General features: G+C 64.2%; 63 protein-coding genes and 1 riboswitch (2 of these 64 cut by a window edge). Of the genes, 33 read left to right on the top strand and 30 right to left on the bottom strand.

Annotated features, from left to right (window positions below; translation table 11 throughout):
- Positions 1 to 203, bottom strand: partial view of a phosphoribosylformylglycinamidine synthase subunit PurL gene (purL, locus tag ACIPUD_RS18240; protein WP_446481274.1) — the 5' portion only. The gene continues 2,008 nt to the left of window position 1, outside the view; only the first 203 of its 2,211 coding nucleotides appear in the window; the start codon lies at positions 201 to 203; its stop codon lies beyond the left edge, outside the window.
- 183 nt (positions 204 to 386) lie between these two features.
- Here purL and ACIPUD_RS18235 point away from each other — a divergent pair, with 183 nt between their 5' ends.
- A complete protein-coding gene (locus tag ACIPUD_RS18235) occupies positions 387 to 866 on the top strand; it encodes a PaaI family thioesterase (protein WP_446481273.1) in 480 nt (159 codons plus the stop codon).
- 75 nt (positions 867 to 941) lie between these two features.
- Positions 942 to 1,898: a DMT family transporter gene (locus ACIPUD_RS18230; RefSeq protein WP_247361877.1), complete on the top strand. Its 957-nt coding sequence runs from the start codon at positions 942 to 944 to the stop codon at positions 1,896 to 1,898.
- A 31-nt stretch (positions 1,899 to 1,929) separates the two neighbouring features.
- On the opposite strand, the gene ACIPUD_RS18225 is transcribed toward ACIPUD_RS18230, so the two are convergent.
- Positions 1,930 to 2,526, bottom strand: a complete 597-nt coding sequence (locus ACIPUD_RS18225) for a TetR/AcrR family transcriptional regulator (RefSeq protein WP_446481272.1) — start codon at positions 2,524 to 2,526, stop codon at positions 1,930 to 1,932.
- Between the two features lie 154 nt (positions 2,527 to 2,680).
- Between ACIPUD_RS18225 and ACIPUD_RS18220 the strand changes: the two genes are divergently transcribed.
- Positions 2,681 to 3,079 carry a RidA family protein gene (locus ACIPUD_RS18220; protein WP_018455526.1) on the top strand — a complete coding sequence of 133 codons (399 nt, stop codon included), beginning with the start codon at positions 2,681 to 2,683 and terminating at the stop codon, positions 3,077 to 3,079.
- 45 nt (positions 3,080 to 3,124) lie between these two features.
- Here ACIPUD_RS18220 and ACIPUD_RS18215 read toward each other — a convergent pair whose 3' ends face one another.
- A complete protein-coding gene (locus tag ACIPUD_RS18215) occupies positions 3,125 to 4,096 on the bottom strand; it encodes a tripartite tricarboxylate transporter substrate binding protein BugD (protein ID WP_085384293.1) in 972 nt (323 codons plus the stop codon).
- A complete protein-coding gene (gene purQ, locus ACIPUD_RS18210) occupies positions 4,093 to 4,794 on the bottom strand; it encodes a phosphoribosylformylglycinamidine synthase subunit PurQ (RefSeq protein WP_247456844.1) in 702 nt (233 codons plus the stop codon). Before purQ ends, ACIPUD_RS18215 begins: the two co-directional genes overlap by 4 nt.
- 163 nt (positions 4,795 to 4,957) lie before the next feature.
- On the opposite strand from purQ, the gene ACIPUD_RS18205 reads away from it, so the two are divergent.
- Positions 4,958 to 5,974 (top strand): magnesium and cobalt transport protein CorA, encoded by a 1,017-nt coding sequence (locus tag ACIPUD_RS18205; protein ID WP_018455523.1) that lies wholly within the window; start codon positions 4,958 to 4,960, stop codon positions 5,972 to 5,974.
- A gap of 10 nt (positions 5,975 to 5,984) precedes the next feature.
- Here the strand turns inward: ACIPUD_RS18205 and purS are convergent, their stop codons facing one another.
- Positions 5,985 to 6,227, bottom strand: a complete 243-nt coding sequence (purS, locus tag ACIPUD_RS18200; RefSeq protein ID WP_026232966.1) for a phosphoribosylformylglycinamidine synthase subunit PurS — start codon at positions 6,225 to 6,227, stop codon at positions 5,985 to 5,987.
- Between the two features lie 12 nt (positions 6,228 to 6,239).
- On the bottom strand, positions 6,240 to 7,007 hold the full coding sequence (gene purC / locus ACIPUD_RS18195; protein ID WP_008974302.1) for a phosphoribosylaminoimidazolesuccinocarboxamide synthase: 768 nt from the start codon (positions 7,005 to 7,007) through the stop codon (positions 6,240 to 6,242).
- Positions 7,008 to 7,317: 310 nt separating this feature from the next.
- Between purC and ACIPUD_RS18190 the strand changes: the two genes are divergently transcribed.
- Positions 7,318 to 7,641 (top strand): DUF1476 domain-containing protein, encoded by a 324-nt coding sequence (locus ACIPUD_RS18190; RefSeq protein ID WP_446481271.1) that lies wholly within the window; start codon positions 7,318 to 7,320, stop codon positions 7,639 to 7,641.
- 55 nt (positions 7,642 to 7,696) lie between these two features.
- Here the strand turns inward: ACIPUD_RS18190 and cynS are convergent, their stop codons facing one another.
- Both cynS and ACIPUD_RS18180 read right to left on the bottom strand, forming a co-directional pair.
- On the bottom strand, positions 7,697 to 8,185 hold the full coding sequence (gene cynS, locus ACIPUD_RS18185; protein ID WP_018455520.1) for a cyanase: 489 nt from the start codon (positions 8,183 to 8,185) through the stop codon (positions 7,697 to 7,699).
- A gap of 138 nt (positions 8,186 to 8,323) precedes the next feature.
- A complete protein-coding gene (locus ACIPUD_RS18180; protein ID WP_446481270.1) occupies positions 8,324 to 9,868 on the bottom strand; it encodes an alpha/beta fold hydrolase in 1,545 nt (514 codons plus the stop codon).
- A 147-nt stretch (positions 9,869 to 10,015) separates the two neighbouring features.
- Between ACIPUD_RS18180 and mddA the strand changes: the two genes are divergently transcribed.
- The 5 genes from mddA (at position 10,016) to ACIPUD_RS18155 (ending at position 15,117) form a co-directional block, all read left to right on the top strand.
- A complete protein-coding gene (gene mddA / locus ACIPUD_RS18175) occupies positions 10,016 to 10,816 on the top strand; it encodes a methanethiol S-methyltransferase (protein ID WP_446481269.1) in 801 nt (266 codons plus the stop codon).
- Between the two features lie 23 nt (positions 10,817 to 10,839).
- Entirely contained in the window at positions 10,840 to 11,490 is a 651-nt protein-coding gene (locus ACIPUD_RS18170) for a helix-turn-helix transcriptional regulator (RefSeq protein ID WP_446481268.1), read from the top strand.
- On the top strand, positions 11,487 to 12,464 hold the full coding sequence (locus ACIPUD_RS18165) for an NADPH:quinone oxidoreductase family protein (RefSeq protein ID WP_446481267.1): 978 nt from the start codon (positions 11,487 to 11,489) through the stop codon (positions 12,462 to 12,464). The genes ACIPUD_RS18170 and ACIPUD_RS18165 overlap by 4 nt, the downstream gene beginning before the upstream one ends.
- A 28-nt stretch (positions 12,465 to 12,492) precedes the next feature.
- Complete coding sequence (locus tag ACIPUD_RS18160; RefSeq protein ID WP_446481266.1) at positions 12,493 to 13,242, top strand: PaaI family thioesterase; 750 nt, start codon at positions 12,493 to 12,495, stop codon at positions 13,240 to 13,242.
- Positions 13,243 to 13,413: 171 nt separating this feature from the next.
- On the top strand, positions 13,414 to 15,117 hold the full coding sequence (locus ACIPUD_RS18155; RefSeq protein WP_247297257.1) for an amidohydrolase: 1,704 nt from the start codon (positions 13,414 to 13,416) through the stop codon (positions 15,115 to 15,117).
- A 60-nt stretch (positions 15,118 to 15,177) separates the two neighbouring features.
- Here the strand turns inward: ACIPUD_RS18155 and ACIPUD_RS18150 are convergent, their stop codons facing one another.
- Positions 15,178 to 16,377 (bottom strand): TrmJ/YjtD family RNA methyltransferase, encoded by a 1,200-nt coding sequence (locus ACIPUD_RS18150; protein WP_247491183.1) that lies wholly within the window; start codon positions 16,375 to 16,377, stop codon positions 15,178 to 15,180.
- A 359-nt stretch (positions 16,378 to 16,736) separates the two neighbouring features.
- On the opposite strand from ACIPUD_RS18150, the gene ACIPUD_RS18145 reads away from it, so the two are divergent.
- Together ACIPUD_RS18145 and ACIPUD_RS18140 are read left to right on the top strand one after the other, a co-directional pair.
- On the top strand, positions 16,737 to 17,951 hold the full coding sequence (locus ACIPUD_RS18145; protein WP_018456365.1) for an NADP-dependent isocitrate dehydrogenase: 1,215 nt from the start codon (positions 16,737 to 16,739) through the stop codon (positions 17,949 to 17,951).
- A 99-nt stretch (positions 17,952 to 18,050) separates the two neighbouring features.
- Positions 18,051 to 18,545, top strand: coding sequence for a DUF3455 domain-containing protein (locus ACIPUD_RS18140; RefSeq protein ID WP_247337317.1), 495 nt, complete (start codon positions 18,051 to 18,053; stop codon positions 18,543 to 18,545).
- A 4-nt stretch (positions 18,546 to 18,549) separates the two neighbouring features.
- Here the strand turns inward: ACIPUD_RS18140 and ACIPUD_RS18135 are convergent, their stop codons facing one another.
- Together ACIPUD_RS18135 and alaS are read right to left on the bottom strand one after the other, a co-directional pair.
- Complete coding sequence (locus ACIPUD_RS18135) at positions 18,550 to 19,776, bottom strand: cyclic nucleotide-gated ion channel (RefSeq protein WP_446481265.1); 1,227 nt, start codon at positions 19,774 to 19,776, stop codon at positions 18,550 to 18,552.
- 4 nt (positions 19,777 to 19,780) lie between these two features.
- Positions 19,781 to 22,474, bottom strand: coding sequence for an alanine--tRNA ligase (gene alaS, locus ACIPUD_RS18130; protein ID WP_446481264.1), 2,694 nt, complete (start codon positions 22,472 to 22,474; stop codon positions 19,781 to 19,783).
- A gap of 222 nt (positions 22,475 to 22,696) precedes the next feature.
- Positions 22,697 to 22,786, top strand: a riboswitch (glycine riboswitch).
- A 159-nt stretch (positions 22,787 to 22,945) separates the two neighbouring features.
- On the opposite strand from alaS, the gene gcvT reads away from it, so the two are divergent.
- The 3 genes from gcvT (at position 22,946) to gcvP (ending at position 27,492) form a co-directional block, all read left to right on the top strand.
- A complete protein-coding gene (gcvT, locus tag ACIPUD_RS18125; RefSeq protein ID WP_446481263.1) occupies positions 22,946 to 24,094 on the top strand; it encodes a glycine cleavage system aminomethyltransferase GcvT in 1,149 nt (382 codons plus the stop codon).
- Positions 24,095 to 24,105: 11 nt separating this feature from the next.
- Positions 24,106 to 24,474 carry a glycine cleavage system protein GcvH gene (gene gcvH / locus ACIPUD_RS18120; protein WP_446481262.1) on the top strand — a complete coding sequence of 123 codons (369 nt, stop codon included), beginning with the start codon at positions 24,106 to 24,108 and terminating at the stop codon, positions 24,472 to 24,474.
- Between the two features lie 153 nt (positions 24,475 to 24,627).
- Entirely contained in the window at positions 24,628 to 27,492 is a 2,865-nt protein-coding gene (gcvP, locus tag ACIPUD_RS18115; protein ID WP_446481364.1) for an aminomethyl-transferring glycine dehydrogenase, read from the top strand.
- Positions 27,493 to 27,625: 133 nt separating this feature from the next.
- Here the strand turns inward: gcvP and ACIPUD_RS18110 are convergent, their stop codons facing one another.
- The 5 genes from ACIPUD_RS18110 to recA all read right to left on the bottom strand — a co-directional run bounded on the left by ACIPUD_RS18110 (position 27,626) and on the right by recA (position 30,795).
- Positions 27,626 to 27,859 carry a hypothetical protein gene (locus ACIPUD_RS18110; RefSeq protein ID WP_446481261.1) on the bottom strand — a complete coding sequence of 78 codons (234 nt, stop codon included), beginning with the start codon at positions 27,857 to 27,859 and terminating at the stop codon, positions 27,626 to 27,628.
- Positions 27,843 to 28,607: a hypothetical protein gene (locus ACIPUD_RS18105; RefSeq protein ID WP_446481260.1), complete on the bottom strand. Its 765-nt coding sequence runs from the start codon at positions 28,605 to 28,607 to the stop codon at positions 27,843 to 27,845. Before ACIPUD_RS18105 ends, ACIPUD_RS18110 begins: the two co-directional genes overlap by 17 nt.
- A gap of 9 nt (positions 28,608 to 28,616) precedes the next feature.
- Entirely contained in the window at positions 28,617 to 29,135 is a 519-nt protein-coding gene (locus ACIPUD_RS18100; protein WP_446481259.1) for a hypothetical protein, read from the bottom strand.
- A 96-nt stretch (positions 29,136 to 29,231) separates the two neighbouring features.
- On the bottom strand, positions 29,232 to 29,603 hold the full coding sequence (locus tag ACIPUD_RS18095; protein ID WP_446481258.1) for a hypothetical protein: 372 nt from the start codon (positions 29,601 to 29,603) through the stop codon (positions 29,232 to 29,234).
- Between the two features lie 103 nt (positions 29,604 to 29,706).
- Positions 29,707 to 30,795 (bottom strand): recombinase RecA, encoded by a 1,089-nt coding sequence (gene recA / locus ACIPUD_RS18090; RefSeq protein ID WP_026233157.1) that lies wholly within the window; start codon positions 30,793 to 30,795, stop codon positions 29,707 to 29,709.
- 259 nt (positions 30,796 to 31,054) lie between these two features.
- Here recA and ACIPUD_RS18085 point away from each other — a divergent pair, with 259 nt between their 5' ends.
- Positions 31,055 to 31,222 carry a hypothetical protein gene (locus ACIPUD_RS18085; protein WP_018456375.1) on the top strand — a complete coding sequence of 56 codons (168 nt, stop codon included), beginning with the start codon at positions 31,055 to 31,057 and terminating at the stop codon, positions 31,220 to 31,222.
- 625 nt (positions 31,223 to 31,847) lie between these two features.
- On the opposite strand, the gene ACIPUD_RS18080 is transcribed toward ACIPUD_RS18085, so the two are convergent.
- A complete protein-coding gene (locus ACIPUD_RS18080) occupies positions 31,848 to 32,105 on the bottom strand; it encodes a DUF2798 domain-containing protein (RefSeq protein WP_247491169.1) in 258 nt (85 codons plus the stop codon).
- 199 nt (positions 32,106 to 32,304) lie between these two features.
- Here ACIPUD_RS18080 and ACIPUD_RS18075 point away from each other — a divergent pair, with 199 nt between their 5' ends.
- Positions 32,305 to 32,493 carry a hypothetical protein gene (locus tag ACIPUD_RS18075; protein ID WP_247491420.1) on the top strand — a complete coding sequence of 63 codons (189 nt, stop codon included), beginning with the start codon at positions 32,305 to 32,307 and terminating at the stop codon, positions 32,491 to 32,493.
- Between the two features lie 204 nt (positions 32,494 to 32,697).
- Entirely contained in the window at positions 32,698 to 32,931 is a 234-nt protein-coding gene (locus ACIPUD_RS18070) for a DUF6894 family protein (RefSeq protein ID WP_018456379.1), read from the top strand.
- Between the two features lie 9 nt (positions 32,932 to 32,940).
- Here ACIPUD_RS18070 and ACIPUD_RS18065 read toward each other — a convergent pair whose 3' ends face one another.
- Positions 32,941 to 33,195, bottom strand: a complete 255-nt coding sequence (locus ACIPUD_RS18065; protein ID WP_446481257.1) for a hypothetical protein — start codon at positions 33,193 to 33,195, stop codon at positions 32,941 to 32,943.
- 105 nt (positions 33,196 to 33,300) lie between these two features.
- Positions 33,301 to 33,612: a hypothetical protein gene (locus tag ACIPUD_RS18060; protein WP_026233159.1), complete on the bottom strand. Its 312-nt coding sequence runs from the start codon at positions 33,610 to 33,612 to the stop codon at positions 33,301 to 33,303.
- Between the two features lie 360 nt (positions 33,613 to 33,972).
- On the opposite strand from ACIPUD_RS18060, the gene ACIPUD_RS18055 reads away from it, so the two are divergent.
- Positions 33,973 to 34,437 (top strand): PaaI family thioesterase, encoded by a 465-nt coding sequence (locus ACIPUD_RS18055; protein ID WP_446481256.1) that lies wholly within the window; start codon positions 33,973 to 33,975, stop codon positions 34,435 to 34,437.
- A gap of 117 nt (positions 34,438 to 34,554) precedes the next feature.
- On the opposite strand, the gene ACIPUD_RS18050 is transcribed toward ACIPUD_RS18055, so the two are convergent.
- A complete protein-coding gene (locus ACIPUD_RS18050; RefSeq protein WP_007602202.1) occupies positions 34,555 to 34,848 on the bottom strand; it encodes an HdeA/HdeB family chaperone in 294 nt (97 codons plus the stop codon).
- Between the two features lie 180 nt (positions 34,849 to 35,028).
- Here ACIPUD_RS18050 and ACIPUD_RS18045 point away from each other — a divergent pair, with 180 nt between their 5' ends.
- The gene (locus ACIPUD_RS18045; RefSeq protein ID WP_247297240.1) at positions 35,029 to 35,271 is read left to right on the top strand and encodes a PilZ domain-containing protein; all 243 of its coding nucleotides are present in this window, start codon (positions 35,029 to 35,031) and stop codon (positions 35,269 to 35,271) included.
- A 46-nt stretch (positions 35,272 to 35,317) separates the two neighbouring features.
- On the opposite strand, the gene ACIPUD_RS18040 is transcribed toward ACIPUD_RS18045, so the two are convergent.
- Both ACIPUD_RS18040 and ACIPUD_RS18035 read right to left on the bottom strand, forming a co-directional pair.
- Positions 35,318 to 37,333, bottom strand: a complete 2,016-nt coding sequence (locus ACIPUD_RS18040; protein ID WP_446481363.1) for a pyrroloquinoline quinone-dependent dehydrogenase — start codon at positions 37,331 to 37,333, stop codon at positions 35,318 to 35,320.
- A 33-nt stretch (positions 37,334 to 37,366) separates the two neighbouring features.
- Positions 37,367 to 37,600 (bottom strand): hypothetical protein, encoded by a 234-nt coding sequence (locus ACIPUD_RS18035; protein WP_018456385.1) that lies wholly within the window; start codon positions 37,598 to 37,600, stop codon positions 37,367 to 37,369.
- 247 nt (positions 37,601 to 37,847) lie between these two features.
- Here ACIPUD_RS18035 and ACIPUD_RS18030 point away from each other — a divergent pair, with 247 nt between their 5' ends.
- Together ACIPUD_RS18030 and ACIPUD_RS18025 are read left to right on the top strand one after the other, a co-directional pair.
- A complete protein-coding gene (locus ACIPUD_RS18030) occupies positions 37,848 to 38,252 on the top strand; it encodes a hypothetical protein (protein ID WP_018456386.1) in 405 nt (134 codons plus the stop codon).
- Between the two features lie 110 nt (positions 38,253 to 38,362).
- Entirely contained in the window at positions 38,363 to 38,692 is a 330-nt protein-coding gene (locus ACIPUD_RS18025) for a hypothetical protein (RefSeq protein ID WP_018456387.1), read from the top strand.
- 57 nt (positions 38,693 to 38,749) lie between these two features.
- Here the strand turns inward: ACIPUD_RS18025 and ACIPUD_RS18020 are convergent, their stop codons facing one another.
- Complete coding sequence (locus ACIPUD_RS18020) at positions 38,750 to 39,217, bottom strand: DUF6691 family protein (protein ID WP_377789349.1); 468 nt, start codon at positions 39,215 to 39,217, stop codon at positions 38,750 to 38,752.
- Positions 39,218 to 39,222: 5 nt separating this feature from the next.
- Positions 39,223 to 39,651, bottom strand: coding sequence for a YeeE/YedE family protein (locus ACIPUD_RS18015; RefSeq protein WP_377789352.1), 429 nt, complete (start codon positions 39,649 to 39,651; stop codon positions 39,223 to 39,225).
- A gap of 169 nt (positions 39,652 to 39,820) precedes the next feature.
- Between ACIPUD_RS18015 and ACIPUD_RS18010 the strand changes: the two genes are divergently transcribed.
- Positions 39,821 to 40,984, top strand: coding sequence for a GNAT family N-acetyltransferase (locus ACIPUD_RS18010; protein ID WP_446481255.1), 1,164 nt, complete (start codon positions 39,821 to 39,823; stop codon positions 40,982 to 40,984).
- An 8-nt stretch (positions 40,985 to 40,992) separates the two neighbouring features.
- On the opposite strand, the gene ACIPUD_RS18005 is transcribed toward ACIPUD_RS18010, so the two are convergent.
- Complete coding sequence (locus tag ACIPUD_RS18005; RefSeq protein ID WP_446481254.1) at positions 40,993 to 41,658, bottom strand: DsbA family oxidoreductase; 666 nt, start codon at positions 41,656 to 41,658, stop codon at positions 40,993 to 40,995.
- Positions 41,659 to 41,826: 168 nt separating this feature from the next.
- Between ACIPUD_RS18005 and ACIPUD_RS18000 the strand changes: the two genes are divergently transcribed.
- Positions 41,827 to 42,627, top strand: a complete 801-nt coding sequence (locus tag ACIPUD_RS18000; protein ID WP_446481253.1) for a thioesterase family protein — start codon at positions 41,827 to 41,829, stop codon at positions 42,625 to 42,627.
- On the opposite strand, the gene ACIPUD_RS17995 is transcribed toward ACIPUD_RS18000, so the two are convergent.
- Positions 42,615 to 43,439 (bottom strand): helix-turn-helix domain-containing protein, encoded by an 825-nt coding sequence (locus ACIPUD_RS17995; RefSeq protein WP_446481252.1) that lies wholly within the window; start codon positions 43,437 to 43,439, stop codon positions 42,615 to 42,617. The two genes, ACIPUD_RS18000 and ACIPUD_RS17995, sit on opposite strands and share 13 nt — an antisense overlap.
- Before the next feature lie 40 nt (positions 43,440 to 43,479).
- A complete protein-coding gene (locus tag ACIPUD_RS17990; protein WP_446481251.1) occupies positions 43,480 to 44,301 on the bottom strand; it encodes a helix-turn-helix domain-containing protein in 822 nt (273 codons plus the stop codon).
- 101 nt (positions 44,302 to 44,402) lie between these two features.
- On the opposite strand from ACIPUD_RS17990, the gene ACIPUD_RS17985 reads away from it, so the two are divergent.
- On the top strand, positions 44,403 to 44,633 hold the full coding sequence (locus tag ACIPUD_RS17985) for a hypothetical protein (protein WP_026233166.1): 231 nt from the start codon (positions 44,403 to 44,405) through the stop codon (positions 44,631 to 44,633).
- A gap of 38 nt (positions 44,634 to 44,671) precedes the next feature.
- Positions 44,672 to 45,070 carry a hypothetical protein gene (locus tag ACIPUD_RS17980; RefSeq protein WP_018456396.1) on the top strand — a complete coding sequence of 133 codons (399 nt, stop codon included), beginning with the start codon at positions 44,672 to 44,674 and terminating at the stop codon, positions 45,068 to 45,070.
- 140 nt (positions 45,071 to 45,210) lie between these two features.
- Here the strand turns inward: ACIPUD_RS17980 and ACIPUD_RS17975 are convergent, their stop codons facing one another.
- Entirely contained in the window at positions 45,211 to 45,771 is a 561-nt protein-coding gene (locus ACIPUD_RS17975; RefSeq protein ID WP_377789361.1) for an SET domain-containing protein, read from the bottom strand.
- 165 nt (positions 45,772 to 45,936) lie between these two features.
- On the opposite strand from ACIPUD_RS17975, the gene ACIPUD_RS17970 reads away from it, so the two are divergent.
- Positions 45,937 to 46,557 carry a hypothetical protein gene (locus tag ACIPUD_RS17970; protein ID WP_446481362.1) on the top strand — a complete coding sequence of 207 codons (621 nt, stop codon included), beginning with the start codon at positions 45,937 to 45,939 and terminating at the stop codon, positions 46,555 to 46,557.
- Positions 46,558 to 46,575: 18 nt separating this feature from the next.
- Here the strand turns inward: ACIPUD_RS17970 and ACIPUD_RS17965 are convergent, their stop codons facing one another.
- Positions 46,576 to 47,301 carry a TetR/AcrR family transcriptional regulator gene (locus ACIPUD_RS17965; RefSeq protein ID WP_446481250.1) on the bottom strand — a complete coding sequence of 242 codons (726 nt, stop codon included), beginning with the start codon at positions 47,299 to 47,301 and terminating at the stop codon, positions 46,576 to 46,578.
- A 107-nt stretch (positions 47,302 to 47,408) separates the two neighbouring features.
- Between ACIPUD_RS17965 and ACIPUD_RS17960 the strand changes: the two genes are divergently transcribed.
- The 6 genes from ACIPUD_RS17960 to ACIPUD_RS17935 all read left to right on the top strand — a co-directional run bounded on the left by ACIPUD_RS17960 (position 47,409) and on the right by ACIPUD_RS17935 (position 51,672).
- Positions 47,409 to 48,806: a carotenoid oxygenase family protein gene (locus ACIPUD_RS17960; RefSeq protein WP_446481249.1), complete on the top strand. Its 1,398-nt coding sequence runs from the start codon at positions 47,409 to 47,411 to the stop codon at positions 48,804 to 48,806.
- Between the two features lie 40 nt (positions 48,807 to 48,846).
- Positions 48,847 to 49,116 (top strand): hypothetical protein, encoded by a 270-nt coding sequence (locus ACIPUD_RS17955; RefSeq protein ID WP_166517616.1) that lies wholly within the window; start codon positions 48,847 to 48,849, stop codon positions 49,114 to 49,116.
- A 77-nt stretch (positions 49,117 to 49,193) separates the two neighbouring features.
- A complete protein-coding gene (locus ACIPUD_RS17950; RefSeq protein ID WP_085396039.1) occupies positions 49,194 to 49,769 on the top strand; it encodes a hypothetical protein in 576 nt (191 codons plus the stop codon).
- 12 nt (positions 49,770 to 49,781) lie between these two features.
- Entirely contained in the window at positions 49,782 to 50,336 is a 555-nt protein-coding gene (locus ACIPUD_RS17945; protein WP_085349396.1) for an inner membrane-spanning protein YciB, read from the top strand.
- A 104-nt stretch (positions 50,337 to 50,440) separates the two neighbouring features.
- A complete protein-coding gene (locus ACIPUD_RS17940) occupies positions 50,441 to 50,737 on the top strand; it encodes a hypothetical protein (protein ID WP_007602176.1) in 297 nt (98 codons plus the stop codon).
- 14 nt (positions 50,738 to 50,751) lie between these two features.
- A complete protein-coding gene (locus tag ACIPUD_RS17935; RefSeq protein ID WP_377789370.1) occupies positions 50,752 to 51,672 on the top strand; it encodes an SH3 domain-containing protein in 921 nt (306 codons plus the stop codon).
- Between the two features lie 134 nt (positions 51,673 to 51,806).
- Here the strand turns inward: ACIPUD_RS17935 and ACIPUD_RS17930 are convergent, their stop codons facing one another.
- Positions 51,807 to 53,108, bottom strand: the 3' portion of a protein-coding gene (locus ACIPUD_RS17930; RefSeq protein WP_018456404.1) for a fumarate hydratase. 354 nt of this gene lie beyond the right edge of the window; the window shows 1,302 of its 1,656 coding nt (coding positions 355–1,656); its start codon lies beyond the right edge, outside the window; it ends in the stop codon at positions 51,807 to 51,809.

The following is a 53,108-nucleotide window of genomic DNA, read 5'->3' as shown; positions in this document are numbered from 1 at the left end:
ACCCAGGGCGCCTTGGTCGGCAAGCCCTTGAGATGGAGGCGCGAGGATTTGTACGAGCAGTGCTCGTTCCACATCGCCGAGAAGATGCCGAGCTCGGTGAAGGTCGGCTCCCGCCCGATCAGCTTGAGAATGCGCTCATACTCGTCGGGCTTGAGCCCGTGGGCGGCAATCAGCTCGGGGGTGATCTTGGGTTCGTTCTTCATGGAATTTGGGCTTTCGACGGCGGTTGGCCGTTCTTAGGAACATCGGACGGCTTGGAAAAGCCCTTTATGGCGCATTTTCCCGCTGTCCCACGTTTTGCGGCCGGGGGCTGCGGGAACAGGAATTGCACAGCGCGGACAGATCGGATTTAAGGACAAAAGACCCGCAATTGAAGGCCCATTTCCTTGCATGAATTGAGCAAAGCGCCCCCGCCTCGCCGCCCCGACCTCCACGTCGCCACCGATGGGGAATTCCAGGGCTGGCGAACCTGGATTCGTGACAGTTTTGAGAGCCATATCGGCCCGTTCTGGCACAAGATCGAGGACGACGGCAGCGTCCGCTCGGCGTTCCGGGTGGAGAAAAAGCACCTCAACGGCTCCGGAAACGTCCATGGCGGCTGCTTCATGGCGTTTGCCGACTATTGCCTGTTCGCGATCGCCACCCACGAACTGGATGGGCCGGCGGTGACCACCAATTTCGCCTGCGACTTCCTCGACGCGGCGCGCGAAGGCGAGCTGATCGAATGCGTCGGCGAGGTCTCCCGCGCCGGCGGCTCGCTGATCTTCCTGCGCGGCAAGCTGATATCGGGCGGGCGGCCTCTCTTCACCTTCTCCGGCACAATCAAGCGGGTGAAGCGGAAGCCGGCACCGCAGCCAAACGCATAGCTCGCCGCCTTCCCTTTTGGCGCCCCCTCGCCCAGACTTGGGTCCAGCGCTGTCGCGCCGGGGAGCAACATCAAGGTGCCGCAGAGCACATCGCCGACGGGGCGGGCCACAGTCTCGCAATTGCCGTCCATGCCCGCCACAGGCGCGCGCAACTGGCGCGACTATGCGCTGCTGTTCGCGCTGGCCTGCTGCTGGAGTTCAACCTATCCGCTGGCGAAGCTCGCGCTGGATACGATCCCGCCCGTGACCTTCATCTCGGCGCGCTCGCTGATCGCGGCCGCCTTCCTGTTCGCGATCCTGTGGATGCGCGGCGTCAGGATCCCGACCGACGCCAAGGCGTGGAAGTTGTTCGCGACCCAGCAATTGATCAACTCGACCTTTCCGTTCCTGATCATCACCTGGTCGCAGCAATATGTGCCGGCGTCGAACACGGTGGTGCTGGCCTCGACCACGCCGATCTTCGCCTTCCTGATCACCTCGCTGATCACGCGTCACGAGCCGGCAACGCTGTTGAAGCTCTTGGGCGCGCTCCTCGGCCTCGCCGGCACAATCGTCATCGTGGGCCTGGATGCGCTGCGCGGCTTCGGCAGCGAGATCGTGGCCGAGATCGCCATCCTGCTCGCCACCATCTCGTTCGCCTGCGCCACGATCTTCGGCCTGCGGCTGTCCGAATACGATCCGATGGTGGTGGCAGCCGGCTCGCTGCTGTTCGGCGGCCTCGTGCTGCTGCCGCCTTCGCTGATCGTCGACCAGCCCTGGACGCTGCACCCGACGCCGACCGCGATCACAGCCACCATTGTCATGGGCATAGTCTCCAGCGCGTTGGGGCTAATGCTGTTCTACATCTGCCTGGGACGGCTCGGCACGCTGACGACGAACGCGCAAGGCTATTTGCGCATCCCGATCGGCGTCGGCCTCTCCGTGCTGCTGCTCGGCGAGAGCGTGCCCTCGAACCTGGCGCTGGGACTGGTGCTGGTCATGGCGGGCGTCGCCGCGATGACGGTGCCGACGGAGCGGTTGAAGCTGCGGTGACCCGCTGCTTCCGCCGTTCGGCACGAGGCGCTCAATGCGGCTTGCGCAACAATCCGCTCGCCAACGCTTGGAAGGCGTCAACGGCCTTGGTCAGGACGCCTGGCGGATCGTCGGCTGCGGCGACCCACAGCGCTGCGCTCAGCGCAGCCCCGTTCAGCAAGCGTCCCGCCGCTTCGACATCGACGGGCTTCACAATCCCCTGTTCGATCAGCGACCGAATGGTTCGCATGGTAATCTCAAGACAGGCATTCTCGCCGGGCCACTTGGATGGATCACCGAGCACGGCCGGTCCATCCAGAAGCATGACGCGCTGAATTTCAGGATCGAGCGCCATCTCGATATAGGCGGTCCCCTCTGCAAGCAGTCCTTGCCACAAGCTCGGCGCTTGCTCGCGGGCCGTGCGGAGCCGTTCCGCCATTTCGGTGTCGATCTGCTCAACGACGGCCCAGAGCAGCCCCTTCTTGTCTTCGAAGTTGTGATACAGCGCGCCCCGCGTCAGTCCGACGGAAGCAGTCAGCTCGTCCATCGACGCGGCTGCATAGCCTTGGGTGGCAAACGCCCTGCGCGCCGCGCGGATGAGCTTGGCCCGACTTTCCGCCATCGCCTCGGCGCGCTTGCCCTTCGCCATGCTTCCCAACTCCATTTGCTGACCCTATTGACATACGGTCCGTATGTGAGTCATAGTCCACATACGTTACGTATATGAACAGCTCGTGGAAATCCAGTGGCAGGCCCTGCCCACCACAGCTGCGACCGCCATTCCATCGATCAAGGATCCAGGCATGCCCAAGCGCGACGCAATCTTCCCCGCTGGCCGCCACGCCCTCTATGAAGCGCACCGCTATTCGGCCGCGATCCGGTCCGGCGACCTGCTCTTCGTCTCCGGGCAGGTTGGAAGTCGCGAGGACGGCTCGCCCGAACCGGTATTTGAGGACCAGGTCCGACGCGCGTTTGCCAATCTGCGTGCCGTTCTCGCAGCGGCCGGATGCACGCTGGACGATGTGGTGGACGTCACCACGTTCCATACCGATCCGGCCACGCAGATCGAGAAGGTGATGGCAATCCGCGCTGCGGAGATCGGGGAGGCACCCTATCCGAACTGGACGGCAGTCGGAGTGAATTGGCTTGCCGGGTTCGACTTCGAGATCAAGGTGATCGCCCGCATTCCTGCTGCGGGGTAAGCGTTCTCGGTGGCTATGATGCCAACCGTCAGGAGCCTCGCGCTATTACTTGGCGTCGTCGGCCAGCATCTTGCGGTACTTCTCGACGTCGCGCGTCACGAGGTTTTGCAGCACCTCGGGCGTGTGCTCGTCGGGATCGGGGACAACGGTCGAGAGGTCGGCGAACCGTTTCTTCACCGCGTCGGTTTCCACGGCCGTACGCGCGGCGGCATTCAGCTTGGCAATGACCGCCGGCGGAGTGCCCTTGGGCGCGAACAGGCCGTTCCAGCCCTGCGCCTCGAATTCGGGCAGGCCGGCTTCGGCCGACGTCGGCAGATCCGGCAGGGTCGCGAGCCGCACGGTCGAGCCGACCACGAGCCCGCGCGCCAGCTTCTCGTTGATCGACTGCGAGACCGAGGCTGCCGCATCGCAGACGCCGTCGATCTGGCCGCCGATCGCATCGGTGAGCGCGGGGGCGGCGCCGCGATAGCCAACCAGCGTCGCGTCGATCCCGGCGGCTGTGACGAAGCTCTTGCAGATCAGGTAGTTCGAGGACCCGACGCCGGCATGGCCGAGATTGATCTTGCCCGGATTGGCCTTGGCGTAGGCGATGAACTCTTTCAGGTCCTTTGCCGGAAAATCCTTGCGCACGGCGATGATGCCGAACGTCTTCGCCACCATGGCGATCGGCACGAAGGAGTCCGGCGTGAACGGCAGCTTTGGATAGATCGTGTAAGTCGCGGCGTTGGTGCCGGCATTGCCGATCGCAATGGTGTAGCCGTCAGGCTCGGCACGGGAGGCGCGCGCCAGTGCGGTCGATCCGCCGGCGCCGGCGACATTCTCGATCACGATGGTCTGGCCGAGCGCGATGCCCATCTGCTCGGCAACCGTGCGCGCGATCACGTCGGACGTGCCGCCGGCCGCGAACGGCACGATCATGGTGACGGGACGCTTGGGGAAATCCTGTGCGAACGCGGCCGTCGCGAACGCAACGACGGCGACAGCGGCCGGCAGCCGCTTCAGCACGAACGCAATCACGCGGCTTTTTCCAGATGCGCGGTGAGGCCGGCGAACAGGCCGCGACCGTCGGTGCAGCCCATGATGTCTTCGACGTGGTTTTCCGGATGCGGCATCATGCCGAGCACGTTGCCCTTGTCGTTGACGATGCCGGCGATGGATTGCGCGGCGCCGTTGATGTTGCTGATATCGTCGATCGCGCCGTCAGCCGAGCAATAGCGGTAAAGGACGCGACCCTCGCCTTCGAGCCGCTTGATGGTCTCCGCGTCCGCCGCATAATTGCCCTCGCCATGCGCGATGGGCACGCGGATCACCTGCCCGGCATTGTAGCCGCGCGTGAATGGCGTGTCGGAGCGCTCCACGCGCAGATGCACGTCGTGGCAGATGAATTTCAGCCGCGCATTGCGCATCAGCACGCCAGGCAAGAGGCCGGACTCGCAGAGGATCTGAAAACCGTTGCAGACGCCGAGCACGAGGCCGCCCTTGGTCGCATAGTCGCGCACCGCGTCCATCACCGGCGCCCGCGCCGCAATCGCGCCGCAGCGCAGATAATCGCCATAGGAGAACCCGCCGGGCACCACCACGAGGTCGGTGCCATCAGGCAGCGACGTCTCGGCATGCCACACCATCGCGGGCTCGCTGCCCGAGATCAGCCTCAAGGCACGCGCCATGTCGCGCTCGCGGTTGATTCCGGGAAAGACGAGGATGGCGGCTTTCATGGCAGAGGTTCCGAACGAAGATTGAATGGGGCTGGCACGGCTGCCAAATCGTGAGCAGACATATCCATTTGACGGGGATTTTACCAGTGCTAGCCTCGGCCGCGAGCGTTGTGCACAGGCCATAGCCCGCCATCGGCCGATCGATTCGCCCGGGATTAAAGCCATGAATGTCCCCTCGCTGCCCGCATCCCTCTCCGAGCCGGTATCCACCGAGGGCGTGATCGCCGCCGGTGCCTATGTCGACGGCCGGCGCGTCGCCAATATTGCCATCAGCGAGGCCTCGAGCTGGCGGGCGAAGCCCGGCCACGTGGTCTGGATCGGGCTGCACGAGCCCGACATGGCGCTGCTCAGCGCGGTGCAGAAGCAGTTCGACCTGCACGAGCTTGCCATCGAGGACGCCAACCACGCCCATCAGAGACCGAAGATCGAGCAATATGGCGAGGCCCTGTTCATCGTGGCGCGAACCGCGCAACTGATCGAGGGCCGGATCGCCTTCGGCGAGACGCACATCTTCGTTGGCGAAGGCTATCTGGTCTCGGTGCGCCACGGCGCGTCGACATCCTACACGCCGGTGCGCGAACGTTGCGAAAGCTGCCCGCGAGCGCTCGCGCGCGGCGAGGACTACATCCTCTACGCCATCCTCGATTTCATCGTCGACAACTACTCGCCCGTGCTCGAGAGCATTCACGAAGAGGTCGAGAGCATCGAGGATGACGTGCTCTCCAAGGCGATCAGCAAGGCGCAGATCGAGCGGCTCTATATGCTGCGCCGCGACCTCTTGCGGCTCAGGACCGCGATCGGGCCGCTGGTGGAGGTCTGCCGCCGTCTGGAGCACGACGAGCTTGCGATGGTGCGCGCGACGATGCAGCCGCTGTTCCGCGACGTCACCGACCACGTCCGCAACATCCAGGAGCGGATCGATTCCATGCGCGAGGTGCTGGCCTTCGCCTTCGAAGCGAGCCTGCTGGTCGGCCAGGCCCAGGAGACGGCGGTCTCCAAGAAACTTGCCTCCTGGCTCGCGATCATCGCGATCCCGACCGCGCTTGCCGGCATCTACGGCATGAACTTCAAGCACATGCCGGAGCTGGACTGGGAGTACGGCTATTACACGCTGCTCGGCGTGATGCTGACGGCGTGCGGCGCGCTGTATTGGCGTTTTCGTCGGGTCGGATGGCTGTGAGCCATCCCGTTCACCCGATCAGCTCGACCCGGTAGTTCTCGATCACGGTATTCGCCAGCAGCTTGTCGGCGGCATCCTTCAACGCCGCCTCCGCCTTCGCCTTGTCCGTGCCCGCGAGCTCGATGTCGAACACCTTGCCCTGCCGGACGCTGGCGACGCCGTCGACGCCGAGCGACTTCAACGCACCCTCGATCGCCTTGCCCTGCGGATCGAGGATGCCCGTTTTCAACGTCACGGTAACACGTGCCTTCACGTCAGATCCCTCTTAGCTCTTCACCAGCACCGGGCCTGAGCCCGCCGGACGCTCGTTCTCCATGAGGATGCCAAGACGCTTGGCGACTTCAGTATAGGCCTCGAGCAGCCCACCGAGATCCCTGCGGAAACGGTCCTTGTCGAGCTTCTCGTTCGACTTGATGTCCCACAGGCGGCAGCTATCCGGCGAGATCTCGTCGGCGACGATGATCCGCATCATCTCGTTCTCGAACAGCCGGCCGCACTCCATCTTGAAGTCGACGAGGCGGATGCCGATGCCGAGGAAGAGACCGGTGAGGAAGTCGTTGACACGGATGGCAAGTGCCATGATGTCGTCGATCTCCTGCGGTGTCGCCCACCCGAAAGCGGTGATGTGCTCTTCCGACACCATGGGATCGTTGAGCTGGTCGTTCTTGTAGTAGAACTCGATGATCGAGCGGGGCAGCTGCGTGCCCTCCTCGATGCCGAGGCGCTGCGACAGCGAGCCGGCGGCAACGTTCCGCACCACCACTTCCAGCGGCACGATCTCGACTTCGCGGATCAATTGCTCGCGCATATTGAGGCGGCGGATGAAATGGGTCGGCACCCCGATGTCGTTGAGGTGCTGAAACAGGTACTCCGAGATCCGGTTGTTGAGGACACCCTTGCCCTCGATCACCTGATGCTTTTTCGCATTGAACGCGGTGGCGTCATCCTTGAAGTGCTGGATCAGGGTACCGGGCTCCGGGCCTTCGTAAAGAACCTTTGCCTTGCCTTCATAAATGCGACGCCGACGGCTCATGGGGATGTACCGTGTTTTGTTGAAATCCATGTATTTGGTGTGCTCCGGTTGACGAGACTACGACCCACAGCGGAGCTGCCGTGAACGGCCCGGAACCCCTAGAAAACAGAACGGGAACCCAGCCTGAGGCAACCTATCCGATTGGCTGTCCCAGCACAATCGATCCGGCCGTCCGGCATCAAACTTATACCGCCTTGCCTGCGGCTTAACGGCTCGTTGTTTTGCCGATTCCTGCCCCCTATCTAGGCATGCACCGGGGCTCTCGCAACGAGGGCCAGCCGGGTCCAGTCAGCAGGGAATTGGAAAAGGCATGAGCACGTTGGACAAGCGCGAGGAAGGTTTCGAGAAGAAGTTTGCCCTCGACGAGGAGCAGAAATTCAAGGCGGAAGCCCGCCGCAACCGGCTGCTCGGGCTGTGGGCGGCCGAAAAGCTCGGCATCACGGGTGATGCCGCCACGGTCTATGCCAAGGAGGTGGTCGCGGCCGATTTCGAGGAAGCCGGTGACGCCGACGTCCTGCGCAAGGTCATGGCCGATTTCGCCGCCAAGAACGTGGCCGTCACCGAACAGGCGATTCGCGCCAAGATGAACGAGCTGATCGCGGTGGCGGCGGCCGAGGTGAAGGCCGGGAAATAAGGCGAAGCATCATTCCGGGGCCACGTCTGCGACGCGCCCCCGGAATGCCAACCAGCTATCCCTCCTTGAACCCATATTCCGGCACGTTGCCGCTGGCGCCGTAATATTTGTACGGCAGGAATTTGCCGCTCATCGTGAACTTGACGCGGTCGCCCTTCGGATTCGCCACGCGCTCGATCGCCATGTCGAAGTCGATCGCCGACATGATGCCGTCGCCGAACTCCTCCTCGATCAGCGCCTTCCAGGCCGGGCCGTTGACCATCACCATCTCGTAGAAGCGGTAGATCAGCGGGTCGGTCGGCGGCATCGGCGTGCCGGTGCCGCGCATCGGCACCTCGTTCAGCATGGCAGTCTCCGCCTTCGACAGGCCGAACAGTTCGCCGGCGTTGGCCGCCTGCGGCTTCGTCAGTTTCATCTGGCCGAGGATCGCGCCTGTTATCAGCACCTCGGAATAGCCGCCGATCTTCTCGCAGATATATTTCCAGCTCCAGCCCTTCTCGCGCTTGATGTCGAGCAGCTTCTCGGTGAGGTCTTCGCGTTTCATGTCAGGGTCTCCTTGGCTAAGACTATGTCGCGCCGGCTCATTTCCTCGAGGCAGCGGATAGACGCGACGCTTTTTTGTGCCACTTTGGCAGGCACGAAACGTGCCAATGACCGGGGCTACGGATTTACGTGCCTCGCCTCATCGCCTCGGCAATGCTTCCGTAAATCCCCTGATCGCATCGAGCACCGGCTGCTGATCGCCCGCGAAGAACCAGTGATCGTTGCCGTCGAGCTCGACGAATTGCGCACCTTTGATCCGGCTCGCCACATCGCGGCCGGCCGCGATCCGTACGGCCTTGTCGTCCCGACGATGCAACACCAATGTCGGCATGGCAATTTGCGGCAAAAGCTGCCGCACGTCGGCGTCGCGAAACGCCTCGAGCACGGCCGAGATGCCGCCGGGACTGGAGGCCGCGCGCAATAGCCCCGCCCACCATGCGCGGGCCTGGGGATCGCCGGCAAGGCTGGGTGCGAAGGTCTCAATCCCCACCGGACCTCCCCATTGTGCGATGAGGTGCTTGCTCCAGGCGTCGTACTGGCTGGCGCGCAACGCGTGCGGATAATCCTGCGACCAGCAGCCCTTGGCCAATGCACCGAACAGGATGAGTCCGGCCACGAGACGCGGCTCGTCGACGGCGAATTTGATGCAGGCCGGCCCGCACTCGGATGCGCCGAACAGCACGACGCGGCGCGCATCCGCGGCGCGCAGCACGGTGCCGATATCCTCCGCGGTGACGTCGATATCAGGCGCCGACCCAACCCGGTCGGACAACCCGATCCCGCGACGATCGAACACGATCAGACGCCCCAGCTTCGTCAGTGAGGCCAGAAAGGTTCGGCTCGCCGGATGCTCCCAGGCGCGTTCCACATGCGATACGAAGCCGGGCATGACCAGGATGTCGAGCGGACCGCTGCCATAGGTCTGATACGCCAGATGCACACCGGCGCCCTTGACGTAGCGCGTCGCTGGTACGGAGTGTGCCGCCACAGGACTCATCAACGCCGCGGTCTCGGCTTCCGGCGTAACACCAAGCTCGTCACGCAGCCGCCGCGTCAGTGCCGCATGGTGCCGCTCTGCCGCGCTGCGGTCGCCCGCCAGCAGCAGGCTGCGGATCAGATGCCGGCCATAGACCTCGCTCAAAGGATCGAGCTCGGCCAGACGGGTCGCATGCGTGGCCGCGGAAAAGTAGTCGCCGGCAGCGGTCTTGTCCTGCACCAGACGCTCCAGCGCGTGCATCAGCCGTCCCCGCAGCGCCTCGCGGCGGAAGAACGCCCAGTCGTCGAATTCCGGACAGCCCTCCGGCGAGAAGCCTGCGAGGAAATCTCCCCGATAAGTCTGGCAGGCTTCGTCAAAGTCACCGCGATCGCAGGCGCTCTCGAAAAAATGTGCATCGACCTGCAGCGCGACTGCCGGAGACCATCGCAGACTGGTGCGGTCGGTCTCGAACACCTGCTGACCGAGCGTCAGCTCGATTCGGTGAAGCAGCCGCCGCAACCGCGCAAGGCCGGTCTCGCGGTCAGTTTCAGGCCACAGCAGCGTCGCCACGATTTCGCGGGCCACAGCGCCCTTGGCCTCGGCGAGATAGACCAGCAGCGCGAGGCCCTTGCGCAAGGCCAACTTGATCGGGCAGCCGTCGGCGTGGACCTCAGGGAACCCGAATGTCCCCAGCGAGAAAGCCGTCATGAAAGTCCTCCCTCCCCTTGCGGCGCCCCCGGGGACGCACAGGGGACGGTCCGGCAATAGCAGTCGGGGCAGATCGAGCCTGCTCGCGGGCGAGCAATTCAGGCTCCTGAATGCGGCACGGCTGCATCAGGCACAATAGGAAAAAACATGATCTCGCGCCTCCTGATCCTGCTCTACGCCATCGTGAGCTACGTCATCTTCACGGTCTCATTTCTCTATGCGCTCGGTTTCGTCGGCAATTATGTCGTGCCCAAGTCGATCGACATGTCGATCGATAGGTCGATCGATGTCGGCAACCCCACGGACCTGAGCTTCGCCATCGTCGTCAACCTGCTGCTGATGAGCCTGTTTGCGATCCAGCACAGCGTCATGGCGCGCCCGGCCTTTAAGCGATGGTCGGCCAAATTCCTTCCCCTCGCCTGCCAGCGCAGCACCTATGTGCTGCTCTCCAGCCTGATCTTGTTGCTGCTGTTCTGGCAGTGGCGTCCGATCCCGACGCCGGTCTGGCAAGCGAGCGGAATAGCGGCCTGGTTGCTGATCGGCGTGCATTGGCTTGGCTGGCTCATCGCGTTCGCCTCGACCCACATGATCGATCATTTCGATCTGTTCGGCCTCCGCCAGGCCTTCGTCGCGTTCCGCCAGAGCGCGATACCAGGTCAATCGTTCAGGACGCCGCTGCTCTACAAGATCGTGCGCCATCCCATCATGCTCGGCTTTCTGCTCGCGTTCTGGGCCACGCCCGAGATGACTGTTGGCCACCTCCTGTTTGCGCTCGCAAACACCGCCTACATCCTGGCCGCGCTTCAGTTCGAGGAGCGCGACCTGATCGCCGAGTTCGGCGCGACCTACCAGGATTATCGCCGGCGCGTTCCCATGCTGCTGCCGCGTCTTTTCGGTCGTCGGACGGAAGATCGCCAGCCGCCTCGGCCCGCTGGAGCGTCGCGATGAATACAATATCAGCTATTCCCCGGATGTCGGCGGAGGCCGCCACGTTTGCCGATACGCTGGATGGGCTTGACGTCGGTCTTTATCTCGTTGACGCGGAGGCGCGTCTCATTCACGCCAATACTGCCGGGCAGGACATGATCGAAGCGCGCGACATCCTGTTTGAGATCCGCGGGCACCTCGCGGCTTGCGATCCGACGGTCAACCGGACCCTGCAGCATTTTTTCGCAGCCGCCGGGCAGGAAAACGCGTTCCTCGGCGCCGACGGGATCGCGGTGCCGATGATCGGGCGGGATGGGAAGCGCCACGTCGCCCATGCTCTGCCGTTGACTTCCGGCGCACGCCGACGTGGGGGTGTCGCCTACAGCGCCGTCGCAGCGCTGTTCGTCCGCAGGGCGGCGCTGATGCTACCGTCTCGTTCCGAAGTGATCGGCAAGGCATTCAAACTGACGCCGACCGAGTTGCGTGTGATGCTCGCGATCGTCGAACTCGGCGGCGTTCCCGAAGTGGCGGCGGCACTCGGCGTCGCCAATACGACGATCAAGACGCATGTCCGGCGCCTGTTTGAAAAGACCGGTGCAGCGCGACAGGCAGATTTCGTCAAGCTTGTCGCGGGATATGCGACGCCGTTACGCAAACCTGCCGAATGCAGACAATCCGTTGGAGCGACACGATGAGAGCAATTCTATGCAGCTCATTCACTGGCCCCGCCGATTTGCGCCTCGGCGATATCGACGAGCCGAAGCCGGCCCGCGACGAGATCCTGATCGACGTCCATGCGGCCTCCGTCAGTTTCATGGACCAGTTGGTGGTCTCGGGTCTCTATCAGATGCGGCCGCCGACGCCCTTCGTGCCCGGCACGGAAGCATCCGGTGTCGTCGTCGCGGTCGGCGACAAGGTCACGGGATTCGCGCCTGGTGACCGCGTGGCGTGCAGCGCCTGGACCGGCGGCTACGCCGAACGGATGATAGCGAAGGAATCGAAAACCGTGCGACTGCCGGATGGCGTCGCATTCGAAGCCGCGGCGACGGTGCTGCACAATTACGGCACGGCCTATTATGCGCTGGTCGAGCGGGCCCGGGCGCAGCGCGACGAAACGCTGTTCGTCACCGGTGCGGCCGGCGGAGTTGGCCTTGCCGCGGTCGACCTTGGCCGCCACCTGGGCCTGCGCGTCGTCGCCGGTATCGGCTCCGATGACAAGGCGAACCTGGTGCGCGCCTACGGTGCCAGCGAGGTCATCAACTATCGCACGGAGAATCTGCGCGACCGGATCAAGGCGATCACCGGTGGCGAAGGGATCGATATCGGCTTCGACAATGTCGGCGGCGCGATATTCGAGCAGATGGCCCGGTCGATGAAGTGGGGCGGACGGCTGATGCCGATCGGCTTCACCAGCGGCGAAATTCCACAGCTCCCGATGAACCTCCCGCTGCTGAAGAACTATTCCATCCTCGGCGTCTTCGTCGGCGCCTGGGCGGAGAAATTCTCAGCTGAAGCCGCCCGTATGAACGCCACGCTGATGCAACTGCTGGCCGGCGGAAAAATCCGCCCGCACATCGATCGCGTCCTCCCTTTGGAGGATGCCAGCGACGCCATGCGTGCCGTGGCCAACCGAACGGTTCAGGGGCGAATTGTCCTCAAGGTCAGGTAAAGTACACCGGGAAGAGAGAACAAACCGGATGACACAGATCATCATCGACAAACGCTTTTGCGGTCCTCCGAACTCCGGCAACGGCGGCTATGTCTGCGGCCGGCTCGCCCGCCACATTCCCGGCGCCGCGGAGATAACGCTGCGCGCACCGCCGCCGCTGGACACACCGCTCGATGCGGCCGCAACCGACGACGGCACATGGGAGCTTCGCGACGGCGACAAGATCGTCGCGACCGGGCAGCCGGCAAGCGTCGAGCTCAAGCGGCTGGAGACAGCCAGCTTCGAGGAAGCCTGCGCCGCCGAACTGCTGACCCCGGTGAAGCCGCACGAGCATCCATTGCCGACATGTTTCGTCTGCGGTCCGGCAAGGGCGAAAGGCGACGGCTTGCGCATTTTTGCCGGCTCGCTCCGTGGTCACAACGCCGTTCTCGCGGCGAGCTGGACGCCGGATCAGAATCTCGCCGCCGACGACGGCCTCGTCGCGCCGGAATTCCTCTGGTCGGCGCTCGACTGCCCCACCGGCTTTGCCTGCAATTGCGATCCACAGAGCGGCGGCTTCGACGAGGCACCGCTGCTGCTGGGGCGAATGTCAGCACGGATCGAAGCCCGCCCGCGCCCGGGAGAACGCTGCATCATCACGGCCTGGCCCATCGGCCGCGACGGCCGCAAACGCGCGGCCGAAGCTGCGCTTCACGATGAAGCCGGGACATTGCTGGCGGTGGCGCGAGCGACATGGATTGCGGTCCAGCGCGAAGTGCAGCTCGGACGTCCTTCGTAGAGGGGACATGGGTGCCCGGTACCAGGAGGGCCAGCTTTCCAGCTAACCACGGGAGCACTCCACTTTGGCCACCGTGCGACGCTGCCAAGCCTCGAGAAGCGTTGAACCCACGTTTAATCAAAGATACTCTTGCAGTTGTCGCCAAGCAAAAAAGATCCAAGAGGGTACGCGATGGTCCGCAAGTTAAAGGCATTTGCAATCCTTGCTACGGGCATGTTCATCGCTGGCGTCGCAAATGCCGAGGCACAGCAGCCGGAGCTTAATGCGCCTGACCTGGTCCTCGTTAATGGCAAGGTTCTGACCTTAGACGACCGATCGACCGTCACGGAGGCAGTCGCCGTCGCGGATGGAAAGATCATCGCGACCGGAACCAGTGCTTCGATCAAGGCGCTTGCAGGCGCCCGGACCCGCGTGCTCGATGTGTCTGGCAAGACCGTCATCCCCGGATTGATCGATACACACGCTCACTTCAAGGCCGCTGGTCTGGGCGACTATGTCGTAACCCTGGGCCGAGCCAAGACCGTTGCGGACGCGCTCGAGGCCATCAAATCGTTCGTCACCAAGAAGAAGCCGGGTGAGTGGATTGTAGGTGGCGCGTGGCACCCGCCCTCGCAATTGGCCGAGAAGCGCTATCTCACGAGGCAGGAGATCGATAGCGTTGCTCCGAACAACCCGGTCTATCTTCGCACCGTCGGGCATTTCTCGATGGCGAACACCATGGCTCTACAAGTGGTCGGTGTCGACAAGACCACCTCGGATCCGAGTGGTGGAAAGTTTGAACGCGACGCAGCCGGTGAATTGACCGGCGTGCTCGTGGAGACGGCGATCGATCGGGTCGAGAAGGCCGTACCACCCTGGACAGAAGACGACGAAATGCGGCAATTCACCATCGCCGAAGGTGTGCTGAACAGCTTCGGCATCACCAGTGTGATCGAAGGCGCAACAGAGCCGCGCGATGTCCGCACGCTGCAGAAGCTTGTCGCAGCCGGGAAAGCCACTTTGCGCACCGGCGTGATGTTTCGACCGGAGCCCCCAGCCGATGTGACGGCATGGGAAGCGATCATGTCAGGCAATGGGGCCTCATCAGGCTTCGGCGACGATTGGCTCAAGTTCGCGGGCATCAAGATCTTTTACGACGGCGGCATGACGCTGAAGACAGCGCTCATGCGTGACGTGTATCCCGATTCACACGACAACTATCACGGCATCACGCAGCAGACTCCCGAGCGGCTGAAGCAACTCATCTCCGTCTGCAACCGTTATGACTGGCGTGTCGGTGTCCACGTGGTGGGCGATCTGGGTATTGACCAGGTGCTCGATGCCTTCGAGGCAGCGGATAAAGAAAAATCGATCCGCGACCGTCGCTTCGTCCTCATCCACGCCAGCCTGATCCGGCCAGAACAGATGGAGCGTGCGCAAAGACTGGGAGTCCGCATAGATTTCCAGAACGTTTTCATGTGGGATAAGGCAGCGACCGTCGAACGATTTCTCGGGAAAGCAACCGCCGACCGCGCCGTGCCGACTAGGACGTTGATCGAAAAAATGGGGCTCAACAGCCTCGGCGCCGGGACGGATTTTCCGGTCAACCCGATCAACCCCTTCCTCAACATGTACATCATGGTCACCAGGAAGGACCCCAACGGAAACGTCTACGGCTCGGCAGAAACCATCACGCGCGAGCAGGCCCTCCGGCTCTACAGCAGCGCGGCTTCGCGTTATACGTTCGATGAAGCGCGCAAAGGGACCATTGAGCCCGGAAAGCTGGCGGACATCGTGGTGCTCTCTGCTGACTACGCGGCCGTGCCGGAGGAGCAGATCAAGGACATCAAGGTGGACCTGACCCTGGTCGGCGGCAAGGTGGTCTTCCAGCGCTGAACCGGCCCTGATCGGCCGAGGTGAGCGACAGAGACCATTCGCTCTGCTTCCCGACGTAATCTACACGCTCTCCTCGATCATCCCCTGCAACCGTACCAGCTCCGCCTCGAGATCCCGCTCCACGTCCGCAGCCCGCATCTCGATCACGCGATAATCGCGCGCCTCGAGCCACGCCCGCCGCGACGCGCGATCCGCGACGATCGTCTCGTTCTCGCCCGTGTTCACCAGTTCGATCGCGATCCGGTGCGGGAACGAGACGAAGTCCGGGATATGCCGCCCCACAGGAGTCTGGCGCTTGAACTGGCCTGCGAAGCGGCGGTCGCGTGTAAGGGCCTGCCACAGCAGCCGCTCGGCATCGGTTGGGTTGCGGCGGAGCAGACGGGCGAGGCCGCGCACGGTGGAGCCGCTGTCGGGGACGCCGCCGCCCTGACCGTGCTCGGCCAGAAGCGCACGCAGCCGCGTTGCCTGCTCGCCGTCGAGCACGCCGCCTTTGGCCGGGCCCTTGCGCCCTTCCGCGATCGCCATCACCACCCCATGGAGGGTGTGCATGTCCTGTTTGGTCGGCTCCATCCGGGTGAAGATGTTGCGCAGGTTCACCAGCATGGTGTCGCGCTTCTCGGCCGGGCGCAAAAATTCCACCCGGTCGAGCTCGCGGATCAAATTGTCGAAGAAGGCCTGCATCTGGTGCTGCGAGGCGCGCTCGGAGCGCTCCGGCATGGCGTGCGGCAGCTCGCCGGAGGTCGCCCGCTTGAACCATTCGTAGCCGACCAGCAGCACCGCTTGGGCGAGGTTGAGCGAGGCAAAGCCCGGATTGACCGGGAAGGTAATGATGCGGTTGGCGAGCCCGACCTCCTCATTGGTCAGGCCCCAGCGCTCCCGGCCGAACAGGATACCGGCCTTGCCGCCGGCGGCGGCGTGCCCGGAAATCTCGCTAGCTGCGGCTTCCGGTCCCACCACCGGCTTGGCCTGGTCGTGGGGACGCGCGGTGGTGGCGAACAGCAGGTCGAGGTCGGCGACGGCCTCACCGACCGTGTCAAACAATTCGACCTTGTCCAGAATATAGTCGGCCCCGGCGGCGGCGCGCTGGGCGGCGATGTTGGGCCAGCCGTCGCGAGGGTTGACGATGCGCAATCGGCTCAGCGCGAAATTGCCCATGGCGCGCGCGGCCATGCCGATGTTTTCGCCCAGCTGCGGCTCGACCAGGATCACGATGGGACCGTCGAGGGAAAGGCCCGCCTTGCTCTTGTCAGTCCCGGACATCTCGCTTCGCTTTCACACTGGTTCTCAAGGTCTTGGACAGGCGCTCTTCATGAACTGATTCAAGGCCGGTCCTGACCTGGTCTTGACTTCGGTCTTGGGCCGGCTGCCCGTTCGCCTGTCGTTTGCCTGTCCTGACAAAATTCTCAAGGGAAATAACGGGTTGGATTCGACTTTTGAATCTCGCCTGATACCTCAGCCCGGTCCCCGCGGCAGGGCTGCTCCCGCCCCCCATCTGCGGAGGCTGGATGAGCTAAAAGTGCATAATCCCTTGGCTTTCGCCGGCCGCGTCCCGGTGCTAAGAGGCGGCGGATATTCCCGTGGCGCGCCACAAGCGCCGTTCCCAAGAGGCTTCCCCGATCATGGCAAAAATCAAGGTGTCCAACCCCGTCGTCGAACTCGATGGCGACGAGATGACCCGGATCATCTGGCAGTACATCAAGGACAAGCTGATCAACCCGTTCCTGGATGTCGAGCTGCAATATTTCGACCTGGGAATGGAGTACCGCGACCACACCAACGATCAGGTCACGATCGACGCCGCCGAGGCGATCAAGAAGGTCGGCGTCGGCGTCAAGTGCGCCACCATCACCCCGGACGAAGCCCGGGTGAAGGAGTTCAACCTCAAGCAGATGTGGAAGTCGCCGAACGGCACCATCCGCAACATCCTCGGCGGCGTGATCTTCCGCGAGCCGATCATCTGCAAGAACGTGCCGCGCCTGGTTCCCGGCTGGACCAAGCCGATCATCATCGGCCGCCACGCCTATGGCGACCAGTATCGCGCCACCGACATCAAGTTCCCGGGCAAGGGTACGCTGACGATGAAGTTCGTCGGCGAGGACGGCACCGTCATCGAGAAGGAAGTGTTCAAGACCCCGGGCGCCGGCGTCGCGATGCAGATGTACAATCTCGACGACTCCATCATCGACTTCGCCCGCGCATCGTTGAATTACGGCCTGCTGCGCAACTACCCGGTCTATCTCTCGACCAAGAACACGATCATGAAGGTCTATGACGGCCGCTTCAAGGACATCTTCCAGGACATCTACGAGCGCGAGTTCAAGAAGGAGTTCGACGCCAAGGGCTTGACCTACGAGCACCGCCTGATCGACGACATGGTCGCCTCCGCGCTGAAATGGTCCGGCGGCTATGTCTGGGCCTGTAAGAACTACGACGGCGACGTGCAGTCCGACACGGTGGCGCAGGGCTACGGCTCGCTCGGCCTGATGACCTCGGTCCTCCTCACTCCCGACGGCAAGACGGTGGAAGCCGAAGCCGCCCACGGCACTGTGACCCGCCACTATCGCGAGCACCAGAAGGGCAAGGAGACCTCGACCAACTCGATCGCGTCGATCTTCGCCTGGACCCGCGGCCTGTCGCACCGCGCCAAGCTCGACAACAATGCCGAGCTCGCCAAGTTCGCCAACACCCTGGAGAAGGTCTGCGTCGACACTGTCGAGGAAGGCTACATGACCAAGGACCTCGCGCTCCTGGTCGGCGCCGACCAGCGCTGGCTCTCGACCACCGGCTTCCTCGACAAGGTCGCCGAGAACCTCGGGAAGGCGCTGGCAGCGTAAGCCGTCCGCAATTTCGCCCGACTGGGCCGGACATCATCACGGGCCGCGTCGCAAGCGCGGCCCGTTCGCTTATTTGGACCTTTGCGCGGAGATGCGACCATGTCGATCAAGCTTGCCGTCCCCTGCCTGTTGCTGCTCGCTGGACCGGCTGTGGCCGCCGACCCGCTTCCCGACGCCATCGCCGCGCCCGGCGAGAGCATCGTGCTCAGCGTCCACGCCGAGGGCGCGCAGGTCTATGAATGCAAGGCCGGCACCGACGGCAAGCTCGCCTGGGCTTTTCGTGAACCGATCGCCACCCTGCTCGCCGAGGGCAAGACGATCGGCCGGCACTATGCCGGACCGAACTGGGAGCATGCCGACGGCAGCGCCGTGGCCGCCAAGGCCGCCGGCAATGCGCCGGGTACCACTGCCGCCGACATTCCCTGGCTGAAGCTGGAAGTGACCGCCCACCGCGGCAGCGGCGTCCTCACGCCCGTTACCACGGTTCAGCGCATCAACACCCATGGCGGCAAGCTCGACGGCGCGTGCGACAAGGCCGGCGACTTCAAGAGCGCGCCCTATTCGGCCGACTACGTCTTCCTGAAGAAGGGCTGAGCCCTCAGCGGTCGGTGCCGTCGCGCTCCACCTGCGCCAGCTCCGCCACTGCAAGGTCGCCGCTGCCCTCCAGCCGCGCCTTTGCCGTCTTGTGGACGTGCGCGGCGAGCGTCGGCATGCGTTCGATCAAGGCGTGAAAGTCCTGGGCGTCGAGCACCAGCAGCCGGGTCTTGCGTGTCGCCGTCACCGTGCCGCTGCGTTTTGTCTTATGCAGCAGCGCGATCTCGCCGAAGAACGTGCCATCCGCGAGCCGCACCTGCTGGTTCGGCAGCGCGATCTCGACCTCGCCGGCGGTGATGAAATACATCGACGAGGCCGCATCGCCCCGCCGCACCAGGATCTCGCCCTGCTCGATCGTGCGCGCCCGCAGCAGCCGCATGATGTCGGCGATCTCGGATGCGCTGAGATGCGAGAACAGCGGCACCCGCGCCAGCATGCCCCAGGTGACCACGAAGTCGCGCCGCTTCAGCTCTTCCGCAAAGGCGGTCGAGATGATCGCGACCGGCAGCGCGATCATGGCAAAGCCGCTGATGATGGTGAAGACGGAGATGAATTTACCGAGCGCCGTCACCGGCACGACGTCGCCGTAGCCGACGGTGCCGAGCGTCACGATCGCCCACCACATCGCCTGCGGAATGGTGCCGAGCTTGTCCGGCTGCACGTCGCGCTCGATGGCGTAGAGCAGCGAGGCAAACGTCAGAACCGCGCCGATCAGGATGACGATGCAGCCGATCAGCGCCCGCCGCTCGGCGTGCACGGCCGCGAGCAGCGAGCGCATCGCCGGCGAGTAGCGCACCAGCTTGAAGAACGGCAGCACGCCGAGCGCTGCCAGCGTCGCATGCCGGCCCGTAGCGAGCACGACCGCAGCCGGCAGGAACGCGAGCAGATCGATGATGCCGAGTGCGGAGAAGACATAGCCGAGCCGGTCGGACAGCGCGGACGCCGGGCGCTGGGTATGGCCCGCCACCGTCCACAGCCGCGCCGCATATTCCAGCGCGAACACGATCCCGGACAGGATGGTGATGGCCGCGAACAGCGCGCCGAATTGCGCGTCCAGCTCCGGCACCGAGGCAAGGATCATCGCGATCACGTCGAGCACGATGACGCCAATGATCAGCTGGATGAAGCGCGACCCGACCGAGTAGGCCAGCGGATCGTGCTCCAGCAATTCGTAGAGGCGATCCCTCAGATTGGGATCAGTTGAGCCACGTCCTCGCGGAACGGGGCGCACCTGCTTACGCGCCGGCCGATTTTTGTTCAGCCATGGCTTTTTCGATCGCCGTGAGCGCCGCGGCCGCATTGGTGCCATCAGGGCCGCCGGCCTGCGCCATGTCGGGCCGCCCGCCGCCGCCCTTGCCGCCGAGCGCTTCGGAGGCGACCTTCACCAGATTGACCGCATTGAAACGCGAAGTGAGGTCCGCGGTGACGCCGACCACGACGCCGGCCTTGCCATCCTCGGTGACGCCGACGATAGCGACGACGCCGGAGCCGATCTGCTTCTTGCCGTCGTCGGCAAGGCTCTTGAGATCCTTCATCTCGATGCCCTCGACCGCGCGCGCCATCAGCTTGACGTCGCCGATTTCGCGCACACCTGAGGCCGCGCCGTTGCTCGAAGCTGCACCGCCGCCCATCGCCAGCTTCTTGCGGGCGTCGGAGAGTTCGCGCTCGAGCTTCTTGCGCTCCTCCATCAGAGCGGCAATGCGCGCCGGGACGTCGTCGATCGAGGTGCGCAGCTCGTGGGCCGCGGTCTTCGCCAGCGCCATGGTGTCGTTGGCGTGTTTTCGCGCGTAGTTGCCGGTTAAAGCCTCGATGCGGCGCACGCCGGAGGCGACCGCGCTCTCGCCCGTCAGCGTGATCAGCCCGATGTCGCCGGTCCGCCTGACATGCGTGCCGCCGCAAAGTTCGACCGACCAGCCGGGTGCGTTGGCGCCGCGCTCGCGCGCGGTCCGGCCCATCGAGACGACGCGAACCTCGTCGCCATATTTCTCGCCGAACAGGGCGCGTGCGCCGGCCTCACGGGCCTCGTCCACGCCCATGACGCGGGTCGAGACTTCGTCATTCTCCAGCACCACCTCGTTGGCGATGTCCTCGACGCGCGCGAGCTCTTCCGCCGTGATCGGCTTCGGATGCACGAAGTCAAAACGTAAACGATCCGGCGCGACCATCGAGCCGCGCTGGGCGATGTGGTCGCCGAGCACCTGGCGCAGCGCCTCGTGGATGAGATGGGTCGCCGAATGATGCGCGCGGATCGAAAAGCGCCTGCCGTGATCCACTTCGAGCTGCAGCGCGGTGCCGAGCTTCAGCTCGCCGCTCTCCAATGTGCCGACGTGAACGAAGAAATCACCGAGCTTCTTCTGGGTGTCGGTGACGCGGAACTTGATGCCGCCCTCGCCGGTCAATACGCCGGTGTCGCCGACCTGGCCGCCGGACTCCGCGTAGAACGGCGTCTGGTTCAGCACGATCGCGCCCGTCTCGCCGGCCTTGAGGCTCGTGGCTTCCTTGCCGTCCTTGACCAGCGCAGTCACCACGCCTTCGGCAGTCTCGGTCTCGTAACCCAGGAATTCGGTTGCGCCCAGCTTCTCACGCAGCGGGAACCAGATCGCCTCGGAAGCCGCTTCGCCAGACCCCTTCCAGGACTCGCGCGCCTTGGCCTTCTGACGCTCCATCGCGTCAGTGAAGGAGGCCTGATCGACGCTGATGCCGCGCGACTTCAGCGCGTCCTGCGTCAAATCGAGTGGGAAGCCGTAGGTGTCGTACAGCGTGAAGGCGACGTCGCCGTCGAACATGTCGCCCTTCTTCAAGGACGCGCTCTTCTCGTCGAGAATGGCGAGGCCGCGCGTCAGCGTCTTGCGGAAGCGGGTTTCTTCCAGCCGCAGCGTTTCCTCGATCAGGTTTTCCGCGCGCATCAAATCCGGATAGGCCTGGCCCATCTCGCGCACCAGCGCCCAGACCAGCCGATGCATCAGCGGCTCTTGCGCACCGAGCAGCTGCGCATGGCGCATCGCGCGGCGCATGATCCGGCGCAGCACATAGCCGCGGCCCTCGTTCGAGGGCAGCACGCCGTCGGCGACGAGGAAGGCCGACGAACGCAGATGGTCGGCGATGACGCGGAACGAGGCCACGGTCTTCTCGTCCGGTCCGCTTCCCAGAGCCGACGCGGTCGCGTCGATCAAATGACGGAACAGGTCGGTCTCGAACACGCTGTCGACGCCCTGCATGATGCAGGCCATGCGCTCCAGCCCCATGCCGGTGTCGATCGAGGGACGCGGCAGCGCCACGCGCTCCTCCTTCGTGACCTGCTCATACTGCATGAAGACGAGATTCCAGAATTCGAGGAAGCGATCGCCATCCTCCTCAGGCGAGCCCGGAGGCCCGCCCCAGATGTGCTCGCCGCGATCGATGAAGATCTCCGAGCACGGCCCGCACGGCCCGGTGTCGCCCATCGCCCAGAAATTGTCCGAGGTCGGGATGCGGATGATGCGGTCCTCGGAGAAGCCCGCGATCTTCTTCCACAGCCCGGCCGCCTCGTCGTCGGTGTGGTAGACCGTGACGAGCAGCTTGTCTTTCTTGAGCCCGAATTCCTTCGTGATCAGCGTCCAGGCCAGCTCGATCGCGCGCTCCTTGAAATAGTCGCCGAAGGAGAAGTTGCCGAGCATCTCGAAGAAGGTGAGATGGCGCGCGGTGTAGCCGACATTGTCGAGGTCATTGTGCTTGCCGCCGGCGCGCACGCATTTCTGCGAGGTGGTGGCGCGCTGATAGGGCCGCTTCTCGACGCCGGTGAAGACGTTCTTGAACTGCACCATGCCGGCATTGGTGAACATCAACGTCGGATCGTTGCGCGGCACCAATGGCGAGGACGACACGATCTCGTGGCCGTTCTCGGCAAAGAAATTCAGAAAGGTCGACCTGATCTCGTTGACGCCGCTCATGTTCATCCAATCGGGTGTGCTTGCACCCGCCTTCCAGCCATCCAAACCGCAAGTTTGGGCTGATATCTGCGGGCCAATGCGCTTTTAGACAAGGCCAGCTTCGCTGTCCAGAAACTGTGCAGCCAGATCAAGGCGTTGCCGCAGTCGCGTAATCCGTTGGAAAGCCGCCGATGCCGCGTTGACAGGCTTGGCCGGCCTGTGGTCTTTACCTATCTGTATCGTACGGCCACGTCGGGAGAGACCGGCAATGGTAGCCGGCGCCGAAGGAGCAACCGCCCCGGAAACTCTCAGGCAAAAGGACCGCGTGGCTTTGACAGCATCTGGAAAGAGGCGCCGACGGGCCAAGACCTTTTAAAGGGTAGGTTCGGACAGCGTCCGCCGACGGGATAATACTCTCAGGCACAGCGACAGATGGGGCTTCGACTGGTGTCCACGGGAAATCGTTCCCGGGGAACCGCCGAGGGCCCCCCGATGCTTGCACGTGACGACGAAGATTCTCTGAAACGTACCCCCCTTTACGATCTTCATGTCTCGCTCGGCGGCAAGATGGTGCCGTTCGCGGGCTATGACATGCCCGTGCAATATTTGGCCGGAGTCCTGAAGGAGCACCTTCATACCCGCAACGCAGCCGGCCTGTTCGATGTGTCCCACATGGGCCAGATCGCACTCAGGCCGAAATCCGGCAAGGTCGAGGACGCCGCCCGCGCGCTGGAACGGCTGGTGCCGCAGGATATCTTGGCGATCGCGCCGGGCCGGCAGCGCTACGCCCAGTTCACCAATGCCGAGGGCGGGATTCTGGACGATCTGATGGTCGCCAATTTCGGCGATCACCTCTTCCTGGTCGTCAACGCCGCCTGCAAGGCCGAGGACGAGGCGCATCTGCGCGCGAATCTCTCGGACGATTGCGTCATCGAGCAGCTGACTGACCGCGCGCTGATCGCGCTGCAGGGGCCGAAGGCGGAATCGGCGCTGGCGAAATTGTGTGCAGAAGCACCCGCCATGAAATTCATGGATTCCGGCCCGCACAGGGTTGCCGGCCTCGACTGCTTCGTCTCGCGCTCAGGCTATACCGGCGAGGACGGCTTTGAGATTTCGGTTCCTGCCGGCGATGCCAAACGGCTCGCCAGGGCCCTGCTGGACAATCCGGACGTCATGCCGATCGGGCTCGGCGCCCGTGACAGCCTGCGGCTCGAGGCCGGGCTTTGTCTTTACGGCCACGACATCGACACCGCGACCACGCCGGTCGAGGCCGCACTGGAATGGTCGGTGCAGAAGAGCCGCCGCACCGGCGGCGCGCGTGCCGGGGGCTTCCCCGGCGCGGCAAAGATTCTCGCCCATTTCGACCATGGCGCATCCCGCCGCCGCGTCGGCCTGCGCACCGAGGGCCGCGCGCCGGTGCGCGAAGGCGCGCTGCTGTTTGCGGATGCGACCTCCGCCGAGCCGATCGGAAAGGTCACCTCGGGCGGTTTCGGCCCGAGCCTGAATGCGCCGGTCGCGATGGGCTATGTGCCGACAGCATCGAGCGCGATCGACACAAAACTCTTCGCCGAGGTGCGCGGCCAACGCCTGGCCGTGCAAATCGCCGCCATGCCCTTCGTGAAAAACACCTACAAACGCTGAGGACTGAGAAAATGACCACGACGCTGTACACTTCCGACCACGAATGGCTCGCGATCGACGGCGATGTCGCCACCGTCGGGATCACCGACTACGCGCAGTCGCAGCTCGGCGATGTCGTGTTCGTCGAATTGCCCAAGCTCGGCCGCACGCTGAAGAAGGCGGAACCCGCCGCCGTCGTGGAGTCCGTCAAGGCCGCCTCGGATGTCTACGCGCCTGTTAGCGGCGAGGTGCTCGAGACCAACCCCGAGCTTGCGAGCGAGCCCGCGCTGGTGAACTCGGATGCGCAAGGCGCGGCCTGGTTCTTCAAGATCAAGATTGCTGACAAGAGCGAGCTCGGCGGTCTCATGGACGAAGCGGCGTACAAGGCCCACACGGCGTGAGATGATGCAGACCCAATCGATCGTCATGCCCCGCGAAGGCGGGGCATCCAGTAGCCACCGGCAGCACGGATTGAACCGAGAAGCCGCGGCGTACTGGATCGTCCGCCTTCGCGGACGATGACGACGACAGATGACCTAGAGCGAGGACCCATGATGACCGCGCACCGCAAATCCAATGGCGATACCACCAGCTTCGTTCGCCGCCACATCGGCCCCTCCGCGCGCGACGTCACCGCGATGCTCGAGGCCGTCGGCGCAAACAGCGTCGACGCGCTGATGGCGCAGACGCTGCCGGCCTCGATCCGGCAGACGACTCCACTCGATCTCGGCAAGCCCCTGAGCGAGACCGAGGCGATCTCGCATATGGCCGAACTCGCCGCCCAGAACCAGGTCTTCACCTCGCTGATCGGCCAGGGCTATTCCGGCACGATCTTGCCCGCGGTGATCCAGCGCAACATCTTGGAGAACCCGGCCTGGTACACGGCCTACACGCCCTACCAGCCCGAGATCAGCCAGGGCCGGCTGGAGGCGCTGCTCAACTTCCAGACCATGATCTGCGACCTCACCGGGCTCGACGTCGCCAACGCCTCGCTGCTCGACGAAGCCACGGCTGCCGCCGAAGCGATGGCGCTCGCGGAGCGGCACTCACGGGTCGAAGCAAAGGCCTTCTTCGTCGACAAGGACGTGCATCCACAGACGCTCGCCGTGATGCGCACCCGCGCGGAGCCCCTGGGCTGGACCCTGGTCGTCGGCGATCCCCTCACCGATCTCGACAAGACGGACGTGCTTGGCGCGCTGCTGCAATATCCGGGAACGTCGGGCGCTGTGCGCGACCTCAGGCCCACGATCGCCAGCCTGAAGGCCAAGGGCGCGCTCGCGATCATCGCCGCCGATCTGCTGGCGCTGACACTGCTCGCCTCGCCCGGCGAGCTCGGCGCGGACATCGCCATCGGCTCGGCGCAACGTTTTGGCGTGCCGATGGGTTATGGCGGGCCGCACGCGGCCTACATGGCGGTGCGCGATGCGCTCAAGCGTTCGCTACCCGGCCGCATCGTCGGCCTCTCCGTGGATTCGCGCGGAATGCCGGCCTATCGCCTCGCGCTGCAGACCCGCGAGCAGCACATCCGCCGCGAGAAGGCGACCTCCAACATCTGCACCGCGCAGGTGCTGCTCGCCGTGATCGCCTCGATGTATGCGGTCTATCACGGCCCCGAAGGCCTTTCGCAGATCGCGCGCAATGTGCATCGCCGCGCCGCGGTGCTGGCGGCCGGCCTGCGCAAGCTCGGCTTTGCGCTGCAGTCCGACAGTTTCTTCGACACGCTCAGCGTGGATGCAGGTGGCAAACGCGCCGAGATCGTCGCGCGCGCCTCTGCCGAGAAGATTAATCTCGGTATTGGTGAGAGCGCTCTGCGCATCGCGCTCGACGAGACCACCACGCCAGCGACAGTGGAAGCAGTCTGGCGCGCCTTCGGCGGGCAGCTTGCATACGCCGAGATCGACGCCACCACGCGCGAGGCGCTGCCGGAGGCGCTCAAGCGCGCGACCTCTTTCCTCACCCACCCCGTTTTCCATGCGCATCGCTCGGAGACCGAGATGCTGCGCTACATGCGCAAGCTCAGCGACCGCGACCTCGCGCTCGACCGCGCGATGATCCCGCTCGGCTCGTGCACCATGAAGCTGAACGCGACCACCGAGATGATGCCGCTGACCTGGCCGGAATTCGGCAGCCTGCATCCGTTCGCCCCGCCTGAGCAGGCGAAGGGCTACTACGCGCTGTTCGCGCGGCTGGAAAAATGGCTGTGCGACATCACCGGCTATGACGCGATCTCGCTGCAGCCGAACTCGGGCGCGCAAGGCGAATATGCCGGGCTGCTCGCGATCCGCGGCTATCACGCGGCGCGTGGCGAGACGCATCGCAAGATCTGCCTGATCCCCTCCTCCGCGCACGGCACCAACCCGGCCTCGGCCGCGATGGTCGGCATGGACGTGGTGGTGGTCGCCTGCGAGAAGAACGGCGACGTCGACGTCAATGATCTCCGCGCCAAGGCCGAGAAGCATTCGAACGACCTCGCCGCGGTCATGATCACCTATCCCTCGACCCATGGCGTGTTCGAGGAGCACATTCGCGAGATCTGCGACATCGTGCATGGCCATGGCGGCCAGGTTTATCTCGACGGCGCCAACCTCAACGCGCAGGTCGGCCTGAGCAGGCCCGGCGACTACGGCGCCGATGTCAGCCATCTCAATCTGCACAAGACCTTCTGCATTCCGCATGGCGGCGGCGGCCCGGGCATGGGCCCGATCGGCGTCAAGGCGCACCTTAAGCCGTTCCTGCCCGGTCATCCCGCGACGGATGGGAAAGCGCCCGTGGGGCCGGTCTCGGCCGCGCCGTTCGGCTCGGCTTCGATCCTCACCATCTCCTACATCTACATTCTGATGATGGGCGGCGAAGGCCTCAAGCGCGCCACCGAGATCGCGATCCTCAACGCCAACTACGTCGCAGCAAGGCTCGATGCGCACTTCCCGGTTCTCTACAAGAACGAAAAGGGCCACGTCGCGCACGAGTGTATCGTCGATCCCCGCGCGCTGAAGGCGACCTCAGGCGTCACCGTCGACGACATCGCCAAGCGCCTGATCGATTACGGCTTCCATGCGCCCACCATGAGTTTTCCGGTGCCGGGCACGCTGATGATCGAGCCGACCGAGTCGGAATCCAAGGCGGAGCTGGATCGCTTCTGCGATGCCATGATCGCGATCCGGAAGGAAATCGCCGAGGTCGAAGCAGACCGCTTCAAGATCGAGGCGTCGCCGCTGCGTCATGCCCCACACACCGTGCATGACATCGCGGACGACGATTGGAAGCGCGCCTACACCCGCGCCGAGGGCTGCTTCCCCGCAGGCACCTCGCGCACCGACAAATACTGGAGCCCGGTGGGGCGCGTCGACAACGTCTATGGCGACCGCAATCTGGTGTGCTCGTGCCCGCCCGTGAGCGATTACGCGGAGGCGGCGGAGTAACCGTTTTGTAGGGTGGGTTAGCCACCGGCTGCGCGAAGCGCAGTCGCTGGCGTAACCCACCACTTCTGTCTCTGGCGAAATGGAAGAGGTGGGCTACACTTCGCTGACCCACCCTCCGGCACGGAACACGCATTTAGGGCGCAACCAACGAGCGGGCCTCGGCGTCCCACCGCCAGAGACGCTCGTTGGTCAGGTGAGTGCCGCCCCACCAGCGATCAATCCGGTTGTGCCGGCGAAAATTCTGGTCGCCTCCCAGCACCGCCTTGCCGAACTCGGTCAGCGACAATTGCGACCGCTTGTACCGATCGAAGCGACTTGAATCGTCGTGCATCTCTATTGAAAACAGACCTTCATCCAGTCCCGCCACGGCCGGCCTCTCGCACCGCGAGCAGCGCTCCAACTTCCCAATAACCATACACATCCAGCTCGTTGCACTTCTGATGGCCCGGAAAGACATCGAAAGGCTGCATGCCGCCTCGCGCGATGAGCTGGAGTATTCGCGCTTCCGTGGCTCCAAGGCCTGAGGCGGGGCGCGGAAGTTCGTTGAGGAGAGCCCTCACATGATGGGCGAGGTGTGGCAGCCAGCTCAAATCGGTCTTGAAGAGATCCCGCCACCTTTGCGGGGCCAACGCACGATAGGCCCGCCATGCACGCTTGGCCGATTTGAGTTGACGAGGTGTGATCGCAACAGCCGGCGGGTAGAGTTCGCTTCGCGGTGGGTCGACATCCCTGACACCCAAGAACAGGGAGCGCACGACAAAGTCGGGATTTGCATCGTGTTGGCGGCCCCAATGATCGAGCAGCCAGAGCAGGATCAATTGCGCATTTGGCTCCGGCCCTCGCCAAAACTCGACCGAGTCATATTCCGCGAGCAGTTCAATCAGTCCTCGATCCTTCACGCCTGATTCCTCGAGACGCCAGGACGGCGTATCGTCGAGCCAGTGAAGCCCGCGGGGCTGTGTCGTACGCGGCGCAAAGAATGCGTCCAGCTCTGCATCGGCTGGCAACGGTCCCCAGACCAGCCGGCGCTCGATGGCAATCACGAGGTCGGCAAGGTCCGCCTGTTGAATAGCGCCGGCGATGGACGAGTCGGTCGTGACAATGAGCCGCGTCATGCCGTGGCCTCAAGGCTTCGTCAAAACATTACCGTAACGCCACAGCCGATCATTGGTCAGGTGCGTGCCGCCCCACCAGCGGTCGATCGGATTGTGGCGACTGAAATCTTCCTGATGGGCCAGGACCGCCCTGCCGAACTCGGTCAACGACAACCGGCTGCGGAGATAGACCTCGTGCCGAGCTCTTAAATTTTCGCGATCGATCGTGCGCAGTTCGTCGCCCAACCCGGCCACTACGGGCTTGGGGCCGAGCGCGAGCCCCTCGAGGAACGAACCCAACTCAAATTCTCCGAACACATATGTGCGCCGTTGCGAGCGCAGGTGAAACAACGCATTCGTGTTTGCAAACCCTCTGGCAAGGAGCTCCAGAAATCGCATCTCGGTCGCACCGAGACCCGTGAAAGGCGACGGCAGTTCTGCCAAGAGATCGAGCAAGGCCGGGCGCAGCATCAGCAATGCACTGAGATCCTGGTGAAGGAGATCGACGCACGCCTCAGGGGTCATCGCGTGGTAGGCCGACCACGCCAACCGGGCAGTCTCGAACTCCTGGGCTCTAACAGGCACGGCATGAATGTGCGGCTCGGACGCAGCGAGATCCTCACCGTGTGCTGTCGTCAGCTCGGATCAGACAAGTCGAAGTCGAAGCTTTGGCACCAGCGAGGAGCAGGAGCTGAGGTGGTCCAGCAGGCAGACGAGCTGCAATTGATCCCGGGGAGCTGGGTCGAACCAAAGTTCAACCACGTCATATTGCTCGCAGAAGTCCGCAAGGGACAAGTCTTTGCGATCCTTGATGCTCTTGGGCCACCGGATGCCCCAATCAGACCAATGATCACCAGGCCCGAGATTCGCCGAACGCGGCGCGAAATAGGCTGCGAGCTTCTCGGGCGAGGGCAGCGGTCCCCACTCAAAGTGAAACGAGGATGAGATGACAAGCTCCGCCAACCCGGATCGTGCGAGCTGGCCTCCGGACGAACTGGTCAAGATCAGACGCTTCATCGCACCACCCGGTGCCCCCACGCCAAACGAAACAGGCGCTGAAGACGTCGGCAACTCAACGTCCTCAGCGCCCGCTCCTCGCGAAAAACTTTACTGTTGAAGCTTACTCGTCCGCCGGCTCCTCGCCGTCGGCGTCACGCTCGGGGCTGCCGGCCAGAATCTGCTCGGCGATCAGGCCGGAGTTCTGGCGGATCGAGGTCTCGATCTTGGCGGTGATGTCGGGGTTAGCCTTCAGGAACGCTTTCGAATTCTCGCGGCCCTGGCCAAGACGCTGGCTGTCATAGGAGAACCAGGCGCCGGATTTTTCGACGATGCCGGCCTTGACGCCGAGATCGAGGATCTCGCCCATCTTGGAGACGCCCTCGCCGTACATGATGTCGAACTCGACCTGCTTGAACGGCGGCGCCAGCTTGTTCTTGACGACCTTGACGCGCGTGGTGTTGCCGACCACTTCGTCGCGCTCCTTGATCGCGCCGATGCGGCGGATGTCGAGGCGGACGGAGGCATAGAATTTCAGCGCATTGCCGCCGGTAGTCGTTTCGGGCGAGCCGTACATCACGCCGATCTTCATGCGGATCTGGTTGATGAAGATCACCATCGTATTGGACTTGTTGATGGACGCAGTCAGCTTGCGCAGCGCCTGGCTCATCAGACGCGCCTGCAGACCCGGCAGCGCATCGCCCATCTCGCCCTCGAGCTCGGCCTTCGGCACCAGCGCCGCGACCGAATCGATCACCAGCACGTCGACCGCGCCGGAGCGCACCAGCGTGTCGCAGATTTCCAGCGCCTGCTCGCCGGTGTCCGGCTGGGAGATCAGGAGTTCGTCGATATTGACGCCCAGCTTGCGCGCATAGACCGGGTCGAGCGCGTGCTCGGCGTCGATAAAGGCGCAGATGCCGCCCTTCTTCTGCCCTTCCGCCACCGTGTGCAGCGCCAGCGTGGTCTTGCCCGAGGATTCCGGCCCGTAGATCTCCACGACGCGCCCCTTCGGCAGGCCGCCGATCCCGAGCGCGATATCGAGCCCCAACGAGCCCGAAGAGACCGCCTCGACATCCATCGAACGGTCGTTCTTGCCGAGCTTCATCACCGAGCCCTTGCCGAACTGACGCTCGATCTGGGAGAGCGCGGCGGCGAGAGCTTTACTCTTGTCCATGGAGGATCCTTCGACGATACGCAGGGCAGTGGTGGACATCGGGTCGTGCTCCTTATGACGAGGATTCGCGTGAGGGACAAACGATTGGCGAGGTGGCGCGGCGATAAAAACAGTGTACCCTATTTGTTCTAGGTTCGCAATATGTTCTTTTGCGATTTTGGCTGCTTGACGCGCATCAAAGACGGATGCGCTGTGCGCCGTCAGAATTCCGCAATCGTCCGGCACCGAACCTTTCGCGGTCTGCGGCCTTCTCCTGGATAGCCTCTTGGACGAGACCGCAACTCTGGGGACTTCAGTCATGACGAACAACACGCATCACGATACGGCCCGGCGCACTCCGCTGCTCGAGGCGGCGCGGGAGGAGCTGAGCAAGTTCGAGCGTAAGGAAAACGAGTTCCGCAAGAAAGATCGCGAAGAGCGTGCCGCCGAACTCCGTTTGCCGCTGGACGCGATCAAGGTTCATTAGGCCGCTGGGACCGCGCTGGCGACGGTGCCGGAGCGGCCGCCCGTTGATCTCAGGAATGGGGATTCGGATAGCCGTGAAAGGCGAATCCGAGCCGATATGGTATCTAAATACTACCAGTAAGCCATTGACAGGGCCGGGAAATTTGTAGGCACACTACTGTGCATGGGGTTGTTTTCGCGTTTTCGAAAGGCGCGCACGGGCCTTTCCACCCTCGGAGCCATCTCCCGCACCCAACAGCGCCTACAGCAGAACCAGCAACCCGATGCCGATTACCAGCACGACGAAGCCAGCCGCCGTCGCGGCGGCGAATGACCGCTCTACGTTGTCCATGATGCCACCCCGTTGCCGGCACGCCACGTTTTCCCCCATGGCAGCACCGTCGCCGCGAAATCTCGCCTGCGGTTGTGTCCTGAGTTGTGCGAACGGATGTCGAAATTGGGACCGGTGCGGGGCCAGTCTGCGGCCCCCGCGCTCCGGCTTTTGCTGCCATCATTGGGCCTTGTCAGGCTGTCGTAAGCTGAACCGGCTAGGGTCGCCCGGCTATGGTGTTGCAGCCCAGCACCTCAGCCTCCAATAACCTTCTCCCCGCTTGGTTCTCCCAAGCGGGTTTTTTTCATTCCGATTTTCACGCCGGCCGGCCGGTTTGCGAACCGCCCTCCTCCTGCGTCAGCCGCAGCGAGAAGGCGCGGATCGCCGGCGCTGCGAGCAGCACGATCGGCAGCATCGCCGCCCATGCGATCAGCCACGACACCATCCAGTGCGCCAGGAAGTCCAGCGCGTTCCCTGCGGGAACGCTGGCGATGCCCGCGGCGATCAGCGAGGTCAGTCCGGACTGGATGATTCCGAACACGAAATGAGAATAGCGGCGGGGAATGCCCGGCATGACGCGTCCATGTTGCTTAGCCGCATCGGGCCAAGCAAGGCACATGCCGCCGCGTTCCGGAAGACGCCCTTACCCATTCTCGGAACTCTGTTCTTGGCCGGAGAACCACGGGCATGAGGTCTCGCGCCGACGCGCGCGGCCGGCGTCTTTCGAATTTCGATTTCGTATGTTCCGGAGCGCGTGCGTTTGCGCGATAGCCGTGAGCGATCCGGGGCTTACCGACAGGTTTGGCTTTCCCTTGGAATATTATGCCGCCCAGCATGTTCTCAGCATCGGCGAGCAGATCAAGACCGGCAAGACCGAGACCAAGATCGATCTCTTGGCGATCCGACGGGTGCAGCTGCGCATCGATCGGGAGCTGAAGGCGATCGGGCGCAAAACCGCCTGAACGGCCGGACCGAGATCGTCGGCGGCATGGCGCCCCTGCGCGCCGCAGCCGCCATGACTTGAGCGCAGCATGGCTTGCAGGGCGCAAGCCGCGTCCATGGGGCTATTCCGTAGCCGACCGGAATTGATCTGCCGACGGTTTGGGATTGGACTGCCGGGATTATGGCCGTGGGGACGGAGCCATCAGGCGCGATCGGTGCGAACCATGCCGCTCTACTTCTTTCGAATCCGGAACGGCCGCTATTCCGGCTGTGCCGACCAGGCGTCGGAATTTGCCGATCGCGATTTGGCCTGGAAGGAGATGACAAGCGTCTGCGCCGACATGGCCGCCGGCATCGCCCGCAAGCTCCAGGAAAATTCCGAATGGAATATGGAGCTGCTGGACGAGGCCAAGGAGCCCGTATTCCGGATCCGCATCACATCCGAAACCTTCGAATAGGGGCCGGCCCTAATCCGCGCTGGGCAGCCGCCGCATCGTGAATTCGATGTCGCCGCCGGGCAGCTCGCGCCAGGTCTCGACCGCGCTCATATAGCCGGCCTTGGGGTAGCGGGTGAAGAAAGCCTGCGCCCTCTCCCGTGCCGCCGCGCGCGGCAGCGTGAAGGTCTCGCGCAGATAGCCGTCGCCGGCCGTCGGGCCGGGCTTGCCGCCCATTTTTCGCCGGCGCGCCATCCGCTCGGCGAGATCCCGCGGACGATCGGCCATGTTCTGCTCTCCTCGACGCGATACACTCCCGCGCAATGTAGGAAGCAGGCCGATCAAAGAGGAGTCCCGGCCGGAGGCATTCAACAGCGCCGCTCGGGCGGAAGGTCAATTGGCAGTCGTGCCGGACTTCTTCTTCGGCGCACCGGTTGCGGCCGACGCCTTTGGCGCCGCCGACGGCTTCGGCGGGTCGGAGCGCATGCCACCCCAGGGATCGTTGGACGCCTTGGAGTCTGGAATCTTCTTCAGCGTTTCCTTGTAAGCCCTGTCACGCTCGGCCTCAGCGGCCTTCTCCTCGGGGGTCTTGCCAGGCCCCTCCTGCAGCAAATTGAGATTGGGCATTTGCGCATAAGCCGGTCCCGCCAGCACGGTCGGTCCCGCCAGAACAGCCAGCACCGCGGCCATACGGAAAAGCTTCATCATTGACTCCTTGATCATCCATGGCGGCGCGGGTCGCCCGCGCCTTGTCACCCCTGCCACAACCGCAGGGGCCGCTCGGCCCGCTAGAGCCGGTCCGATCTGCACGATTTCGGCGCGTGGAGCCAGTCGTCCCAGATCGGGCCGCACTTGGTGCACCCGTTCAGCAACAGGCCGAGCCCGGCCAGACAAAACACGAGGACATACCTACGCAACATCACCCACCCATACCCACTCCATGGCATCATACCGGGCGAAGTCAGGCATTTTCAAGCCGACGGGACCCGCGGCAGACCGGCGACTTTGCCGCGCCGGTCCGCTCGAAATGCCGAACATCCGGCAATACAGGAGGGAACGACAGCAATGCCATCGCAGCCAGAAGCCGAGTTCGGCATCAATGAGGCCCGACGCATCCTCGGCGAAGTCTTTGCGCCCTGGGTCCAGGATCTCAACCTGTCGGTCGAGCGCATCGATCACCTGCCGCCGCCGGACGTGCCGGACTGGCAGCCGGCAGCGCTCCTGCGCATGCCGTTCTCGGAGCGGCTGTGCCGCAACGGTGGTGTGGTCTGCGGCCAGGCCCTGATGGCGCTCGCCGACACCGCGATGGTGATCGCGAACCTCGCCGCCAACCGCGGCTATCGTCCGATGACGACGGTCGACCAAACCACGCATTTCATGCGCTCCGTCTCCTCGTCGGACGTGCTGGCCGACGCCCGCGTGGTGCGACTCGGACGCACCATGAGCTTTGGCCGGGTCACGCTGCTCTCGGCCACCGACAACAAGCCGGTGGCAATGGTGTCGAGTGCGTTCGCGATGCTGCCGGGGTGAGCATCATCCGAAAGAAGAAAGCCGCGTGAGCGCAAAGCGCACCGCGGCTCTCAATGGCGTCATCTCGAGACGGGTAGCGCGGTTGTGATCGCGCGTCGTGCCGACACGCGGCAGAAATTACTTGCCGAGCACTTCGTCAGCCGCGGTGACAATGCTGACGTTGGGATTTTTTCCGCAATAGCTGCCGAACTGCTTGGCGTTCTCGACGAATACGTCGGTGTCGATGATCGCGTTCTCTTCGTCGCCCTTGTACCAGCCGTCCATCCAGGTCAGCACCATCTTGATGGTGTCGTCGCCGCTCTCCAGGAACTGCTTGCAGCTCATGGTCGCGAGATCGAGCTTGGTGGCGTGGGCGGGCATGGACGAGAGCGAGAGCGCTGCGGCGAACAGAAGCGAAAACGTGGTCTTCATCAATATCTCCATCGGCGCGTAGCGCCACAAAGGAACGGCTTGGGGAAAAATCCGCGGAGTGACTTCCGCTTCGACGTCGTAAACGAAATCTGAAGCGCTGTGCAAGTAGCGCCAGTATTGAGTTTAGTTCAACGTAATTTCTATGCACTACTTCACAAAGATCAATATGGATTAACGCGGATGATCGAGAAACGTGCAGCGCAGCGTTACCGTGTTTTCAAGGGTGGAAAGATCACCTTTGAAAACAGCGGCATCACATGCACGGTGCGAAACATGTCGGCGGACGGCGCCGCAATCGACCTCGATGCCCTCGTCACATTGCCGCAATCGTTCACGCTCGCGATCGCGCGCGACAATTTCGTGCGCAAATGCCGCCCTGTCTGGCGTAGCGACAGGCGCATCGGCCTCGCTTTCGTACAGTAGTGCATACGATGTGAACGATCATTCGCATCGCGCGCGCGATGCTGCGTCATGTTCGCGCGATGCGACGTCGGCGACGCCAGCGCAGGCTTGCAACCACGAGCGCGACGATCGCGAGCGCGATCGCCGAGGATGCAGCAAAAAATCGTCCGCCGGGGCGATCGATGGTACGCGACCACAGCGACGGCCCCTCGCCCGGCCTTGCCAGGCGAAACGCAACGACGCTGTCGCCGATCGAGGTGCCTGCCTCGGAATGGCCGCCGGCGCCGATCGCGACATACTGCTCGCCCTTCCAGAGATAGGTCATGGGATTGGCGACGCCGGGCACGGGCAGCCGACCCTGCCACAGCTCCCTGCCGCTGCGCGCATCGAAGGCGCGCAAATAGGCGTCCATCGCTCCGGTGAAGACGAGCCCGCCTGCCGTGACCGCGAGCCCGTTGACGAGCGGCGCACCCCACGGCAGCGGCACGCCGAGCGGGGCGAGATCCTCGGTGGTGCCGACCGTCGAACGCCAGAGGATCTTGCCGGCCTTCAGATCGACCGCGACCATCTCGCCCCAGGGCGGCTTGTTGCAAAGAAGCCCGAGCGGCGACATTGCCACCGCACGCGACATCGCAAACGGCGCACCCGTCTGCTGGCCGAAATCATGACCGGGCGGAGGATCGAACCCGGCCGCCTCCGCCCGCGGAATCAGCTTGATGAGATGAACGGCCCGGCTGGTGTTGGCATAAAGGACCTGGTTGACGGGGTCGAAGGCCGCACTTCCCCAGTTGACGCCGCCGCCGGTGAACGGAAACTCCAGCGTGCCTTGGGTTGAGGGGGGCGTGTACAGGCCCTCGTTGCGTGCCTCCGCAAACTGCTTCTCGCATGCTGAGCGGCGCAGGCTAGGAACGAGCGAGAGCGCATCCTCAGCCGAGATTTTTTGCGACATCAGCTGTGGCACATGCGTCGGGAATGGCTGCGTGGGCGACAGCCGTTCACCTTCCGCGGCCCCCTGCGGGACGCTGCGCTCCTCGACCGGCCATACCGGCTTGCCGGTGTCGCGATCGAGCACGAAGACAAAGCCCTGCTTGGTCGGCTGGATCACGACATCGCGCTGACCATCGCCGGTGTCGATGCGCGTGAGCGTCGGTTGCGCCGGCAGATCGTAATCCCAGACGTCGTGATGCACGGTTTGGAATGCCCATACGAGCTCGCCCGTCTCGATGCGCAGCGCGACCACCGAATTGGCATGTTCGTTGTTGCCCGGCCGCTTGCCGCCCCAGAAATCCGGCGACGGCGAGGACGTCGGCAGGAATACCAGTCCGCGCACCGCGTCGACCGACATCGGCGCCCAGACATTGGCGTGACCGGCTTCGATGCCGTCGCGCTTGAGCGGCTCGAACGTCCAGCGCGGCTGACCGCTACGCGCATCGAACGCACGCACCACACCGCTCGGCGCGTCGACGCGGCGGTTGTCGCCAATCGCGGAGCCGACCACGACGACCCCGCGGCCGACCGCCGGCGGCGAGGTGATCTGGAATTCGCCCGGCCATTCCAGCTTCATGCCAATGTCGGGCCTGACCTCACCGCCCTTGCCGAAGCCGGCACAGGGGATTCCCGTCTTCGCATCGAGCGCGATCAGGCGAACATCGTTCGTGCCCATGAAGATACGCGATCGACATGCCGCATCTACAGGCGCCTCATCGTCGATCCAGTAAGTGACGCCGCGGCAGACGTAGCGGTTGGCGGGACGCTGGTTCATCGCGATCCTGGGGTCGTAACGCCATTTCTGCGCGCCCGTACCGGGATCGAGCGCGATCACCTCGTTGAAAGGCGAGCAGAAGACCAGGCTGTCCTCGACGAACAGCGGCGTCGCCTGGAATTTGGTTCGCCGCATCACCCCGGGCGGCCGCGCCGCGAGATCGCCCGTGTGGAATTCGAAGGCCCGAACCAGGTTGCCGACATTGTCGGGCGTAATCTCTCGCAATGGCGAGAAGCGCGAGCCACCGGGATCGCCACCCCAGCTCTCCCAGGCGATGCCTGGCCGCGACGAAAAAAGGAGGAGCGTGATGAGAGCGGCCAAATAGCAGGAGCGGGTCGCCAAGGCCCGCCTCACTTATTTCGGCTTCTTGCCAGGTTCAGGCGGACGCGCCCCGCTCCACGGATCGTACTTCTCCTTGGACTCGGGAATGCGCTCGAGTGCGGCCTTGTAGGCCTTCTCGTCGACCTTGGGCTTGTTGTCCGCCTTCTGGCCGCCCTCGTTAGGCTGACGCCTGCCACCGCCCATCTGCGCCTGCGCGGAGGCAACCGCCAGCGCAAGCACGGCGGCCGCTATGACCAAAATCCTCATGGGCGCAATCCCCCTCGTCTGGGGTACAAACTAGCCGGCAATTATGGAATAGCCAATGCCGCGGGCTCCAGGGCTTCAGAAAATCTTGGCTTCAGGAAATCTTGGCTTCAGGAAATCTTGGCTTCAGGAAATCTTGGCTCCAAGAATCCTGGCTCCAAGGAATTCTGGCTTCAGCAAATTTTGATCGGCCGGGTCTTCGTCGGATCGCATTCGTGCCTATGTTTTGGCCCGCAGGGGACCTTCACGGATGTTACGGATTATTGCTCATGCCGCGCTGCTGGCCAGCGCGCTCGCGCTCGGGGCCTGCGGGTTTGCCGACAGCCGCGCACCGGTGCCCGAGTTCATGCGCATGAAGGAGGCCGAGCAGCCGCCGCCCGAATCGCCCCCCGACGTCAAACGCGTCGTGCGCGAGCAGATCGAAGTCGTCTTCCTCAGCACGTCCTATCCGCGTGAGGTGCATGTCGCCACACCCCATCGTGAGGTACGAGGACCGGGCTGGACAGCTTGCGTCCGCGCCCAGCTCACCTCGGCGACCGGATCGCCGCTCGGGCCACAGACCTACATCGTGACCATATCAGGCGGAAAAGTGGTCGATCGCCGCCGCGCCGAAGCGGACGATATCTGCGGATCGGAAAGCTACGAGCCGATCTAGGAAACGGATCAAGCCGACGTCCGATCCGGTTCCGGGAAAAACCTGTAATTTTGCCGGAACGATCATGGCTTCCCCTTCTTGTTACCGCCGAGGGCAGTTTCGAGGAGGACATGATGAGGACATTCACGATTGCGTTGCTGGCTGGCGTCGGAGCCTTGGCAGCGGTGAGCGGCGCGAAGGCCGCCGACGTCTATACGACCAGCGAATACACCAGCCCCGATCTCGTCCAGCAAGTGCGGCTGGTCTGCGACGATTCCGGCAATTGCTATCGCACCCGCGGCGGCTCGCGTGTGATCGTGCGCGACTCCTACGCGACGATGCCGCGTGACCGCTACTATGAGCGCCGCACCTATCGCGACTGGGACGATGGTCCGCGCGGCGGCGTCGGCATCCGCGCACCCGGCGTCAGTGTTGGCGTTGGTGTCGGCGATCGCTGGTAGTCGATGAAGCCATGAAATGCAGGACCGGACGAGATAACTCGCCCGGTCCTGTCCATGTCAGATCTCGAGCGGTTTTCCCGGCGTGACAATACGCGTTGCCGACGGGAGCTGCGCGATGAAGCGGGCGAGCACCATGCCGGCACACATCGCGACGACGAAGATGAACGCGGAGGCCGAGCCAAATCCGAGCGCGGTCAATGCCGGGCCTGGACAAAAGCCTACGAGGCCCCAGCCGATACCGAAGATGGCGGGACCGGCGATAATTCTCGGATCGATATCGTTTCGCGTTGGGACATAGAAGCGGTCGGCGAAGACAGGCCTTGCGAGTTTCAAGACGCGGCTGAAGCCAATGAAGGTCACCGCGACCGCGCCAGCCATCACCAAGGCCAGGCTCGCGTCCCACGTTCCTGCCGGGATGCCGCCAATGTCCAGGAAATTCAGGACCTTTGCCGGGTTCGACATGCCTGAGACGATGAGACCAAGGCCAAAGACCACACCGATCGCGAACTGAATGAGGATCGTCATCGCGGTCAGCTCCAGTGCCGCATCACGAAGACGGTCGCCATGCCCGCCGCCATGAACGTCATGGTCGCGACTAGCGATCGCACCGACAACCGCGACAAGCCACAGACGCCGTGGCCAGAGGTGCAGCCGCTGCCCCACACCGCGCCGAAGCCGGTGAGCAATCCCGCGACGATCAGAAGCGGCGTTCCGGCGCCGATCGTTTGCGCCGGCAGGCCTCCCGTGACAAGGCGCACCAGAACGGGCGCGACGATAAGGCCCGCGACGAAGGCGAGCCGGCCGGCGAATTGCCGATCCTGGTAAGGCGGAAACAGCCGCGCCGCGATACCGCTGACCCCGGCGATCCGTCCCGTCGTCCACATCAGCAGCACGGCGGACAGGCCGATCAACGCGCCGCCAAGGAGCGACTCAATCGGCGTAAAAGGTGTGGCGACCATGATGATCCTCCGGCTCGAGAGCAATTCTGGCGTCCGTCGGCGCATTCGGCCGGCTCGCGGCCGGATGCTCAACGAGACGTTAATATTACCACTCGAATTGAAGCGGTGTCCCAACTGTATTTTCCAATCTTTGCGCTAAGCATGGCCTCCTGAACGGGGACGACGGGACGTGGTCGATATCGCGCACCAGGCTGCGATCAATCCGGCATCGGCAAAGCATGCCGCGACGGCGCGCGCGCGCGTCCCGCTCACCGCGATCGAACCCGGCCAGTGGCGCGCACTCGCGCAGCGCGCGATCGAGCCGAACGGATATTACCTGCCGGGCTGGGAGCTCGCTGTCAGTGCAACCGCGCGCGGCCGCACCGATGCCTCGGCGCTTTCCGCATACGATGGATCGCGGCTGATCGGGCTGATGCCGGTGATCTCGCTCTGGCGGGCATGGAAGATCCCCCTGCCCGCGCTGGTGAGCGCGCATCCCTATGGTACGCTGTGCAGCCCGCTGATCGACCGCGATGCCCCGATCGAGGCAGCGGCGCGCCTGTTGCAGCAGGCCCGCGCAACCGGGGCGCATGCGCTCGTGCTGAACGATGTCGCGCTCGATGGGACGGCAATGACCGCCCTCAGCCAAGTTCTGAATCGCGACGGCCTGAAGCCGCGCCTCCTCAACTCCTACATCCGCGCCAGCCTCGACGCGACCCAGGACGGTGAGACGCTGCTACGCGACGCGCTCGGCAGCAAAAAGCTCAAGGAGCTACGCCGCCAACGGCATCGCCTCGAAGAACACGGCGCAATCGTGTTCGACGTCGCGCGCAGCCCCGACGAGATCGGGCCGGCGCTCGAGACATTTTTGCAGCTCGAAGCCAGCGGCTGGAAGGGGAAGCGCGGAACCGCGCTGGTCCAGCATGCCGGCGATGCAACCTTCATCCGCCGCGCCGTTTCCGCGCTGGCAGAAACCGCGCAATGCGAGATCGTCACCCTTCGCGCCGGCGCGACGCCGGTGGCCGCCGGCATCGTGCTGCGCCACCAGGATCGCGCTTTCTTCTTCAAGCTCGGCATCGACGAGCGCTTTGCAAGATATTCGCCGGGCGTGCAGCTCACGCTCGAGCTCACCCGCCGCCTCTGCGCCGATCCAGCCATCGCCAGCGCGGATTCCACGGCGAGCGCCGATCACCCCATGATCAATCCGATCTGGCGCGGGCGCTTCGCCGTCGGCGACGTGCTGATACCGTTGCGGCGGAACGACCCCATCGTGGCGCTGGTTCACGGAGCGCTCGCGGCGCACGGCATCGCCTACGCGGCGGCGCGTCGCGCAGTTCGCCTGCTTCGTAAATAGGATGGCTCCTACTCCGCCGCCTGGGCGTTGATCTCCGCCGAGACCTCGCGGATGGCGCGCGCGAGCATGTTGGGATCCTGCGCGCCGGAGACGGCGTATTTTTGCGCGAACACGTAGGTCGGCACGCCGGAGATGCCTTTCTCGGCGGCTTCCTGCGCGTCCGCCGATACGCGCGCGACGTCCTCGTCGGTGGAGAGGCGCTTGCGCACGTCATCGGCATCGAGGCCGACATCGGCAGCCGCCTGCACAAGCACGTTCAAATCGGTGAGGTCGCCGCCGTCGCGGAAGTAGAGCTCCATCAGGCGCTGCTTCATCTCGGGCGCCTTGCCGATCGCCTCGGCCCAGAGGATCAGGCGGTGGCAGTCGGTGGTGTTGGGCTGACGCGCGACAAGCTCGGGCCGATAGACGAGCCCCTCTTCGCCCGCGGCCGCAACGACGCGTCCCGCAATGCCCTTGTAGGCCTCGACCGAGCCGAACTTCTTGGTGAGATACTCCTCCCGGCTGATGCCCTCGGACGGCACCCAGGGATTGAGGAAGAAGGGACGGAAATTGAGCTTGACCGGAACATCGGGCACCAGCGCCAGCGCACTCTCGATCCGGTGCTTGCCGATATAGCACCAGGGGCACACCACGTCGGAAACGACGTCGATCTGAAGCGGTTTCAACGTGCTCATGTCGGACGTCTCCTTCGGACGGTACGGGTTCGTCGGAAGATAAACCGAACCGGAGGCGGCGCAAGGCACCGGTCCTGCATGGCTCACGACTTCACCTCTGCGGTTATTGTGACAGGCCTCACCCGATCCGATACTCGCGGCCACGATCAAGCACGAGGGGAAACCGCGATGACCGCTATTTTCAAGCCGGAAGGCCAGCAGTTCCGGGCTACGGAGCATGCCGGCGGCCCGTGGTCGCCTGACATGTTGCAGGGAAGCGCCACCACCGCCCTGATGACCCGCGACATCGACCGTCTCGCCACCGAATCCGGCTTCGCGGTGCGGCGCCTGACCTTCGACCTGTGGCGACCGGCGGGCCTGCGCGTCTTCCAGACCACCACCGATTTGTTGCGCGACGGCCGCAAGGCCAAGACCGCCCAGGTGCGGCTGATGGACGGAGAGACCGAGATCGGCCGTTGCACGGCGCTCTTGACGGCGCCGAGCGGAGAATCGCCCGTCGATCCCTTCGCCAGGCCCGCGACTATCGACAAGACGCCTGAGACAGGCGCAGCACCGGCGGCCTTCGCGCAGAAATGGAGCCGGTATTTCCAGAACGTGTCGGTGCGGCTGATCGAGGGCGCGCTGGAGAAGCCCGGCCCGGCCGCCGCCTGGATGCGACTTGATGCACCCCTGGTGGAGGGCGAACCGAACACACCACTGCTCCAAGCGGTGCAGGCCGCGGACTTTTCGAGCGGCGTTGCGCAGATCGTCGACATGCGCAACTGGACCTTTATCAATCCCGAGATCAGCCTCTACTTCTTCCGACCGCCGGAGAGCGAATGGATCCTGATCCGCGCCGCCACGCGCGTCGGCACCAACGGCGCGGGCCTGACCATGGCGACACTGAGCGATCTCAAAGGTCCGTTTGCGGAGGTGATGCAAGCCATGAGCTTTGAGCGCCGCGACGCCGAGCGAGCTCAGGCCTCCTGAGCCGCAAGCGCGATCAGAGTGGCCTCGGACACGGCATCCGCCGGCATGAACATTTCAACGCGAAGCTCCTGAAGCGTCACGTCTTGCGGGGTCCCGAGCGTCAGCACCGCACCGATCAGACCGATGCGGGCGTCGCCCTTTCGTAAGCGCACTTCGCAGAGCGGCCCCGGCGCGACGTTGTCCTCGATCCTGAGTGCGGGAAGCTCCGGCAGCCGCGTCAATTCGCGCCACGTCGATTGCAGGGCCTCGTCGAGCGGTGCAGCCATCGCTTCGTGCCGCGCACGCGACAACAACGCGGTCGCGACGATGGGCCAATTCTCGACGAACGGCTTGAGCTCGTCCGGCGCGAGGAACATGCGCATGTGATTGAGCGGCCGCTGCATGCGTTCTTGCCCAAGCAGCATCGTCATCAGCCGCGACGCGGCGCAGTTGGCCTCCATCACGTTCCAGCGCCGATCGGTCACGATCGCGGGAAACGGTTCGTGCCGCCGGAGCAGAAGATCGATCGCGCGCCGCGCGTCGGCAAGCTCCGGCGCTGAAAGATCGCGCTCGCCGTATAGTCGCGCGAAACCCCCGGCCTCCAGCAGCGCATTGCGATCACGCAGCGACAAACCGAGGGCGGTCGCGAGCTGCAGGAGGATCTCCCGGCTTGCCGCCCACTTGCCGGTCTCGACATAGCTCAGATGCTTGATCGAAATGCCGGCCTCGAACGCCAGCTCCGCCTGGCTCAATGCACGGCGCATGCGCCAGCCGCGCAAAAGGTCGCCGACCGGATTGGCCGACCGTAATGGCCGGGACGAGCGTGTGTCCATCCGGGGACTATGCGAGCGCCACCGCCTCCTGTAAACGGCACTACTGCAAGCCAGCCGCCATCTGCTTCAGCCGCTCGGCAGTGCGCTCGTCGGCCGGGAAGAGGGTTTCCAGAGCCAGCTCCGACAGCGTGATGTCGACGGGCGTACCGAATACCATGGTGGTGGAGAAGAAACTTAGTATCTCCCCCTCGTGGCGCAGCTTGAAGGGGATCGCGACATTGTCGCTCGACAGCGGCGCCGCGCGCGCCGGGATCGGATAACTCTTCAAGTCGTTATACAGCTTGATCAGCTCGGGATCGGCCGTGGCCTCGCATTGCCGGTGCAGCCGCTCCAGGAGATGTCCGCACCATTCCGCGAGATTGACCGTGCGCGGCGCCAGCGCCTCGGGATGGAAGGCAAGCCTCAGCACGTTGAAGGGCTGACCGAGCAGCCGCTGCGGGATGCCGGCGAGCAGCGGCGCCAGCATGCGGTTGGCGGAGACCAGATTCCAGTGCCGGTCATAGGCCAGCGCCGGATTCGGCTCATGCGCCCTGAGGACGAGGTCGATCGCCTGGCGGGCTGATTTCAAGGCGGGATCCTCCAGCGTGCGTTGCGGAAAGGCCGGGGCATAGCCGGCGGCGACCAGCAGCACGTTGCGTTCGCGCAGTGGCACGTCGAGACGTTCGGCGAGTCTGAGCACCATGTCGCGCGAGGGCGCGGCGCGGCCGGTCTCGACGAAGCTCAAATGCCGCGCCGAGATTTCGGCCTCACCGGCGAGATCGAGCTGGCTCATGCGGCGGCGCTGCCGCCATTCGCGCAAATGGTCGCCGATATGGACCGGCTGGCTGCGTTCGGCCTGTGCGGTGGATGCATGTGCGTTCATGGTCGAAAACCTAGCACGCAGATTTCGGCCCTTCCATTACGTCGGAGGTAATCGAATTGGGGCTCGGGCCGGCGCATCTTGGGTCGCAACAGGAGACGACCATGATCGCATTGCTGCTCTACCGGACCGTCACAGACCAGCTAGTTCCCTGGGCCATGGCGCTCGCAACCCGGATGCTGGCGCGCAGCCTCAACATGCCGGAGCCGCTGGTGCATTCGACCGGCGACTACGTCGTCGCGCAGGTCACGGCCTTCGAGCACAGCGTCGGCAGGAGCCTCTGCCCGTTCCGCCTCGCCCGCCTGCTCCGCGCCTGGTGGCGTGGATTGCACTGAGTTTCACCTCGAGCCCACCCCAACCATGGAGACCCACGATGATCGACGCATCCACCTTCCTTCGCCGCGCGCTTCTTGCCGACGCGATCTTCAGCGGCGTGGCCGCTCTCGGTTTCACGTTCGGCGCCAGCGCGTTCGCCTCGCTGTTCAACCTACCCGAAGCGCTGCTGCGCGAGACCGGCCTGTTCCTGATCGCCTACACGGCGCTGGTCGGCTGGCTCGCCTCACGCGCCTCCGTGGCAAAGCCGCTCGTGCTGCTGGTCGTGGTCGGCAACGCGGCCTGGACCGTCGGCAGCATTGCGCTGCTGCTCTCGGGCGCGGTGTCGCCGAACCTTGCCGGCGAGCTCATGGTCGTGGCGCAGGCGATCGCGACCGGCGTGTTTGCCGAACTGCAATATGTGGGATTGCGCAGGAGCGGGAGTGTGCTGGCTGCCTGAGGCCACATCACTCGCTGTCGTTGCCCGGCTTGACCGGGCGACCCAGTATTCCAGAGGTAGTCGTCGCATACGGAGCTGCGGCGTACTGAATGCCCCGCTTTCGCGGGGCATGACAGTTATGCCAGAAGCTCGAACTCAGGCTAGGCCCGCGCGCGGCCCTTCGCCTTGCCGACGGCATGACCATTAAGCTTCTTCTTTTTGGCGAACTTCACGCTCGCCTTCTCGGCTTTGCGCTCCGCGCGCGCCTTCACCTTGGCGCGTTCGGCCCGCGCCTCGGCGCGCAGCTTCTTGCGCTTCTTCTCGCAAGATTCGCACTTGCAGCCGATCGGCTTCAGGTAGGCTTTGAAATAATCGGTGCCGTAGTCGTAATTGATCTCGTCGCCCGGCTCGATGTTCCTGATGGCGCGGATGAAAACCTTGCGCTCGCGCGGCCGCACGTCGGATTCGGCGTTGGGCCTGCACGAATGGTTGATATAGCGCGCGAGGTTCTTGCGCACGGAGCCGTCAATGGTCCAGCGACCGTTGAGCTCGAACAGGTATTTGTTCTCGATGTCGTCGTGCTCGGGAATCCGGGAGTCCAGGATCGGTCCGTAATAACGGATGATCCGGGTGCCCTTCTTGATCGGCTTGGTGGCGAAGAGGCCGAGCCCGGTTTTCGAGCGGCCGACGCGATAAGGTTTGTTGGACGAGGTGGCTGGCATGATCACGAAAAACGAGGACGCGAACGAGGCTGAAAGAGCCCAAGCGAAGCCGCTCTTCTAGAACGATTCCGCGCCGCTGTCAGGTGTCTGTTGACCCCGTTTGAACCTTGCCCACAATCAAGACGTCTGATGGTACGGAGTTCCCACTCGATCAAAGGCGTCGTCATGTTCCGCATCACCACCGCAGGCTTGGCCTTATTGCTCTTGGCCATGTTGCTGATGTGCAGTGGTCTCGACCGAGCCGACGCCCGATCCGTGGGCAGCCAATATACCTCGACGGCCACGAAGGATTGCCGCCAGATCGGAAAGCCCAGCGAGCTCGACGGCAGCACCACGCGGGTCTGCAAGGGCAAGGATGGCCTCGTGGTCCTGATCGCCGAAGACGATCTTCGCGAAATCGTCTCCGTCGGCCGCAATCGCGAGGCCGCGGCCGAGGAACCGGCGGCTAAAGTCTGGTTCGCTCCGTTCAACTCGTCCGAAACCACCGTCGAATGGCGCACCGCTGGGGCCAAGCCGTTTGCGATGATCCAGCGCTGGCACATCGCCGATGGCACCGATCCCGACAAGCAGGGGCGGCCGAACACCAAGGCCATGCTCATCGTGACCCGTCTGCCACCCGGCCCCGTCTGCCACGTCGCCTATGTCGACGCGATCGCCAACCCGAACGCCAATGAGCTCGCGCGCAAGGCCGCGGACGAGTCCGCCCGCAGCTTTACCTGCGGCAAGGACGAGGTGAAGATCATAGGCGCACGCGGCCGCGCGGTCGAGCTCGCGACGATGCGCTAGGCGCTCGCCGGCAATCGATCAGGGACCCGGCGGCTTCCCCGTCACGGGCGACATCAGCATGGCCTCGAGCAGGCGTTCGGGAGTCGTCCCCTCGGGCAGGCGCCCCAGAATATCCTCTAGCCGTCCATCGAGCAGCAGCATGGTAAATCCATGCACCATCGACCAGGCGCGCGCGATCGCAGCGCCCTGATTGAGCGTCAGCGCGTCGCCGCGGATCCGCTCCTGCCGCATCATGCCGACGGCATTGGCGAGCCCCGCAAAGGACGCCTCGGCGGCCTCGTGCAGCGACGGCCTGGAATAGTCGAGGCGCTCGGTGCGGAACATGATGCCGTACATGCCGGGATGAGCCTGGGCATAGGCAACATAGGCTTTCGGCCGCGCCAGCGCGTGCTCAAGCGGGGTGGTGGCGGTGTCAGAGGACGACGCCATCGCCGCATTGAACTGGCGGAAGCCGACGGCCGCGAGCTCACTGAGAAGCCCGGTGAGGTCGCCGAAATGATGGGTGGGCGCGGCGTGCGAGACGCCCGCCTCGCGCGCCACCGCGCGCAATGTCAGGCCGGCGAGCCCGTCACGCTCCAGCACCCGTTCGGCGGCCTGGAGCAGCGCCTCGCGCAGCGCGCCGTGGTGATAGGGCGCCTCGGACTTGACGCTCGCCGTTCGTCGCGCGGGACGCGCCGGCGCGCTCGCCTTCTTTGAAGTACGCGCACCGCGCGCGGTTTCTGTCCTGATCTCACTCTTGCCCATGGGCCAGCTATAGGATGCAATATTGACAGTGTAAAGATTTCACTTGACGAGAACCCCTCGTACGGCTATTTGATCTTTACGATGTAAAGATAAGGAAGGGATACGCCGTGCAGCAGGACGCCGTTGCCGAACGCCGCCACAACCTCGGTCCGATTCCGTTCGAGGCCGACGCGCCCTTCCTGAAAATCATCGGTGAATTGCCGCGCGAACTGAACGGCACGCTCTATCGCAACGGCCCCAATCCGCAGTTCGACTCGCCCGGCGCGCACTGGTTCGTCGGCGACGGCATGCTGCACGCCTTTCACCTCGAGAACGGCCGCGCCAGCCATCGCAATCGCTGGGTCCGTACGCCGAAATGGCTGGCCGAGCACGATGCCGGCCGCGCGTTGTTCGGGGGCTTCGGCCGCAAGCTGCCGGATGCGCCGCAAGACCTCACCGACGGCGGCGTCGCCAACACCAACATCATCTTCCATGCCGGCAAGCTGCTTGCGCTGGAAGAAGCCCATCTGCCGACTGAGATCGATCCGGGCACGCTCGCAACCCGCGGCTATCACAATTATCAGGGCCGTGTCGCCGGCAGCTTCACCGCGCACCCGAAGATCGATCCCGTCACCGGCGAGCTGGTGTTCTTCGGCTACAACGCCGCGGGTCCGCTGACGCCTGCCCTCTCCTACGGCTCGATCGACGCGTCCGGCAAGGCGACGCGCTTCGAACGTTTCGAGGCGCCCTATCCCAGCATGGTGCACGACTTCATCGTCACCGAGAACCACGTGCTGTTTCCGATCCTGCCCGTCACCGGCAGCATGGAGCGCGCGATCAGCGGGCGGCCGCCCTATGCCTGGGAGCCGGACAAGGGCGCCTATGTCGGCGTGATCAAGCGCAAGGGCAGCGCGAAGGACATCGTCTGGTTTCGTGCTGAAGCCTGCTACGTCTTCCACGTCATGAATGCTTGGGAGGACGGTGACCGCATCATCGCGGACGTCATGCAGTTCGAGGAAGCACCACTATTTACGCATCCCGACGGCACGCCCACCAATCCCGAGAAATCCTTCGCTCGCCACTGCCGCTGGACCTTCGATCTTGCCGGGAAGACCGACCGCTTCCAGCAGACCTATCTCGACGATCTCACCGGCGAATTCCCGCGCATCGACGACCGCCGCGCCGGATTGAAGAGCCGTCACGGCTGGTACGCCTGCGCCAATCCGAAGCTGCCGATGTTCGGCGCGCTGTCCGGCGTCGTCCATGTCGATGGCAATGGAACGCGCCTCGGCCATTATCTGCTGCCGGCCGGCGACACCATCTCCGAGCCGGTCTTCGTCGAGCGGTCGAAAGATGCGGCGGAAGGCGACGGCTGGCTGCTGGCGGTGGTCTGGCGCGCGCGGGAAAACCGCAGCGACCTCGCCGTGTTCAATGCCAAGGATGTCGAGGCCGGCCCCGTCGCGCTGGTGCAGCTCGGCCATCGCGTGCCCGACGGTTTTCACGGCAATTGGGTCGGCGCGCGGTAGCTCTCCTCTCGACATCGCTGATGTCACCAAAAGGTCTCTCATGCATATGCCCTCGATCACCGCGGACCGCCTCGCTGTCCTGATCCTGTTCCTGATCTGCGCCGGGATCACGCTCCCGATGATCCGGCCGCGGCGGAGCGGCCAAACCATCTTCAACGGCGGTATCTTGCTCGCCTTCGTCCTCTCGATCGCCTGCGCGTTACCTGTGCTGCCGCACCTGTCCTGGGCCGGCTTCATTGATGAGATGGCCGACCAAGCCGTTGCAGCAATCCAATTTTTGGAAGTCGCTTACGTCATTTTGACACTGTAAAGATTTGACTTGACCACGCCTCGCTGCTGACATATTGATCTTTACACCGTAAAGATAAAGCCGGACCGAGGCGAACCATGGCGATTTTCCTGATCCTCGCGCCCTACGGCGCCTTCACTTTCCTGATGCTGATGACGTCTGCCACGATCAGCGTATTCGTAGCCTCGGCAACCTGTCTGGCCACCGTGGCGATCGATGTCGTGCGCGGTCGCTCGCTGAAGATCCTGGCTATGGGCTCGGCGCTGCTATTCGCCGCAATCGGCCTCCACCTCGCGCTGTTCGACCCGGCGCTTGGCACGCTCGGTGTCAAGCTGTCGGTCGACATCGGCATCTTCGTCATCTCGCTCGGCTCGATGCTGGTCCGGCGTCCCTTCACGCTGCAATACGCGGTCGAATCCGTGCCGGCCGAGACCGCGGCAATGCCCGGCTTTCTCTATGCCAATTACGTCATCACGGGCGCTTGGACCGCGGCTGCGCTGCTGATGGCGGCCGCCAATCTCGTGCTGCTCTATGTCCCCGGCCTGCCGCTCTGGTCGAGCCTTGCGGTCGCCTTCGCCGCCCGCAACAGCGCGATCTATTTCACAAAATGGTATCCCGAATATCGGCAGATCAAGTACGGTGCGCCGGCCAGCCCAATGTCCAACTCCCGCTGAACAGGATCGACGATGAAGGACGTATTCGCCCGCCTCGCCTCCGACCTCTTCTCTGCCATCGTCTTCCTGGTCATCTACATCATCACCGACAACGTCGTCCTGGCAACGTCGGTGGCGATTGCCGGAGCGATCGCGCAGGTGATCTACGCGCGCGTCAAGGGGCAGCAGCTCAATTACATGACCTATGCGAGCGTCGCGCTCGTCGTCGTGCTCGGCACGGTCACGCTGCTGACCAACGATCCCCGCTTCATGCTCGCAAAGCCCTCGATCGCGCATTTCGCGATCGGCGCCATCATGCTCAAGCGGGGCTGGATGCTGCGCTACATGCCGCCGATCGTCGTCGAGACCGTTCCGGAATATGTGACGGCTGCAGGTTATGCCTGGGCCGCGCTGATGTTCGTAATCGGCGCCGGCATGATCGCCGTCGCCTCCACAGGCGATCTGAAGCTGTGGGCGTTCTACATCACGGTGGTCGCGGGCGGCGCCAAGATCCTCGCCTTCGCCGTGCAATACGTCGTGCTTCGCCTCATCGTCACCAGCCGACGACGCGCCGCCGCCCGCGCCTAAATGCCTCCAACGGAGCGTTAGGCGCGAGCGGCGAGTTGCGCTATACGCTCGGCCGGGACTGGCCCGCGGATCGTCGCGGTCCGCCGGGATCTTGGGAGACGCGAATGGCCGTCGACGGCAACTGGACTCTGACCCTGACGACCCCCATGGGCGAGCGCAAGGCGACGCTGAGCCTGACGGCTGCCGGCGGCACGCTCACGGGGACGCAGGGCGCGGAAGGCGATACAGCCGAGATTTTCGATGGCACCGTCAGCGGCGATGCCGTCAACTGGAAGGTCTCGATCACCAATCCGATGCCCTTGACGCTCGAATTCATCGGAACCGTCTCCGGCGACAGCATGAGCGGTGAGATGGGCATCGGCCCGATGGGCAGCTTCCCGTTCACCGGCACGCGCGCCTAAGCGGCGCGGCAACGGTGCGCGCGCTCGGTCTCATCGCGGCGACGATCCTGTGTGTCGCGACACAAGCGGCTAGCGCGGACGACGCCGAACCGGCGTGGCGGGCAAGCGCGCTCGCCATGCTACCGGCAGGCTATGTCGCCGGCACGGCCTATCGAACCGAAGGGTTGACGGGCTACCTCGCCGTCTATCCGATCTCGTCGAACGATCCGAAGTCACCTGCAAGCGTGTTCGCCACGCGCCAGGCTCTCGTGGTCGCGCTGACGCCGGATGCGACGCGCGCAATCTCAGCCGAATTGAAGCCGCGTAGCGGGCCCGATTCTGACAACGACGACACCGACTTCGCAAAGCTGCATGCCGATCTCGCCGCCAGGCGCTCAACGCTTCCCGACGGTACCGAGCCCTGCGATTTCGGCGCATGGTCCGTCGACAAGGATCCTGATGGCCTCAACGTGCGTGCCGAACCATCGATCAAGGCGCGTGTGCTCGGCACGCTTCCGCCGCCCTACCGGCTCAAGCTCGGCGGCAGCGAGAACACGCCGGATGGCGGCTGGCTTACCGAATTCCGCATCATCGGTTTCAAGAACGGCTGGTTTCTGATCGAAGGCGCCAAGCCGCCGGGCAAGGACTACGAGGACGACAAGAAATATCCGCGCAGCGCGCCAAAGCCCTATGCCGGACGCGGCTGGGTCGCCTCCAACAAGGTCGGCGCGTCCTACGCCAATGGCGCGACACGCATGGGCGGCCTGTTCCAAGCACCCTTCGTCGATGCGAAATGGATGCCCGCCCAGCGCGAGCTCGGCGGTCCGATCGACACCGACGGCGGACCGAAGCACATCTTTGCCTGCAGCGGCCTCTGGGGCTTGGTCGAGAGCCAGGACGGCGTCCGCGGCTGGTGGCGCGGGCTGTGCTCCAACCAGGTCACAAATTGTAGTTGAGCGAGTAAGTCTCGTGTCCCGGACGCGACGCAGCGCGAAGCGGTGCATCGCAGAGCCGGGACCCATGCCCGCCATGGGGACCCCGGATCAGCAGCGCATCATTTCATGCTGCGCAGCGTCCGGGGAACGCGGCCTCAGCCCAGATTCAACTCCTTGAAGAAGTCGTTCCCCTTGTCGTCGATGATGATGAACGCCGGGAAGTCGACGACCTCGATGCGCCAAATCGCTTCCATGCCGAGCTCGGGATATTCGAGCACCTCGACCTTCTTGATGCAGTGCTCGGCAAGATTCGCCGCGGCACCGCCGATCGAGCCGAGATAGAAGCCGCCATACTTCTTGCAGGCCTCACGCACGGCCGGCGCGCGGTTGCCCTTGGCGACCATCACCATCGAGCCGCCGGCGGCCTGGAACTGATCGACAAAAGAATCCATACGGCCCGCAGTGGTCGGGCCGAACGCACCGGAGGCATAGCCCTCGGGCGTCTTGGCGGGGCCGGCGTAATAGACCGGATGGTTCTTGAAATAGTCCGGCAGCGGCTCGCCCTTGTCGAGCCGCTCGCGCAGCTTGGCATGCGCGGAATCGCGCGCGACGATCATGGTGCCGGTCATCGATACCCGCGTCTTGGTCGGGTACTTCGAGAACGTGGCAAGGATATCCTTCATCGGCTGGTTGAGGTCGATCTTGACGACCTCGCCGCCGAGCGACTGCTCGACCTCAGGCAGATACTGCGCCGGGTTGTGCTCGAGCTCCTCGAGATAGACGCCCTCCCTGGTGATCTTGCCGAGCACCTGGCGATCGGCCGAGCAGGACACGCCGAGCCCGATCGGGAGCGAGGCGCCATGACGCGGCATGCGGATCACGCGGACGTCGTGGCAGAAATATTTTCCACCGAACTGCGCGCCGACGCCGAGCGACTGCGTCATCTTCAGAATTTCCTGCTCCATCTCGAGATCGCGAAACGCGTTGCCGTCGGGCGAGCCGTGGGTCGGCAGCGCGTCGAGATAGCGAGCCGACGCCAGCTTCACCGTCTTCATGCAGAGCTCGGCCGAGGTGCCGCCGATGACGATCGCGAGGTGATAGGGCGGGCACGCCGCGGTGCCCAGCGTCAACACCTTCTCCTTCAGGAAGGCGAGCAGCCGGTCCTTGGTCAGCACCGAGGGCGTCGCCTGGAACAGGAAGCTCTTGTTGGCGGAGCCACCGCCCTTCGCCATGAACATAAACTTGTAGGCGTCATCGCCTTCCGCGTAGATCTCGCACTGCGCCGGCATGTTGTTGGCGGTGTTCTTCTCCTCGTACATCGACAGCGGCGCGACCTGCGAGTAGCGCAGATTGCGGCGCAGGTAAGCATCGCGCGCGCCTTCCGACAGTGCCGCCTCGTCGTCACCATCGGTGATGACGTTGCAACCCTTCTTGCCCATGATGATCGCGGTGCCGGT

This window comes from Bradyrhizobium sp. CAR08 (assembly GCF_052871955.1).
This window is presented reverse-complemented; position numbering and strand designations above follow the sequence as displayed.

What these genes read in the sequence shown, in the direction of transcription:
- ACIPUD_RS18225 (WP_446481272.1), bottom strand. Translation starts at nt 2,526, where the DNA reads ATGGCGAAGGGCAAGCGCGCCGAGGCGATGGCGGAAAGTCGGGCCAAG.
- ACIPUD_RS18220 (WP_018455526.1), top strand. Translation starts at nt 2,681, where the DNA reads ATGCCCAAGCGCGACGCAATCTTCCCCGCTGGCCGCCACGCCCTCTAT.
- purQ (WP_247456844.1), bottom strand. Translation starts at nt 4,794, where the DNA reads ATGAAAGCCGCCATCCTCGTCTTTCCCGGAATCAACCGCGAGCGCGAC.
- ACIPUD_RS18205 (WP_018455523.1), top strand. Translation starts at nt 4,958, where the DNA reads ATGAATGTCCCCTCGCTGCCCGCATCCCTCTCCGAGCCGGTATCCACC.
- purC (WP_008974302.1), bottom strand. Translation starts at nt 7,007, where the DNA reads ATGAGCCGTCGGCGTCGCATTTATGAAGGCAAGGCAAAGGTTCTTTAC.
- ACIPUD_RS18190 (WP_446481271.1), top strand. Translation starts at nt 7,318, where the DNA reads ATGAGCACGTTGGACAAGCGCGAGGAAGGTTTCGAGAAGAAGTTTGCC.
- cynS (WP_018455520.1), bottom strand. Translation starts at nt 8,185, where the DNA reads ATGAAACGCGAAGACCTCACCGAGAAGCTGCTCGACATCAAGCGCGAG.
- ACIPUD_RS18180 (WP_446481270.1), bottom strand. Translation starts at nt 9,868, where the DNA reads ATGACGGCTTTCTCGCTGGGGACATTCGGGTTCCCTGAGGTCCACGCC.
- mddA (WP_446481269.1), top strand. Translation starts at nt 10,016, where the DNA reads ATGATCTCGCGCCTCCTGATCCTGCTCTACGCCATCGTGAGCTACGTC.
- ACIPUD_RS18170 (WP_446481268.1), top strand. Translation starts at nt 10,840, where the DNA reads ATGTCGGCGGAGGCCGCCACGTTTGCCGATACGCTGGATGGGCTTGAC.
- ACIPUD_RS18165 (WP_446481267.1), top strand. Translation starts at nt 11,487, where the DNA reads ATGAGAGCAATTCTATGCAGCTCATTCACTGGCCCCGCCGATTTGCGC.
- ACIPUD_RS18160 (WP_446481266.1), top strand. Translation starts at nt 12,493, where the DNA reads ATGACACAGATCATCATCGACAAACGCTTTTGCGGTCCTCCGAACTCC.
- ACIPUD_RS18155 (WP_247297257.1), top strand. Translation starts at nt 13,414, where the DNA reads ATGGTCCGCAAGTTAAAGGCATTTGCAATCCTTGCTACGGGCATGTTC.
- ACIPUD_RS18150 (WP_247491183.1), bottom strand. Translation starts at nt 16,377, where the DNA reads ATGTCCGGGACTGACAAGAGCAAGGCGGGCCTTTCCCTCGACGGTCCC.
- ACIPUD_RS18145 (WP_018456365.1), top strand. Translation starts at nt 16,737, where the DNA reads ATGGCAAAAATCAAGGTGTCCAACCCCGTCGTCGAACTCGATGGCGAC.
- ACIPUD_RS18140 (WP_247337317.1), top strand. Translation starts at nt 18,051, where the DNA reads ATGTCGATCAAGCTTGCCGTCCCCTGCCTGTTGCTGCTCGCTGGACCG.
- alaS (WP_446481264.1), bottom strand. Translation starts at nt 22,474, where the DNA reads ATGAGCGGCGTCAACGAGATCAGGTCGACCTTTCTGAATTTCTTTGCC.
- gcvT (WP_446481263.1), top strand. Translation starts at nt 22,946, where the DNA reads ATGCTTGCACGTGACGACGAAGATTCTCTGAAACGTACCCCCCTTTAC.
- gcvH (WP_446481262.1), top strand. Translation starts at nt 24,106, where the DNA reads ATGACCACGACGCTGTACACTTCCGACCACGAATGGCTCGCGATCGAC.
- gcvP (WP_446481364.1), top strand. Translation starts at nt 24,628, where the DNA reads ATGACCGCGCACCGCAAATCCAATGGCGATACCACCAGCTTCGTTCGC.
- ACIPUD_RS18105 (WP_446481260.1), bottom strand. Translation starts at nt 28,607, where the DNA reads ATGACGCGGCTCATTGTCACGACCGACTCGTCCATCGCCGGCGCTATT.
- ACIPUD_RS18095 (WP_446481258.1), bottom strand. Translation starts at nt 29,603, where the DNA reads ATGAAGCGTCTGATCTTGACCAGTTCGTCCGGAGGCCAGCTCGCACGA.
- recA (WP_026233157.1), bottom strand. Translation starts at nt 30,795, where the DNA reads ATGTCCACCACTGCCCTGCGTATCGTCGAAGGATCCTCCATGGACAAG.
- ACIPUD_RS18085 (WP_018456375.1), top strand. Translation starts at nt 31,055, where the DNA reads ATGACGAACAACACGCATCACGATACGGCCCGGCGCACTCCGCTGCTC.
- ACIPUD_RS18080 (WP_247491169.1), bottom strand. Translation starts at nt 32,105, where the DNA reads ATGCCGGGCATTCCCCGCCGCTATTCTCATTTCGTGTTCGGAATCATC.
- ACIPUD_RS18070 (WP_018456379.1), top strand. Translation starts at nt 32,698, where the DNA reads ATGCCGCTCTACTTCTTTCGAATCCGGAACGGCCGCTATTCCGGCTGT.
- ACIPUD_RS18065 (WP_446481257.1), bottom strand. Translation starts at nt 33,195, where the DNA reads ATGGCCGATCGTCCGCGGGATCTCGCCGAGCGGATGGCGCGCCGGCGA.
- ACIPUD_RS18060 (WP_026233159.1), bottom strand. Translation starts at nt 33,612, where the DNA reads ATGAAGCTTTTCCGTATGGCCGCGGTGCTGGCTGTTCTGGCGGGACCG.
- ACIPUD_RS18055 (WP_446481256.1), top strand. Translation starts at nt 33,973, where the DNA reads ATGCCATCGCAGCCAGAAGCCGAGTTCGGCATCAATGAGGCCCGACGC.
- ACIPUD_RS18050 (WP_007602202.1), bottom strand. Translation starts at nt 34,848, where the DNA reads ATGAAGACCACGTTTTCGCTTCTGTTCGCCGCAGCGCTCTCGCTCTCG.
- ACIPUD_RS18045 (WP_247297240.1), top strand. Translation starts at nt 35,029, where the DNA reads ATGATCGAGAAACGTGCAGCGCAGCGTTACCGTGTTTTCAAGGGTGGA.
- ACIPUD_RS18035 (WP_018456385.1), bottom strand. Translation starts at nt 37,600, where the DNA reads ATGAGGATTTTGGTCATAGCGGCCGCCGTGCTTGCGCTGGCGGTTGCC.
- ACIPUD_RS18030 (WP_018456386.1), top strand. Translation starts at nt 37,848, where the DNA reads ATGTTACGGATTATTGCTCATGCCGCGCTGCTGGCCAGCGCGCTCGCG.
- ACIPUD_RS18025 (WP_018456387.1), top strand. Translation starts at nt 38,363, where the DNA reads ATGATGAGGACATTCACGATTGCGTTGCTGGCTGGCGTCGGAGCCTTG.
- ACIPUD_RS18020 (WP_377789349.1), bottom strand. Translation starts at nt 39,217, where the DNA reads ATGACGATCCTCATTCAGTTCGCGATCGGTGTGGTCTTTGGCCTTGGT.
- ACIPUD_RS18015 (WP_377789352.1), bottom strand. Translation starts at nt 39,651, where the DNA reads ATGGTCGCCACACCTTTTACGCCGATTGAGTCGCTCCTTGGCGGCGCG.
- ACIPUD_RS18005 (WP_446481254.1), bottom strand. Translation starts at nt 41,658, where the DNA reads ATGAGCACGTTGAAACCGCTTCAGATCGACGTCGTTTCCGACGTGGTG.
- ACIPUD_RS18000 (WP_446481253.1), top strand. Translation starts at nt 41,827, where the DNA reads ATGACCGCTATTTTCAAGCCGGAAGGCCAGCAGTTCCGGGCTACGGAG.
- ACIPUD_RS17995 (WP_446481252.1), bottom strand. Translation starts at nt 43,439, where the DNA reads ATGGACACACGCTCGTCCCGGCCATTACGGTCGGCCAATCCGGTCGGC.
- ACIPUD_RS17990 (WP_446481251.1), bottom strand. Translation starts at nt 44,301, where the DNA reads ATGAACGCACATGCATCCACCGCACAGGCCGAACGCAGCCAGCCGGTC.
- ACIPUD_RS17985 (WP_026233166.1), top strand. Translation starts at nt 44,403, where the DNA reads ATGATCGCATTGCTGCTCTACCGGACCGTCACAGACCAGCTAGTTCCC.
- ACIPUD_RS17980 (WP_018456396.1), top strand. Translation starts at nt 44,672, where the DNA reads ATGATCGACGCATCCACCTTCCTTCGCCGCGCGCTTCTTGCCGACGCG.
- ACIPUD_RS17975 (WP_377789361.1), bottom strand. Translation starts at nt 45,771, where the DNA reads ATGCCAGCCACCTCGTCCAACAAACCTTATCGCGTCGGCCGCTCGAAA.
- ACIPUD_RS17970 (WP_446481362.1), top strand. Translation starts at nt 45,937, where the DNA reads ATGTTCCGCATCACCACCGCAGGCTTGGCCTTATTGCTCTTGGCCATG.
- ACIPUD_RS17965 (WP_446481250.1), bottom strand. Translation starts at nt 47,301, where the DNA reads ATGGGCAAGAGTGAGATCAGGACAGAAACCGCGCGCGGTGCGCGTACT.
- ACIPUD_RS17955 (WP_166517616.1), top strand. Translation starts at nt 48,847, where the DNA reads ATGCATATGCCCTCGATCACCGCGGACCGCCTCGCTGTCCTGATCCTG.
- ACIPUD_RS17950 (WP_085396039.1), top strand. Translation starts at nt 49,194, where the DNA reads ATGGCGATTTTCCTGATCCTCGCGCCCTACGGCGCCTTCACTTTCCTG.
- ACIPUD_RS17945 (WP_085349396.1), top strand. Translation starts at nt 49,782, where the DNA reads ATGAAGGACGTATTCGCCCGCCTCGCCTCCGACCTCTTCTCTGCCATC.
- ACIPUD_RS17940 (WP_007602176.1), top strand. Translation starts at nt 50,441, where the DNA reads ATGGCCGTCGACGGCAACTGGACTCTGACCCTGACGACCCCCATGGGC.